Raw genomic sequence first — 56,612 nt, forward strand, 5'->3', positions numbered from 1 at the left:
GAACCTGGAAGTTAAGCCCGCCAGCGCCGATGGTACTGCGACCGGGAGGTCGTGGGAGAGTAGGACGCCGCCGGACATTCACACTGTTAAGGGCCACCCCACTAGGGGTGGCCCTTAGCATTTGTGGAGGGTCGGCGGCTGCCGACCAGGACGTCACCTCCCGCTGCCGGCGCGGTAACGTTTGTCCGATTACTGCTCTTCAGCATCGTTAGGAGTCACCGTGGCGACGCCACCTCGCAATCCTCGGTCCGGTTCAGGGGACCGTCGCGGTTCGTCCGGAGGCGGCGGCCGCTCAGGCGGGTCCGGGGGTGGACGTTCAGACTCCGGTCGTTCGAACTCGTCTGGTCGCTCAGGCTCATCTGGTCGTCCGGGCTCGGGTGCCGGCCGTGGCGGCTCTGGCGCAGGTCGGTCGGGGTCGGGCGGCGGTCGTTCGGGGTCTGGATCTACATGGTCCGGCTCCGGGGCTGGTCGTTCTGGTACTGGCTCTGGTTCTGGTGCGGGTCGTGGCGGTTCCGGTGCTGGTGGCGGTAGTCGCGGAGGTTCTGCGGGTCGTAGCGGTGGGGCGCCGAGTCGGCGGGGCGGGATTGCCGGTGGGCGTTCGGGTGGCTCGGGCGGTTCGTCGTACCGGGATCGGGATGAGAGTTCGTCCGAGAACAGGCGGGGGTTTGTCGGTTCTCGGGGTGATGACAAGTCTGCGCGGGATCCGTTCCGTGGGCAGATGTCCGGCCAGGGTGACCGGGACGATCGCTCTGGTGGGTACCGGCGTGACGATCGGGGCGGTTCGGGACGCGGGCCTGGCGCGGGACGCGGCGTAGCCGGCTCCCGGCGAGACGACCGCGGCGGACGTGACGACCGCGGCCGCGACGACCGCAGCGGGTACCGACGCGACGATCGCGGAGGCGACGACCGCGGTGGATACCGGCGTGATGACCGTGGCGGTGACGATCGCGGTGGGTTCCGTCGGGACGACCGCGGCGGTGATAGCCGTGGTGGGTACCGCCGCGATGAGCGTGGTGGTGAGCGCGGCGGGTATCGGCGTGATGACCGTGCCGACGGCGGTCGTGACGATCGCGGACGTGATGATCGTGGTGGTTACCGGCGTGATGACCGCGGTGGTGCTAGCGGTGGTGGGTACCGGCGTGATGAGCGTGCGGATGGCGGGCGTGACGAGCGTGGGGATTCCCGGCGGGGGGCTGGGGACTCTCGGGGGCGTGGGCCTGCTCGGGCCGGTGGGCCTGGGCGGGGAGAGCGCGGTGCTTTTCGGCGGGATGAGCGGGGCGACTCGCGTGGGCGGTCCGGAGGTCGGGACGAGCGCGGCGGGTTCGAGGCGCGGGACGAGCGGCGTGGGTCCGGCGGACGGGACGAGCGGCGTGGGTCCGGTGGCCGGGATGAGCGGCGGGGCGGGCCTCGTCGGGAGGATCGTGAGGAGAAGGTCGGGCCGCGGCGCGATGACCCGAAGATTCCGGAAGGGATCACGGGTGCTGAGCTCGATCGTGGGGTGAAGGCTGAGCTGCGGTCCTTGCCACGGACGTTGGCGGACCTGGTGGCGCAGCATCTGGTGGCGTCGGGGCGGTTCCTCGACGACGACCCGGAGCTCGCGTACCAGCACGCCCGGACCGCGCGGCGGTTGGCGGCTCGGCTTGGCGGTGTGCGGGAGGCTGTGGCGATCACGGCGTACCTGGCTGAGCACTACGACGAGGCGCTCACCGAGTTCCGTGCCGTACGGCGGATGACGGGTAACCACGAGGTCATCGCGATGATGGCCGACTGTGAGCGGGCGCTCGGGCGGCCGGACAAGGCGTTGGCGCTGACCAAGGACAAGCACGTTCATGACGTGTCTGAGGCGACGCAGGTCGAGCTGCTGATCGTGGCGGCTGGGGCGCGGCGTGACAAGGGTCAGACTGCGGCGGCGGTCCAGATGCTCGAGGTGCCGGAGCTGACCAAGCGGACGCGGGCTGAGTGGTTGCCGCGGCTGCGGTATGCGTACGCCGATGCGCTGGCGGAGGCTGGGCGGACCGATGATGCACTCGTCTGGTTCCACCGGGCGGCCGGCGTCGACGGTGACGGGGTGACGGGTGCGGCCGAGCGGGCTGCGGAGCTCGAAGGCCTCGAGTTCACCGACCTCGACGAAGACGACACAGTTGTGGACGACGAGTACTTCGAGGACGAGGACACCGACGCAACCACGGACGCGGACGACGAGGACGCGGACCTGGACACCGACGAGGCGGACGACACCGACGCTGACGACGACGCCGACGTTGACGACGTTGACGAGGTGGACACCGACGAGGACCTGGACGACGAGGACGAAGACGACTCTGAGGACGACGAGGGGTCTGAGGGTGTTGGGGAGTTGACGGGCGGGGAGTCCAAGGGCGGCGAGGAGTAGGGCGTGGAGGGTGCGGGCGCGGCGGCGGGCGACCAGGCGGTTGGCGTGCTGGTGGGGACCGCGCTGGCCAAGGGCGCGCGGCGGCTCGAGAAGTCTGTTGGGATGGTGGAGAAGGGCGAGGACGACGCCATCCACCAGGTACGGGTGTCGTGCCGGCGGTTGCGGAGCGATCTGAAGCTGTTCCGCAAACTGCTGGCCGGCGACTGGGCGACCGAGCTGCGCGCCGACCTGGCTGCACTCGCGCAAGCCTGCGGCGAGGCCCGGGATCTCGAGGTGATCGCGGCGCTCGTCCGCGAAACCGCCAACAGCGAGGACAACCCGGAACACGTCGACACGATCCTCTCCACGCTCACCCTCGGCCTGGAACGCGCCGCGGCCCGCTCCGCCGAGGTGGTCCTGGGGGAGTCCACCAAGGCCCTCCTCATCACCATCGATGCCGTAGCAGCAGCCCCCGACCTCAACGCCAAGGCAGAAAAGCGCTGCAGCGAGGTCCTACCGCAGCTCCTCCGGTCCGCCACCGAGAAGTTCACACAGGCTGCGGACAAGCTCAAGCCCTGGACCTCAGACGACGACTGGCACGAGGTACGGCTGCTGGCGAAGCGAGTCCGCTACGCCGCCGACACCAGCGCCGCTGTACTCGGTGACGAAGCACGGACGACCGCAGCGCACGCAGCGACGTACCAAGAGCTCCTGGGGCAGCACCAGGACCACTGCGCCGCGGCTGACGCCCTGACTGCCATGGCTGTCGACGCAGCAGCTCAAGACGACCCAGAGCTCTCGTTCACGCTCGGACGGCTCACAGAGCGCCACCGGGCCGCCCGCAGGCCTCTCCGGGAGCAGTTCCTCGCGCTGTACCACCGCCCCTGACTCAGAGGGTCCGGAACAGCAGCCCTACCCGCGGCTTCGGGCCGAACGACGTGGCCTTCTGCGGCAGTACGACGCCTTGCGCGGCTGAACGCAGTACCTGGTCCATCCGGGGCGCTGCGAGCTCCACAGCGAGCTGCTGAGGGCCAGCCAACGCCAGCGCGTCCGAAAACGTGTGATGGAAGCTGAGGTCTTCGTCGACCACACCCCACGCCGGAAACAGCACCTCGTGCAGCAACGCAACGGTGGGCGCCTCGGAATCAGTGTGCAGAGTCAGCCAGCTGGAACCGTCCGTCACCGAGATGCGGTCCGGGTCGCCCTCCACCCGACCAGGCTGCATCTGCCAGCCGGCCGGCGTCCGTGACTGCACAGTCATCAGGTCCAGACCCGGTACGACGCGGTGGATCGGGTCCAGCGTCAACGGGTGCCGGATGTAGTCGACCAGCATCGCCAGACCGGCCTCTGCGGTCGGCCGGTACGGCTCGCGCAGCTGACGCTCCAGGTACGCCGCATACCGGTGATGACCGTCCGCGATGACCGCCTCGTGTTTGGCCAGCTCCAGCTCGATCGTCGCCAGTACCTCTGGGTCGTCGATCCGCCAGATGCGGTGTTCGGCGCCGTTGTACGTCTCGGCCTCCACCCACGGCTCACCGGACCGTGCCGCGTCCACAGCATCACTCGCCACGCCACCGTCGGCGTACGCGAGCAGAATCGGCTCCAGGTCGGCGTCCGTTGCCTCCATCAGCTGCAGCCGGTCGTCGACCCAATGCGGCATGACCTCCTCGTGCGGGAGCACCACTTGCCGTGTCGGGTCCAGTCGCAGTGAACCGACCAGTCCGCACAGTAAGGCGCTCCCCAGGCGCTGCTCGTACACGTACAACGCGGGCCGCCCGTCCTGCACCACCACACCGTCCCGCTGCCACCCGGCGAGCCGGTGCGCGGGTTCGTCGTACCGGCCGCGGCCGAGGTCAGGATCGCGTGGAAGGATGAGCCTCACCATGTTGTGCAGATCAGAGTCAGTCAGCCGCCGGACGATGGCGGGTTCCAGCACGTCGTACGGCGGTGAGGTGACGGCGCCGAGCGCGCTGACCTTGCCCGCCACGAACCGCCAGGCACGCAGTGGGTCGAGTCTCAGCACCCCCCGAGGATCCAGCATGCGCGGAATCGTACGGGGTGAAGCGTGAGCGCGGAACGCACAGCGCCGGAGCCGCTCTCGGCGTGTGACGAACCGCTCGCGACCCGGTACGACGTGGCGCTGCTGGACCTCGACGGCGTCGTGTACGTCGGGCCGGATCCGGTCCCGGACGCGCCGGAGAACCTCCGCAAGGCCGCCAAGGAAGGCATGCGGATCGGGTACATCACGAACAACGCGAGCAGGCCGGCCGGGATCGTTGCCGAGCACCTCGCGTCGTTCGGGCTGGACGTGATCGCCGAGGACGTGGTGACGTCGGCGCAGGCGGCGGCGAAGCTGATCGCGAGTGAGTTCCCGAAGGGGTCTCCGGTGCTCGTGGTCGGCGGCGAAGGGCTGATCGTCGCGCTCGAGGAGTATGGGCTGACGCCGGTGCGGACCAGCGACGCGCGGCCGGTCGCCGTCGTCCAGGGCTTCCACCCGGACGTGAACTGGGTGATGCTCGCCGACGGCGCGCACGCGATCCACGAGGGCGCGAAATGGTTCGCGACCAACCTCGACCTGACGATCCCCACCGCCGCCGGCAAGGCGCCGGGGAACGGCACGCTGGTGCAGGCGATCCGGGCCGCGGTCGACGTGGACCCGGTCGTTGCCGGGAAACCCGAGCCGCCGCTGCTGGAGACGAGCATCGAACGGCTGGAAGCCAAGCGTCCGTTGATGATCGGGGACCGGCTCGACTCCGACATCGAGGGTGCGAACGCGGTCGGGATCGCGAGTCTGTGGGTCGCGACCGGCGTGAACGACGCGTACGACCTGGCGCGGGCGCCCAAGCACCAGCGTCCGACGTACATCGCCGCAGGACTTGGGGCGCTGGCCGAGAAGCAGCCCGGCGTGACCGTCAACGGCTCGAAGCACACATCGGCCGGGTGGACCGCCGAGGTCGTGAACAACGCGGTCACGGTGAAGGGCGAGGGAGCGCCGTATGACGGATTGCGCGCGATCCTGTCCGCGGTCTGGGCTGCCGTCGATGCCCCCGCCGAACCCACGAAACCCGCCAAGGCCACTGCCCGCGGCCGCCGCCCCCGCCCCAAGCCCGCGCCAACGGCGGACGAGATCGCCCTCGACGCCGCCCTGCACCGCATCGGGCTCGAAAACTAGCCCCCTGAGCTGCAGGGTTGCCCACTGAGAATCTCAGGGGGCAACCCTGCAGCTGAGTGGATGCCCACCGAGTTGGAGGGTTTGCGCGCAGGGGCACCGGGGGCGGGGTGGTGTTGGGGCGGCGAGGCGATACCGTTGCTGGGGACGATGCGAGGAGGCAGTCATGGTGATGGACGCACTGCGCGGCTACGTACAACTGGCGAACGGGTTGACCGAGGTCACCAAGCAGAAGGCCCAGGCGGCTGCGAAGGCGTTGCTGCAGCAGACCGGGGCGGACGCGCTGACGACCAGGGCGAGTGACCTGGCCGACGAGATCGTTGCCACCAGCAAGAGCAATCGTCAGCTGCTGCAGGCGATCGTGTCGAACGAGGTCGAGGGCGCTGTGGCGCGGCTCGGGTTCGTCCGCTCCGAGGAGGTCGCGGCGCTGACCCGTCGGGTGAGGGCGCTCGAGACCGAGCTCGCCGAGGCGCAGGCGGCTGCGGCTGAGCCGGCCGTGGACGAGGTGGTCGAGGCCACCGTGGTCGAGGACGTTCCGGCGCCTGCCAAGAAGGCGGCGAAGAAGGCTCCTGCGAAGAAGGCGGCTGCCAAGAAGAGCGCGCCGGCGAAGAAGGCTGCGCCCGCGAAGAAGGCTGTTGCGAAGAAGGCGGCCAAGAAGGCTCCGGCGAAGAAGGCCTGACATGACCGAGCATCCCGGCGAGCAGCTCCCTCCGGACATGGACCCGGACGTCGAACCAGGCTTCGACCCGTATCAGTCCGAGGAGACGCAGTCGCACCCCGACTACGACACCGAGCCCGGCGCCCAGGACACGGCCCAGGACGCGGCGCAGGAGTCGGTGGAGCACCTCGATCCGGCAGCGGTCGAGTTCGGCCCGGAGTTCGCGCGCGCCCCGGGCCAGGAGCACGAACACTCCTTCGTGGCCGAGTCCGCCGAGGACCCGGCGTACGAGGCCGAAGACCAGGTGAGCCAGTCCACCGATGAAGAAGGTGGGCATCCGTTGGTTGAGGAGACGATGGCTCGGCTGGATGAGTTGCGGGAGAAGCCGGTGAGTGAGCACGGTGAGGTGTATGCCGACCTGCACGAGCGGCTGCAGACCGCCTTGGTCGAGGCCGACGCCGAGCAGGGCGACCGGAACTAGCGGAAGAGCCGAGTGGCCAAGGGAGTCAAGCGGTCGCGGCTCGATGCCGAGCTGGTACGGCGTGGGCTCGCGCGCTCCCGTGAGCACGCGAGCGAACTGATCGCGGCCGGCAAGGTGAAGGTTTCCGGGACCGTGGCCGGTAAGCCCGCGACCGGGGTCGGTGCGGATGCCCCGATCGTCGTCGACACGTCCGAGCACGAGGACCCCGGCTACGCGAGCCGCGGCGCGCACAAGCTGATCGGCGCCCTCGAAGCGTTCCCGGCTGTCCAGGTCAAGGGCCGCCGTACGCTCGACGCCGGTGCGTCCACCGGCGGATTCACCGACGTACTGCTGCGCAACGAGGCCGCGCACGTGATCGCCGTCGATGTCGGGTACGGCCAGCTGGTGTGGGCGTTGCAGACCGACGAGCGGGTCACGGTGATGGACCGGACCAACGTCCGGACGCTGACGCTCGAGGACATCGGTGATGAACCGGTTGATCTCGTGGTCAGCGACCTGAGTTTCATCAGCCTCACGCTGGTGCTGCCGGCGCTGCTCGGGGTGGTGAAGCCGGACGGCGAGCTGGTGCTGATGGTGAAGCCGCAGTTCGAGGTCGGCAAGGAACGGCTGGGCAAGGGCGGCGTGGTCCGGGACCCCGAGCTGCGGGCTGAGGCGGTCCGGAATGTCGCCGCCAAGGCGCACGACCTGGGCTGGGGAATCGAAGGCGTCGCGGCCAGCCCGTTACCTGGACCGTCAGGAAATGTCGAATACTTCCTGTGGATACGCCGGGAAGCACCGGCCCTCGATGAGACGATGCTCCAAACGGCGATCGAGAGCGGACCGCAATAAGGAGGCAGGGTGGCTGAGCACGAGCCGAGGCGCGTGCTGCTGGTGACGCACACCGGCCGGGAGCAGGCGGTCGAGGTTGCCCGTGACGCGCACCGGCTGCTGACCGACGCCGGGATGCAGGTCCGGCTGCTCGGCGGTGAGGCCGAGGAGCTCAAGCTCGACCCGGTGGAGATCGTCGACGACCCGGAGAAGGCGGCGAACGACGTCGAGCTGATCATGGTGCTCGGCGGCGACGGCTCGATCCTGCGCGGCGCCGAGCTCGCCCGCCCGCACGGTACGCCGGTGCTCGGGGTGAATCTGGGCCATGTCGGGTTCCTGGCCGAGGCCGAGGTCGACGACCTGGAGCGGATCGTCCAGGTGGTGGTGGACCGCAGCTACACGGTCGAGGAGCGGATGACGCTGGCCGTCGACGTCCGGCTGGACGACGACCTGATCTTCGAGACCTGGGCGCTGAACGAGGCGAGTGTCGAGAAGGCCGCCCGGGAGAAGATGCTCGAGGTGCTGGTCGAGGTCGACGACCGCCCGCTGTCGCGCTACGGCTGTGACGGTGTCGTGGTGGCCACGCCGACCGGCAGTACGGCGTACTCCTTCTCCGCCGGCGGACCGATCGTCTGGCCCGAGGTCGAGGCGATCCTGATGGTGCCGCTGAGCGCGCACGCGTTGTTCTCGCGGCCGATCGTGGTGGCGCCGACGTCGCGGCTGTCGATCGAGCTGGTCCCGTCCTGGCACGGGCGCGGCGTGTTGTGGTGCGACGGCCGGCGGATGGTCGAGGTGCCGCCCGGCGCCGAGATCCAGGTACGGCGGGGTTCGACGCCGGTCCGGCTGGCCCGGGCCCACGAGGCGCCGTTCACCGACCGGCTGGTGGCGAAGTTCGACCTCCCGGTGCTCGGCTGGCGTGGAGCCGCCGAGCGCAAACGCAACGGCAACGGCAACGGCCAACAGGAGAACTGACAATGCTTTCGGAGATCCGCATCACTGGGCTGGGCGTGATCGAGGACGCGACGTTGGACCTCGACCCGGGCTTCACCGCCGTCACGGGTGAGACCGGTGCCGGCAAGACGATGGTTGTGACCGGGGTGAACATGCTGCTCGGCGGCCGTGCCGACAGCGGCCTGGTGCGGCACGGGACGCGCCGGGCGCGGGTGGAGGGTCGCGCGAGTAACGTACCGCGGGCGATCGTGCAGCAGGCCGAGGACCGTGGCGGCGAGCTGGACGACGACGAGCTGCTGATCGCGCGCGAGCTGTCGTCGGAGGGTCGTTCGCGGGCGTTCCTCGGCGGCGCGTCCGTTCCGGTGTCCGTGCTGGGTGAGATCTCCGGGGATCTCGTCGCGATCCACGGGCAGGCGGATCAGTGGCGGCTGCTGCAGCCGGCGCGGCAGCGCGAAACGCTGGACACCTTTGCGGGCAAGCCGGTTCTGGTGCCGCTGCAGGAGTACGCCGCAGCGTACAAGCGGCACCGTGAGGTCGACGCCGAGCTGACCGAGCTGACCACCCGCGAGCGTGATCGTCTCGCCGAGGCGGATCTGCTGCGGTTCGGTTTGAACGAGGTCGCGAAAGCCGAGCCGTTGTCCGGCGAGGACACCGAGCTCGCCGCCGAGGAGGATCGCCTCGCGTATGCGGACGGTCTGCGTACGGCGGCCACGAACGCGGCGGATGCGCTGGCCTCGGAGGACCTCGATTCCACCCGGCCGAACGACGTACTCGGCCTGCTGGCGTTGACGAAACAGGTCCTCGACGGCGAGCGCGAGCACGACGCGAAGCTCGCCGAGCTGGCCGATCGTGCGGGCGAACTCGGGTACCTGGCGGCTGATCTGGCTCAGGAGCTCTCGTCGTACGCCGCCGATGTCGACACCGATCCGGCGCGGCTGGCTGTGGTGAGCGAGCGACGTTCGCTGCTCACCAACCTGGTTCGCAAGTACGGCGCTGAGCAGGGCACCGTGGACGAGGTCATCGAATGGACGAAGCGGTCGGCAGAGAGGCTGGCCGAGCTCGACGGCAGCGACGAGCGGGTCGAGCAGTTGACGGCCGAGCTGGCCGAGCTGGACGCGAAACTCGCGGACCTCGGTCAGCAGATGCGGGAAGCCCGGGTCGAGGCGGCCGCACGGCTCGGCGTCGCGGTGTCCGAGGAGCTGACCGGGCTGGCGATGCCGCACGCGAAGCTGACCGTCGAGGTGCACGAGACGACGGCCGGCCCGTTCGGCATCGACGAGGTCGAGTTCTGCTTCGCGGCGAACCCGGGAAGCCCGGCGCGCCCACTGCAGAAGGCGGCGTCCGGAGGTGAGTTGTCCCGGGTGATGCTCGCGCTCGAGGTGATCCTGTCGGACACGCATCCCGTGCCCACGTTGGTGTTCGACGAGATCGACGCCGGGATCGGCGGCCGCGCGGCGGTCGAGGTCGGCAAGCGGCTGGCCCGGCTGGCGGAGAAGGCCCAGGTGATCGTGGTGACGCACCTGCCGCAGGTCGCCGCGTTCGCGGACCGTCATGCCGTCGTCCTGAAGAGCGACGACGGATCGGTCACCACCAGCGGCCTGGTCGCTCTCGACGACGACGCCCGGCTGAAGGAACTCTCCCGGATGATGGCCGGCCTGGAGAACTCCGACGCCGCGCAGGCGCACGCCGAGGAACTCCTCGCACTGGCCGCCGAACGGCACAAACCGCGCCGGAAGACTCGTTCCAAAGGATGATTTGATGCCCCGAAACACACATAGTCACCGTTAATTCGGTGCGTGAACAAGGGCTGGGCCGGGTAAATGGCCCGGGAAGGGGCTCTTGACATGGCAGGATGAGGGTGCGATGAAACTGCCCAGCCTGCGGAGAGCACGACCTACTGAACTGCCCGGCGTCACCGGCGTGGTCCGGCTGGATCGACGTACCAAGAATCTCACCAAACGGCTCAAGCCGGGTGAGATCGCGGTCATCGACCACGTCGACCTGGACCGGGTGAGCGCCGAGGCCCTCGCCGACTGCCGGGTCGCCGCGGTGGTGAACGTCGCCGACTCGATCAGCGGGCGGTATCCGAACCTCGGGCCGGAGATCCTCGTCGAGGCCGGGATCCCGCTCGTCGACGGCGTCGGCCGCGAGGTCTTCTCGATCCTGCACGAGGGCGAGCAGGTCCGGCTCGACGACGGCACGCTGTACCGCGGCCACGAGGCGGTCGCGAAGGGCATGTCCCAGGACAGCAAGTCGGTCGCGGAGCTGATGGACGACGCCCGCGCCGGGCTGTCCACCCAGCTCGAGGCGTTCACCGCGAACACGCTCGAGTACCTGCGTCGTGAGAAGGACTTGCTGCTCGACGGCGTCGGCGTACCGGCGATCCACACGCCGATGGAGGGCAAGCACGTCCTGATCGTGGTCCGCGGGTACGACTACCGCGAGGACCTGGTCGCGCTGAAGCCCTACATCCGCGAGTACCGGCCGGTGCTGATCGGTGTCGACGGCGGTGCGGACGCGCTGGTCGAGAACGGGTTCGTCCCGGACCTGATCCTCGGCGACATGGACTCCGTGAAGGACGAGACGCTGAAGTGCGGCGCCGAGGTGGTCGTGCACGCGTACCGCGACGGTCGCGCGCCCGGGGCCGAGCGGCTCGAGCGGCTCGGCGTGGAATCGATCGAGTTTCCGGCCACTGGCACCAGCGAGGACATCGCGATGCTGCTGGCCGACTCCAAGGGTGCCTCGCTGATCGTCGCGGTCGGCACCCACAACTCGCTGGTGGAGTTCCTCGACAAGGGGCGCCCCGGCATGGCGAGCACGTTCATCACCCGGTTGCGGGTCGGTGCCAAGCTGGTCGACGCCAAGGGCGTCTCCCGGCTGTACCGCAGCCGGGTCTCGACGTTCCAGGTGGTCGCCTTGATGGTGGCCGGCCTGTTCGCGGTCGGGGTGGCGATGGTCGCCATCGGGGCCGACGACGTCGTCTGGTCGATCCTGCGGGCGCGCTGGGGCGACTTCGTCTATTGGATCCGGGAGCTTTTCACGTGATCGACTTTCGCTACCACATCGTCTCGATCGTGGCGATCTTCTTCGCCCTGGGCGCCGGGGTGGTGCTCGGCGCCGGACCGCTGAAGAGCACCGGCAAGGACTTCGTCGCGAGCCAGGCCGAGAAGGACCGTCAGCAGCTGGCCGACGCCCGCGCCGAACTGGTGCAGGTGAAGGCGCTCGACAAGTACCGCGACGACTATGTTGCCAAGGTGACCGCCGGGATGACCGCCGGCAAGCTGACGAACAAGAAGGTCGCGATCGTCACGATGCCGAGCGCGGACAACGACCTGACCAACAGCGTGCAGGACGAGGTGGAGAAGGCCGGCGCCGTCGTCACCACGAAGGTCGCGCTGGACGCGAAGCTGTTCGACACCGGTCAGCGGCAGCTGGTCGAGTCGCTGGTCAACCAGCTGGTCACCGCGGACATGCAGATCCCGACGGACAGTACGACGTACCAGCGGGCCGGGCTGCTGCTGGCGCGCGGGATCGCGGCCAAGGAGGACGGCAAGACCGGCGACGCGGACTCGACCAAGGTGATCAGCGGGATGACCGGCGCGAAGCTGCTGTCGCTGAAGCCGTCGCAGATCAAGGACCGGGCGACGCTGGTCCTGGTGATCGCGGCGAAGCCGCCGACGCCGCTGCCGGACAACTCGACGTACAACGACAGTGTCGACTTCCTCGAGGGCCTGGACACCGGGAGCAGCGGTGTCGTGGTCGCGGGCACGCCGGTGACCGCGGGCGACGGCGGACTTCTCAAGGCCTTGCGGAGTGACTCCGAGGCCACCAAGATCGTTTCTTCGGTGGACGTGGCCGACATCCCCGCCGGACAGGCGACAGTCGTCTTCTCGCTGGTCGAGCAGGCGGAGGGCAAGGCGGGGCAGTACGGCGCGATCAACGCGAAGAACGGCGTCGCGCCGTCGGCCGTACAGACGAAGGACAACTGACGTGGGAATTCTGAGCGCCGCCATCGCGGCAGCCGCTACTGCCGGGCTCGAGCGTGCGGCGGAGAAGCTGCCGAAGGAGACGCGGGAGCCGTTCGAGCGGACCAATCACCGCGGCGAGTCGGTGACGCTGCTCGAAGGTCCGGTCGCGGTGCTCGGTGCGCTGGCCGGCGTCGCGGCGTCCCGCGGCAGTGGCAAGGTGAAGGTGGCCGCGCTGGTGGCCGGCACGGTGTCGGGCGCGGTCGGTGCGTACGACGACCTGCGCGGAACCACGCAGGCGAAGGGTTTCCGCGGTCATCTGAGCGCGTTGAAGCGCGGCGAGGTGACGAGCGGCGCGGTGAAGATCCTCGGCGTCGGCGCGGCCGGTCTCGCGGCCGCCGCGTTGCTGCCGCGGAAGTCGCGCGGGGTGAAGGCCGTCGCCGGAGTCGTTGCCGACGGCGCCTTGATCGCCGGTACGGCGAACCTCACCAACCTCCTCGACCTGCGGCCGGGCCGCGCGCTCAAGGCCGTGACCGCCCTGAACGCACCGCTGGCCGTGGTGAACGGTCCGGCCGGTGCCGTCGTCGGCGCCGCCGCCGCGTCCGCCCCGTCCGACCTCGGTGAGCGTTCGATGCTGGGCGACTGCGGCGCGAACGGCCTGGGCGCGATCACCGGTACGGCGCTCGCCGCGTCGCTCCCGCGTCCGTTGAAGACGCTCGTGCTGGCGGCCGTCGTCGGCCTCAACCTGGCCAGCGAGAAGGTCAGCTTCACCAAGGTCATCGCCGACACCCCGGTCCTCGACAAGATCGACCAGTGGGGCCGTCGGCCCAGGTGAGCAGGCTCGCCCGCGCGGCCCTGGTTGTTGCGGCCGTCACGGTTCTGGCGCGGGTTGTCGGCTTCGGCCGATGGTTGGTGTTCTCGAAAACTGTCGGCGCGGGCTGTTTGGCTGAGGCGTACACGACGGCCAATCAGCTGCCCAACATTCTCTTCGAAGTGGTGGCCGGCGGGGCGCTGGCAGGCGCGGTCATTCCCGTGCTGGCCGGGCCCGTCGCCCGTGGCGACCGGGCGGCGCAGGGGCGGATCATCGGGGCGTTGCTGTCCTGGTCGTTCGTGCTGCTGGCCCCGGTCGCCTTACTGGCCTGGGTTCTGGCGGGGCAGTACACCGACGCGATGCTCGACCCCGGCGCCGACTGCGCGAGCTCCACAGCGACCGCGACCCGGATGCTGGCGATCTTCGTGCCGCAGGTCTTCGGGTACGCCGTGGCAGTGGTCGCGACCGCGGTTCTCCAGTCCCACAAGCGTTTCGCTGCCGGTGCGTGGGCGCCGCTGATCTCGAGCCTGGTGGTCGTCGGCACCTACTTCCTGTTCGCCGCCACGGCACCTGACGCGGACTCGGCCTCGCAGGACGCCACTGACCTACTGGCCTGGGGTACTACGGCCGGTGTCCTCGCACTGGCCCTCACAGTGCTCGTCCCGATGCTCCTGCTCCGCCTCCCGATCAGACCGACGCTCCGGCTGGACCCAGGCGTCGGACCGGTACTGCGGAGGCTCGCACTCGCCGGCCTGGCAGTACTGGTCGCGCAACAGCTCACCTTCGTCGTCACGACGTACCTGGCCAACCACCGTGGCGCAGCAGGCAGCATTGCCGTGTACACGTGGGCCAACGCGGTCTACCTCCTGCCGTACGCGGTGCTGGCCGTGCCGATCACCACAGCTGTGTTCCCGCGTCTGGCAGCAGCGTTCGAGGCAGGGGAGGGCTTCGACCGCTACGCCGCGGCGTCCACCCGCGCGGTGATGCTGGCCGGCGGCGCCGGTGCCGCACTCCTCGTCGCTACGGCGGTACCGGTCGCCAGGATCTTCGCGTACGACGACGGCGCGGTGCAGGAGGCCAAGGCGACCTCACTGGCCAACGGACTCCTCGCGTTCGCCCCAGCTGCTATCGGGTTCGCCGTACTGATGCATGTCGGCCGGGTGCTCTACGCACGGCACTCCGGACGTGAGGTGGCCGTGGTGACGTCCGCGGCCTGGATACTCGTTGCTGTAGCCGGTGTGGTGCTCACGGCTCAGTGGGACGCAGTACCGTCGCTGGCCGCCGCGATGTCCGTAGGGATGGTCGTAGGCGCGGTGACGCTGCTCCTCGTACTGCGCCGCGAAGCAGGACCAGCTGTACTTGCTGGCGTACCACGCGCTCACCTCACAGCACTGGCAGGCGCTGTGCTGGCCGGTGCGGCCGGTTGGGCGGTCGCACTGCCTTCAGGAGATGGCGGAGTGGGTAAAGCAGTGGTATTCGCGCTCCTCTCCGGGCTGGTCGCCGTCGTCGTGTACGCGGTGGTCGTGCTTGCATTGGATCGCGCGGACGCTCGCGCACTCGTACGACGGGAGAAACCATGAGGATCGGGCTGCTGCTCGCGGAGTCGCGGGGCGGCATCGGGCAGCACGTTGCCTCGCTGGTGCCGCGGTTCGTGAGTGCGGGGCACGAGGTGGTGGTGTGCGCTCCGCCGGGCACGGCCGAGCACTTCGACTTCGCCCCGGCGACTGTCGTCTCCCAGGCCGCCGGACTGCGTGACTGCGACGTCATCCACGCGCACGGCTACCGCGCCGGCATGACCGCGCTACGGGACAGGTCCCGGCTGCGCCCGCTGGTCGTCACCTGGCACAACGCGGTGATCGCGCCAGGCCCACGAGGCCTCGTGATGCGGATGGGACAGCGGCTAGTTGCCAGAGGCGCTGACCTGACCTTGGGGGCCTCCACCGATCTGGTGGACCTGGCCAAGAGCCTCGGCGCCCGCAACGCGCAGCTGGCACCTGTGGCCGCTCCGGCGATGCCACGGATCCGTGCACGGCGCGCCGCCGTACGGCGGGAGCTCGGACTCGGCGATCGGCCCATGGTGCTCACTGTGGGACGCCTGGCTCCGCAGAAGGACTACCCGACCTTGCTGTCCGTCGCTTCTCGTGTACACGAGTCGACTCCGGACGCGGTGTTCGTGGTCGTCGGTGACGGACCGTTGCGGGACAACCTGCAGGCGCGGATCGACGCGGAGCAGCTGCCGGTCCGGCTGCTCGGGCACCGCAACGATGTGGCCGATCTGCTCGGTGCGGCCGATGTGTTTCTGCTCACATCGCACTGGGAGGCGCGCGCCCTCGTACTGCAGGAGGCGATGCAGGTCGGCGTACCCGTGGTCGCTACCGCGGTCGGCGGCGTACCCGAGCTGGTCGGGGACAGCGCCGTACTGGCGTTTCCCGCTGACGCGGACGGGCTGGCCGACGGGGTACGGGCCGTGCTGGCGGAGCCTGATACCGCGAACGCTATGCGGACACGCGGCCGGGAGTTGGCGTCCAGATGGATGGACGAGGACGCGGTGGCGAAGAATCTGCTCGACATCTACGCGGGTCTCGTCGCGACCGGTGGTTGACAAGAGGTAGGCTGGAGACCCGTGGACAGGGCTTCCAATTCGCAGCAGACCAAGCACGTATTCGTCACCGGTGGCGTGGCATCCAGTCTCGGTAAGGGACTGACAGCGTCCAGCCTCGGCAGTCTGCTGACGGCACGGGGCATCCGCGTCACGATGCAGAAGCTGGATCCGTATCTCAACGTGGATCCCGGCACCATGAACCCGTTCCAGCACGGCGAGGTGTTCGTCACCAACGACGGCGCCGAGACCGACCTGGACATCGGCCACTACGAGCGTTTCCTCGATCGGGACCTCTCCCAGGTCGCGAACGTCACCACCGGGCAGATCTACTCGAGCGTGATCGCCAAGGAGCGTCGCGGCGAGTACCTGGGCGACACCGTCCAGGTGATCCCGCACATCACGAACGAGATCAAGGAACGGATGCTCGCGATGGCGGGCCCGGACGTCGACGTCGTCCTGCACGAGATCGGCGGCACCGTCGGTGACATCGAGTCGCTGCCGTTCCTCGAGGCGGCCCGGCAGGTCCGGCACGACGTCGGTCGCGACAACGTGTTCTTCCTGCACATCTCGCTGGTGCCGTACATGGCGCCCAGCGGTGAGCTGAAGACCAAGCCGACCCAGCACTCGGTCGCTGCGCTGCGGTCGATCGGTATCCAGCCCGACGCGATCGTCTGCCGCGCCGACCGGCCGATCCCGGACAGCGTGAAGCGCAAGATCTCGCTGATGTGCGACGTCGACGTCGAGGCGGTGGTGGCCGCGGTGGACGCGCCGTCGATCTACGACATCCCGAAGGTTGTGCACGCCGAGGGCCTCGACGCGTACGTCGTACGCCGGCTGAACCTGCAGTTCCGTGACGTCGACTGGACCCGTTGGGACGAGCTCCTGCGGGTCGTACACCACCCGAAGGACGAGGTCACGGTCGCGCTCGTCGGCAAGTACATCGACCTGCCGGACGCGTACCTGTCGGTCGCCGAGGCGCTGCGCGCGGGCGGGTTCGACAACGACGCCCGGGTGAACCTGCGCTGGATCGCCTCCGACGAGTGCGCCACGCCCGAGGCCGCGGCCCGGCTGCTCGGTGACGTCGACGCGATCTGCATCCCGGGCGGGTTCGGGGTGCGCGGGATCGAGGGCAAGATCGGCGCGATCCGGTACGCCCGCGAGCAGGGCGTCCCGATCCTCGGGCTGTGCCTCGGCCTGCAGTGCATGGTGATCGAGGTGGCCCGTGACCTGGCCGGTCTCGACCAGGCGAACTCGAGCGAGTTCGACCCGGACGCGGAGCAGCCGGTGATCGCGACGATGGAGGAGCAGAAGCACATCGTCGACGGCACCGGCGACCTGGGCGGCACGATGCGCCTCGGTCTGTACCCGGCGAACCTGGCCGACGGCTCGATCGTCCGCTCGCTGTACGGCGCCCCGTCGGTGCAGGAGCGGCACCGGCACCGCTACGAGGTCAACAACGCGTACCGGGACAAGCTGGAGACCGCCGGGCTGGTGTTCAGCGGGCTGTCGCCGGACAACGAGCTGGTCGAGTTCATCGAGCTGGACCGCTCCGTGCACCCGTACTTCGTGGCCACGCAGGCGCACCCGGAGCTGCGGTCGCGGCCGACCAAGCCGCACCCGCTGTTCTCCGGGCTGGTCGCGGCCGCCATCGAGCGGCAGCGCGAGTCCCGGCTCCCGGTCGAGGACCCGAAGCCGGTGGCCAAGAAGACGGGTGCTGAGAAGGCTGGTGCTGAGAAGGCCAAGGCCGAGACGGTCAAGGCTCGATGACGGACTACCCGGAGCTCCGGTTCGGCGCCGGGCTGGCGGATCAGCCCGAGCGCTGGCCGGTCTCCGCCTCGGAGACCGTGCACGAGACCGGCCGGGTGATCTCGGTACGCCGGGACACCATCGAACCGTCCGGCGGTGAGTCGTTCGTCCGCGATGTCGTCGTACATCCCGGAGCCGTCGGCGTGGTCGCGCTCGACGAGAACAACCGGATGCTGCTCGTACGTCAGTACCGGCACCCGGTCGGCTACAAGCTGCTCGAGGCGCCGGCCGGGCTGCTCGACGTCCAGGGGGAGCAGTACCGCCTGGGCGCCGAGCGTGAGCTGTGGGAGGAGACCGCGACCAAGGCCGCCGACTGGCGGATCTTGGTCGACGCGTTCACTTCACCCGGCCTGACGAACGAGGCGGTCCGGATCTTCCTGGCCCGCGACCTGTCACCGGCTCCGGAGTCGTTCGAGAGGGTGCACGAGGAGGCCGACATGGAAACCGTCTGGGCCCCCCTCATCGACGTCGTCGGCGCCGCCCTCGCCGGCCACCTCCAGAACCCCATCCTCATCATGGGCGCCCTCGCCGCCTGGACCGCCCTCAACGGCCCCGGCTTCGAAACCCTCCGCCCCGCCGACTCCCCGTGGCCGGCGAAGGACAGCTGAGGTTCCGGAACTTCGTGTAGTCCTTGACGTGCGTTCTGTAGCCGGGTATTTGTTGCTGACAACGATGTCACACCGCCCAGCTCACTCCGCCCAAGGTTGGTCCCGCCCATGCGTCGTTCCGCCCTGTCTGTTGTGCTCGCCAGCGCCCTGATCGCAGCTCTGGCACCTACTACTCAGGCTCTGCCCTCGCCGGCGCCGCCCGGCTCCAGTGATCATCCGACGACGGCGACGCCGCCCGATCCGGCGGCTGCTGGCCTGCGTACGCCGGAGGCTGTCGGGAGTAGCCGGATTACGAGTAGTTCTTTGGATCCGACTGAGCAGGTGGATCCGTTGGTGGGTACGTCGAATGCGGGGAACGTGTTTCCGGGGGCCGTCGTGCCTTTCGGGATGTTCTCGTTCAGTCCGGAGACGAGTCGGGGGAATGCTTACCGGACGGCCGCCCCGGGCGGGTATTTGTACTCGGCGAGCAAGATTCGTGGGTTCAGCCTGACGCACATGAGTGGGACCGGTTGTGCTGGCGGGTCGGGGGACATCCCGGTCTTCCCGTTGGCGGGTGAGGTGACGAGCTCGCCGCAGAGTGACGCGAAGGACGAGCTCTACGCGTCGACGTACAGCCACGCTCAGGAGATCGCGAAACCCGGGTACTACAAGGTCGGGCTCGACTCCGGTGTGACGGCTGAGTTGGCTGCCACGACGCGGACCGGGTCGGCGGCGTTCACGTTTCCGGCGGACAAGGCCAAGACCTTGATGTTCCGTACGTCGAACTCCGAGGTCGGGTCCAGCGACGCACAGGTCAGCATCGACGCGGCGCACCGCACGGTCAGCGGGTCGGTGACGAGTGGGAACTTCTGCGGCTACCTGGCAAGCGTCGGCCAGCGCAGCTACTACACGCTGCATTTCGTCGCCGAGTTCGACCAGCCGTTCAAGAACCAGGGCACCTGGACCGACACCACTGTCTCCCCGGGAAGCACTCAGGCGAGTGGCGGTACGACGTACGGCACCGACGGGTGGATGCCGCCGAACAAGGGATCCGGTGGGTACGTCGGCTTCGACAGCGACAAGGTGACGATGCGGATCGGCATCTCCTACGTGAGCACCGCCAACGCGCTGGCGAACCTGCGCGCCGAGAACCCGCGCGGTACGTCGGTCGCCGTCACGGCCGCGAAAGCCAAGCAGACGTGGCGAAAGCAGCTCGACCGCATCGAGATCACCGGCGGTACGACGGACCAGCGCACCACGTTCTACACCGCGCTGTACCACGCCCTGCTGCACCCGAACGTGTTCAGCGACGTCAACCGGCAGTACTGGGGTTTCGACCAGAAACCGCACTACCTGTCGCGCGGACAGCAAGCGCAGTACGCGACGTTCTCCGGCTGGGACGTCTACCGGTCGCAACTGCAACTAGTTACATTGCTCGAACCCGAGCGGGCCGGAGATATCGCGCAGTCGCTGTTCAACCAGGCCACGCAGAACGACGGCATCTGGGACCGGTGGACCCACGCGTCCGGCAGTACGGCGGTGATGACCGGCGACCCGTCCGCACCAGCCGTGGCCGGCATCTACGCGTTCGGCGGCACGAACTTCGACGCCCGCGGCGCACTGCGCTCGCTGGTGAAGGCAGCGACCGTACCGACCGCGAAGGACCTCAGCTCGGCCGGCAAGCCCGTCATGTCGATCGGCCAGCGACCGTCGCTGGACAAGTACCTGGCACTGCACTACATCCCCACGAAGTCCAACGCCTGGGGCGGTGCGGTCGAAACGCTCGAGGACGTGACAGACGACTTCGCACTGGCTCAGCTCGCACTCCGGCTGGCTCAGGGGACCGGCGACAACTCGACGTACCAGAAGTTCCTCACCAGGTCGCAGTACTGGCAGAACGTGTTCAACCCGGCTAACGGCGGCTACGTCCAGAACCGGGACGACAACGGCGCCTGGCCCGCGTTCACGCCCTCGACGTACGACGGGTTCGCTGAGGGGAGTAGTGCGCAGTACAGCTGGATGGTGCCGCACAACCGGGCCGGTCTGGTCGATGCGATGGGCGGTACGAACGCCGTGAACCAGCGGCTGGATGCGTTCTTCAAGAACCCGGACGGGACCTGGGCGCTGACCGGTGCGGGTGAGCTCCACGCCGAGATGGACAACGAGCCGTCCATCAACACGCCCTGGATCTACAACTACACCGGACGCCCGTACCAGACGCAGGAGACGTTGCGGCAGGCAATGAACCAGCTGTGGAACACCAGCACCGGCGGGATCCCGGGGAACGACGACCTCGGTGCTATGTCGTCCTGGTACGTGTGGACCGCTCTCGGCCTCTACCCGGACGTACCGAGCCGTGCGGAGCTCCAGGTCGCCGCACCGCTGTTCCCGCGGGCTGTGATCCACCGCGACGGCAAGACCATCCGGATCAACGCTCCGGGTGCGGATGCGCAGTACGTGCAGTCCCTGAAGGTGAATGGGAAGACCTCCACGAAGCCCTGGCTGCCGGAGTCGTTCGTGCAGCGTGGTGGGACGTTGGACTTCACTCTCGGTACGACGCCCAACAAGACCTGGGGCGCGAAGGACGCACCACCGTCGTGGCGGACCGGCGAGATCCCGTTCCAGACCTCTACGGACACCAGCCGCGTAGTCATCGCTCCTGGCACCACCAGCGCACCTATAGCGCTGCAGGCGCACCGGCTGAGCGGGACGGCGCAGGACGTCAGCTACACGCTGACGACACCTGCTGGTCTCACTGCGACACCTAGTACCGGCACATTCCACGTCGACAAGGTCGGTAGCGCGTCGGTGACGATCACAGCCGCCGCCGGTACGCCGGACGGCCGATACCCCGTCACAGTGCAGATGAAGGCAGCCGACGGAACCGCCTTGCCACAGGTCGGTTTCACTGTGGTTGTAGGTCAGCCGAACTCGTTCTTCGTACTACGTGAAGGCGTGGGCATCTCAGACGACAGCAGCGACCACACCGAGGCGGACTACGACGGCGGCGGCGTCAGCTACTCACGTCAGGCGCTGGCTACGGCCGGTGTGACTGCAGGCGGCACAGGTACTGTCCAGGGCCTCAACTTCACGTGGCCCGACATACCCGCCGGCGACCCCGACAACGTGCCGGCCGACGGACAGCTGCTCAACCTGAACCTGCCCGCCGGTACGACGAAGCTGTCTTTCATCGGCAGTGCGGTCAACGGCAACCAGGAGACGACCGCGACGCTCAACTACGCGGACGGTACGACGTCGCAGCTCGACCTGTCCTTCAGTGACTGGACCCTGGGCGGTGGCGGCGACACCCTGCACTACGGCAACGTGATCGTCGCAACCACGCCGTACCGCAACGAATCGGGCGGTGGAAAGGACAACGTCACCACGCACATCTTTGCCACGGCGCCTGTGACGTTGACGCAGACGCCGGTCAGCATCACGCTGCCGAAGAATCGTGACCTGAGGATCTTCACCGTGGCAACGGGAGGGAACGCGCAATGAAGAGAACCATCGTGATCGCGGCGCTGACAGTGGCCGCTCTGCTGGTCGCCACAGCACCGGCCGACGCTGCCGGTACGCCTGGTACGTCTGGTACGCCGCCGAGCACCAAAGGACCCTGCGGCTACACCGTGACGCCGGACGAGCCGCCTGCCCGTCCGGTGTCGCTACCGCCCGACCCGCAACACACACCGGACAAGGGGATCGTCAGGGTCGTCGTCGCGACCACCCAGGGGCCGATGCTGCTGTCGCTGGACCGCGCGAAGGCGCCGTGCACGGTGCAGAGCTTCCTGCACCTGGCGAAGAGCAGGTTCTACGACTTCACCACCTGTCACCGGCTCACGCTGTACCCGACGCTCAAGGTGCTGCAGTGCGGTGACCCGAGCGGTACGGGCGAAGGCGGGCCGGGCTACTCGTACAAGGACGAACTGCCCACCGACCTGCCGAACTGGCCGGACGACCCGACCGGGACGCGGAAGGTGTACGCGCGCGGCACGCTGGCGATGGCGAACGCCGGCCCGAACACCAACGGGTCGCAGTTCTTCCTGGTCTTCGGGGACTCGCGGCTGCGGCCGGACTACACCGTCTTCGGTTCGGTCGACCGCCTCGGGCTCGCCACGCTCGACCGCGTGGCGGCCGGCGGTATCGCGCCGACGCCCGACGACCCGGCACCGGTCGACGGCCCGCCGGTGCGCAAGACCGACATCATCGTCGCGCGGTCACTCGGCTCTCGCTGATCCCCTGGCTTCGCCGCCGTCCTCCGCGAGGGCGGCGGCGACCAGGCGGATGTTCGCGGTGAACTCGTCGGCGGGGATCTTCGGGAGCATGTCGTCCCAGGCCGCGATCATCGCGCCGCGGAGTTGCATCATGCCGAGAGGGCGGGCGAGGAACCACAGGTGGAAGTGCTCGCTGCCGTCACCCCAGCGGTTGAAGTGCGTCCGGCCCACGCTGTCGATGCTCTGGATCGCTTTCGCGACGCGCTGGATCACCGAGCCGAGGGTGGCGGTCAGCTCAGGTGGCAGGTTGTCGAGGCGGTAGTGCTCGCGCGGCTCGAGGATCGCCACGAGCGGCAGGCCGGTCGGCTCGAACGCCTTCAGTGACCACTGCTCGTCGCGCCAGATCACGTTCCCGTCCGGATCCGCACACTTCGGGCACGGCTGACCGCCGTCCTCGCCGCGTCGTGGCGGTTCGGGCAGCACCGGATCGGCCAGCGGCACCACCTGCAGGTCGCCCTCGAACGGGAAGAACGGGGAGCCGAGCAACGGTTCGGCCGACACGCGTTCGCCGTACGGCAGGCGGCGGTGGTACTCAGAGGGCAGCTCAGTCATGGACCGCACTCTGCCGGAGAATCGGTGCATGGAGAAGCCGGAATTGGCCGCACTGCTCGACCTCGAACCGCATCCGGAGGGCGGGTGGTACCGGGAGACCTGGCGTTCGCCGGTCGAGTTCGAGCCGGAGGGGTACGACGGGACTCGAGCCAGCGCGACTGCGATCTACTTCCTGCTCGCGCCGGGGGAGGAGTCGCGATCGCACCGGGTACGGTCGACCGAGCTCTGGCTGTGGCACTCGGGCGGGCCGTTGACCTTGGAGTACGACGATCAGACGGTCACCCTCGGGCCGGACGTGCGAGCCGGGCAGCGCCCGCAGGTGGTGATACCTGCGGGCGCGTGGCAGGCAGCCCGGCCCGTGGGTGACGAGGCGGTGCTGGTGTCGTGCATCGTGTCGCCGGGTTTCGACTTCGCCGACTTCACGATGCGCTAGACCTCCTCTACGTCTGCGGAACGATGCCTTCGCCCGCTGTTACCTCTGGGAGGTGTTCGCGGACCATGTAGCCGCCGGCGCAGGCGATCCACACAGCCGAGAGCAGCAACGGGATGCCGGTCATCAGGAAGCCGCCGGCAACGAACGCGCCGTCGGAGGCGAACACACCGAACGAACCGGCGAACGACACCACTGCAGCCAGCAGCGCCAGATAGCCGAGCCAGTTCGGCATCAGGTGCGTGCGCAGCACGCCGAGGCCGGCCGCAGCCAACGGCAGCGTAGCGGCGAAGCCGATCATCGTGGTCATCACCGCGCTGAGCTCGTACATCGCCATGGTCAACCCGGCGTCCCGGCCGTCGATGGCGAAGGCGGTCGCACCGGTGATGGCGGCGTTCACGAAGATCGCTCCACCCACCAGCACCGAACCGGCGAGCAACGCCAGGTGCACATCACTGCGCTCGTCGCGCTCGCGCATCGCCTCGGCGAACGCGGACGCGAACCAGATCACCAACCCGCCCGCTGCGGCCCACATCAGCGCGCTGGTCAGGATCATGCCGCGGTTGTCGCTCAGCCACGCCGTGATCGTGCCCTGCGATTCGTCGACGGTCGGTGGATTGCCGGGCAGGAACCTGCCCAGGAGTGCCAGGACGACGAAGGCCAATCCAGCAAGGCCGCCCCAACGCAACTCGTGTCGCTCAGTCATGAGAACACCTCCAACATGCACCACCCCGATGTGGTGCACCTACTGCTGATATTCCCCCCTTCTGGCCGGGAATCAAGAGGCTGTTTCTGCGCCTACTGGAGAACGGTTGCCAGCGCCTCGTATCCAGGGAGCAGGTCGATGCCTTCGTGGCCCAGTTGCTGGATCGCGACGTGGTCCGCGCCGGCGTCCAGATGGGCCTTCAGCCCGGCCGCGACCTCGACCGCGGAGCCGTGCAGGACCATCGCGTCGACGAGCCGGTCGCTGCCGCCGTCGGCGAAGTCGTCGTCGGTGAATCCGAGCCGCTTGAAGTTGGTCGTGTAGTTGCTCAGCTGCAGGTACGGCGCCAGCCGGTCACGGGCCGTAGCGCGGGCGATCTCCGGATCGGTTTCCAGCACGACCATCTGCTCCGGGGCGAGCAGCACCCCGCCGCCGAGCGTGCGGCGCGCTTCCCGGGTGTGCTCCGGAGTGGTCAGGTAGGGGAGTGCCCCGGCTGTCCGTGCGCCGGACAACTGCAGCACCTTCGGGCCGAGCGCGGCCAGCGCCCGCCGGTCGGTCGGCACCTTCGCATCGTCCAGTTCGTCGAGGTATCCGACGATCGTCTGGTACGGCGACTTGTACTCGCCGGTGGCCTCCCGGTGCCCAATGCCGACGCCGAGCAGGAACCGCCCCGGGTGCTCCTCCTCCAACCGGTGGTACGACGCCGCGACGTCGGCCGCCGGAGACTTCCACATGTTGACGATGCTGGTGCCGACGGCAACCGAACTCGTTGCGGCCAGCAACACCTCGGCGTCCCGCAGATCGTCCTCCGGCGAGCTGCCCAGCCACAGCGTGCCGTACCCCGCCTGCTCCAGTCCCGCCGCGAGCTCCGGGCCGTAATGCTGGCCGCCGTGCCAGATCCCGTACCGTCCCAGTTCCATCGCCACTCCGTACTCCTTCTCGTCGGACGTCCCGCACTGTGCAACCCGGGGCGGACGGGCACCATTCCAAAGCATCCCTGACGCCTACGAATGCCCGTCAATGATCGTTGCCACGTCAGCCGGAGTCAGAGGTGTGTACCCGTAGTCGTGCAGGCAGATGATCTGGTCCGCACCGAGTCCGTCCAAGTAGTTGAGAGGTGCATGAACGGCCGGCGATTTTTGCCGTAATGCTTCCATTGGATTAATGCCGGGGTACGCGCAGAGTGTCGGGTGACGATCAGACCATCCGGTCGGCTGGTATGAACCCTGCGGGCTTACACTCGGCAGCGACCTAGCGGCATACCCCTCAACCGCCGGGCCGCGGACACAACGACGTGGGCCGCACACCTGGAGCGTGAAAGAAGGGCGAGTTGTGAAGGTCGGAGTACCGAAGGAAGTCAAGAACCACGAGTACCGGGTGGCGATCACCCCGTCCGGTGTGCACGAGTTCGTGCGCAGCGGGCACGAGGTTCTGATCGAGCAGGGGGCGGGCGCCGGTTCGCTGATCCCGGACGACGAGTTCGTCGCCGCCGGGGCGCGGATCGTGTCAGAGGCGGACGATGTCTGGGCCGACGCGGAGCTGGTGCTCAAGGTCAAGGAGCCGGTGGCGGAGGAGTATCACCGGATGCGCAAGGACCAGGTGCTGTTCACGTACCTGCACCTCGCCGCCAGCCAGGACTGCACCGACGCGCTCCTGAAGTCGGGTATCACCGGAATCGCCTACGAGACGGTGCAGCTGCCGGACGGCACGCTGCCGTTGCTGGCGCCGATGAGCGAGGTTGCCGGCCGGCTGGCGCCGCAGTCGGGTGCGTACCACCTGATGGCGCAGGGCGGCGGTCGTGGCGTACTGCTCGGCGGCGTATCCGGCGTACACCCCGCTCGCGTGGTCATCCTCGGTGCCGGTGTCTCCGGGATGAACGCGGCCGCGATCGCGCTCGGCATGCAGGCACAGGTGCAGCTGTTCGACCGCAACATCGCGCGGTTGCGGCAGGCCGACCAGATCTACCAGGGTCACCTGCTGACGATCGCGTCGAACGCGTTCGAGATCGAGAAGGCGGTCCTCGAAGCCGACCTGGTCATCGGCGCGGTGCTGGTCGTCGGGGCCAAGGCGCCGAAGCTGGTCACCAACGACATGGTCAGCCGCATGAAGCCGGGCAGCGTGCTCGTCGACATCGCGATCGACCAGGGCGGCTGCTTCGAGGACTCACGTCCGACCACGCACGCCGACCCGGTCTACCCCATCCACAACTCGCTGTTCTACTGCGTCGCGAACATGCCCGGTGCGGTGCCGAACACGTCGACGTACGCACTCACGAACGTGACGCTGCCGTACGCGATCGAGCTGGCGAACCTCGGGTGGCGCGAGGCGCTGAAGCAGGACCACAGCCTGGCGCTCGGCCTGAACACGTTCGACGGGCACGTCACCTACGGTCCGGTCGCGGAGGCGCACGACCTGTCGCAGCTGAAGCTCGACGAGGTGCTGGTCTGAGCAACATCGCACGGGCGGTCAGCGCGTACCTCGACCATCTCACGGTCGAGCGCGGCCTGGCCGCCAACACGTTGGCGTCGTACCGGCGTGACCTGCGCCGGTACGACGGCTACCTCGCGGCCACGGAGATCGACGACCTCGGCCGGATCACGGAGACCGTGGTCGGCGACTTCCTGATGCGGTTGCGCGAGGGCGACGCCGACCACCCGCCACTGACCGCATCCAGTGCGGGGCGGACCGTGGTGGCGGTCCGCGGCTTCCACAAGTTCTGTGTACGTGAGGGACTGACCGCAGTGGACCCTGCGGCGGCTGTGAAGCCACCTGCCCCGCCGCAGCGGCTGCCGAAGGCCCTGTCTGTCGACGAGGTGACCAGGATCCTCTCAGCCGCCGCTGGGGCCGAAGCGGAGCCTGCTGTCCTGGCAACGCGCGATGCGGCGTTGCTGGAGTTCCTGTACGGCACAGGCGCCCGTATCTCGGAGGCGGTCGGGCTGGACGTCGACGACATCGACCTGGACGCAGGTGCGGTGCTGCTGCGCGGTAAGGGCAGCAAGGAGCGGGTAGTACCTGTTGGCACCTACGCCCGTGAGGCGCTGTCGGCGTACCTGGTCCGTGGACGCCCCGAGCTGGTGTCACGCGGTCGCGGCACCCCTGCGCTCTTCCTGAATGCCCGCGGCGGTCGCCTGTCCCGGCAGAGCGCTTGGACGGTACTGCGTCGTGCAGCTCAGCGGGCCGGGATCACGAAGGAGATCTCCCCGCACACGCTGCGGCACTCGTACGCGACACATCTCCTCGACGGCGGGGCCGACGTACGTGTGGTCCAGGAGCTGCTGGGACATGCCTCCGTGACGACGACGCAGGTCTACACACTGGTGACGGTCGACAAGCTCCGCGAGGTCTACGCCACCTCACACCCCCGGGCGCTGTCCACCTGAGGGCTACCCGGTGAGCCGAGTGCGTGGACGGTGTGCGATCATCTCGTCACGGCCGGTGATCCGGGGAGGGTGATCGGCCGAGTTCGGAGCTTTGTCGACAAACAGCCCCACCCCGCTGCGGAGTGGCTGGTTGAGAGTGCTTGAATGCACGCTTACAGTCGCTGGGATCGCCCGTATCGGTTGAAAGGTTTGACGAGTCATGAACGAGTCGACATTCCCGGGCACCGAACACGTGATGGGCCACCTTCCGGTACCGGAGCCGGCCCAGCCGATCAGCATGCCACCGACGACCCCACCCAGCAGCCCGCCGCGGCCGGCGCCCACGGCGCCGCGGGGCCTGCCCGACAACTATGCGGAGATGCCGAAGCCGACGGCCAAGCTCACCGCGGAGGACCTCGCACCCGTGAACGACCCGAACGGTCCGCGTCACAAGATCGGACCGACCGGCCGGCCGCTGCCGGACCTGCCGGTGCCGCAGCCACCCGCCAAGACCGGCCCGGCGCAGGTGATCGCGATGTGCAACCAGAAGGGCGGCGTCGGCAAGACCACCACCACGATCAACCTCGGCGCGGCGATCGCCGAGACCGGTCGCAAGGTGCTGCTGATCGACTTCGACCCGCAGGGATCCGCCTCGATCGGTCTCGGCGTCCAGCCGCACGACCTCGAGCTGTCGGTCTACAACCTGCTGATGCAGCGCGACATCACCCCCGACGAGGTGATCCAGGCGACCCGGGTGGAGAACCTCGATCTGCTGCCGGCCAACATCGACCTGTCGGCGGCCGAGGTCCAGCTGGTCCAAGAGGTGGCCCGCGAGTACACGCTGCAGCGGGTGCTGGACCCGATCATCCCGCTGTACGACGTGATCCTGATCGACTGCGCCCCGTCGCTCGGTCTGCTCACCGTGAACGCGCTGACCGCGTCGAACGGCATCGTCGTACCGCTCGAGTGCGAGTTCTTCGCGCTCCGCGGCCTCGCGATGCTCACCGACACGATCGCCAAGGTGCAGGACCGGCTGAACCCCAAGCTGGAGATCGTCGGGATCCTCGGCACCATGTTCGACGGGCGGACGACGCACGCCCGGGAGGTCCTCGACCGGGTGGTCCAGGCCTTCGACGAGCGCGTCTTCCACACCGTCATCCGGCGTACCGTCAAGTTCCCCGAGACCACGGTCGTCGGCGAACCGATCACGACGTACGCGCCCTCGTCCCAAGCGGCTACGCAGTACCGCGACCTTGCCAAGGAGGTGCTGGCGCGTTGTCCCGCCGGGTGAGCCTGCCAGGTGCCAGTGAACTCTTCGGGGGTGCGGCACCGAAGCAGACCAGACCCGAGAAGCGCACCACCACTGACGGACCGCCGGCGTCGACCGTGCGGTCCCGCACGACGGTCGTCGACGACCGGAAGTCGAGTGGTCGGATCCGGCACGACACGAAGATCACCGTGTACGTGACGGAGGAGGAGCTGCTCGGCCTGGAACAGACCAGACTCGCGCTACGCGCGGAGCACGGCCTGATGGCCGACCGGGGCCGAATCGTCCGCGAGGCGATCGACGTCCTGCTCGCCGACTTCGTCGACCACGGGCCGGACTCGGTCCTGGTACGGCGGCTGAAGGCGTCGGAGTGACCGTGTCCTCCTCGGACTCGTTACCGTTGGACCTCGGAACTGACGCCGCCCCGGCTGTTGCCGAGGGCAAGGGGTTCAGTGTTCACCTGGTGAACTTCGAGGGGCCGTTCGACCTGCTCCTGCAGCTGATCTCGAAGCACAAGCTGGACATCACCGAGATCGCGTTGTCGGTGATCACGGACGACTTCATCGCGCACATCAAGGCGCTGGGGTCGGAGTGGGACCTCGACCAGACGTCGGAGTTCCTGCTGATCGCGGCGACGCTGCTGGATCTGAAGGCGGCGCGGTTGCTGCCGAAGGGTGAGGTCGAGGACGACGAGGACCTGGCGCTGCTCGAGGCGCGGGATCTGTTGTTCGCGCGGCTGTTGCAGTACCGGGCGTTCAAGCAGATCGCGGCGCTGGTGCAGGAGCGGATGGCGGTCGAATCGCGTCGGTTCCCGCGGGCCGTTGGGGTGGAGCCGCGGTTCGCGGAGCTGTTGCCTGAGGTGTTGCTGGGGCTTGATCCGGCCGGGTTGGCGGCGCTGGCCGCTCGCGCGATGGCACCGAAGAACGATGTGCCGGAGGGGGTCTCGCTCGCCCACCTGCACGCGCCTGCCGTGACTGTTCGCGAGCAGGCGGTGGTGATCGTCGATCGGTTGCGCCGGCAACGGAGTACGACGTTCCGGGCGTTGATCTCCGACTCTCCGGACACCGTCACCACTGTTTGCCGGTTCCTGGCGTTGCTGGAGCTGTTCCGGGAGGCGGCTGTGACGTTTGATCAGGTGACGCCGTTGGGGGAACTGACTATTCGGTGGACCGGGACCGACGACGGCGAGATCTCCGTCAGCGACGAGTTCGACGAGGAACAGCAACCCGCCGACGAGTCCGGCGAGGCGCCGGTCGTCGAAGACGAGACGCACTTCCTCGAACCCGGTGAGAGTCTCACCGACGAATCCGACATCCAAGACCCCGCCCCAGACGAATCCGAGACGGCAAACCAGTGACCAACTCCCACCACCCCTCCACCGAGGATCAGCCGTCCACCACCCCCGACGCTGTTGCTTCGGCAGCTTCAGCCGAGGTTGGGGAGGGTTTTGCACCCGAATCGGCCAGTAATCCTCCCCAACCCGAGGTAACTGACGCGGTCGACGCGGTGGATGAGTTGGCCGAGGCGACCGACGAAGCGGGCGAGGATGAAGCGGGCGCGGATGAAGCGGGCGCCGATGAGGAGCATTTGCCGCCGGGGCAGACTTCGGTGCCGGTGGGGGATGAGGTTGTTGTTGACGACGCGACGATGCGGCGGGCGCTCGAGGCGATTCTGATGGTGACGGACGAGCCGTTGCCGGTGCTGACGATGGCTCGTGCGGTGGGCCGGCCGACGGGTGATGTGGGTGCGGCGCTCGAGGAGTTGGCGGCGGAGTACACCGAGCAGGGGCGTGGGTTCGACCTGCGCGAGGTCGGCGGCGGCTGGCGGTACTACACCCGCGTCGAGGCCGCGCCGTACGTCGAACGCTTCGTCCTCGACGGTCAGCAGGCGCGCCTCACGCAGGCTGCACTCGAGACCCTCGCCGTGGTCGCCTACAAGCAGCCGGTCAGCCGGGCGCGCGTGTCTGCGATCCGTGGGGTGAACGTGGACGGCGTGATGCGTACGCTCGTCGCCCGCGGTCTGGTGGAGGAGGCCGGTTCGGACACGGAGTCGCAGGCGACCCTGTACCGCACGACGACGTACTTCCTCGAACGCATGGGCATGCAGTCCCTCGACGACCTCCCCGAACTCGCCCCGTACCTCCCCGACATGGACGACATCGAGGACGAACTAGCCGCCCAAACCCTCCCACCCGCATCCGCCGACCCTCAGCCGTCGTCAGAGGCAGAGGCCGGAGAGGCTGAGAGTTCGAGCGACGCCGCCGAACCCGCGCCCGACACCACCTCCACCGAGACGGACGAGACATCCGCTGAGGAGTACGCCGAGGATGCGGACGCCGAGGAAGCCGGTTCCGAGGACGTAGGCGCCGAGGACGTTGATGTCGAGGACGTTGATGTCGAGGACGTGGACGTGGAAGCTGACGACGTGGAAGCTGAAGGTGCGGGTGCTGGTGTGGAGGCGGGGGTTCGGGATGGGGGATGACAGCGGGGTTCGGTTGCAGAAGGTTTTGGCTCGGGCGGGAGTTGCCTCGCGGCGGAACTCGGAGATTTTGATCGAGGAGGGGCGGGTCGAGGTCGACGGGCGGGTGGTGACGGAGTTCGGGGTTCGGGTGGATCCTGAGACGGCGGTCATCCGGGTCGACGGGGCGCGGATTCCGCCGGTGAGTGCGAACGTGTACCTGGTCCTGAACAAGCCCCGCGGCGTCGTGACCACGATGTCCGACCCGCAAGGGCGCCCGTGTATCGCGGACTTCGTGGAGGACCGGCCGGAGCGGCTGTTCCACATCGGCCGGCTCGACACCGACACCGAGGGTCTGCTGCTGCTCACGAACCACGGCGAGTTCGCGCATCGCCTGGCGCACCCGTCGTACGAGGTCTCCAAGACGTACGTCGCCGAGGTCGAGGGCAACGTCAAACCGGGGGTACTGCGCTCGCTCCTGGACGGTGTCGAGCTCGACGACGGACCGGCCCGCGCGGACACGGTGAAGGTCGTGTCCACGGTGCCCGGCCGGACCCTCGTGGAGATGTCGCTCCACGAGGGCCGCAACCGGATCGTCCGCCGGATGTTCGACGCGGTCGGTCACCCGGTGAAGCGGCTGACCCGTACCGCGATCGGCCCGGTCCGCCGCGGCAACCTCCACACCGGCGAACTCCGCGAACTCGACCCGCCCGAACTAGGCCAGCTCCTCGACCTCGTAGACCTCTGACCGGGTCTACTCGCCGAACAGCTGCTCGTACTCCTGGTCGTCGTCGAAGAGCCGGGAGTACGCCGCCTCGTTGAACGTGCGCGGCACCTTGCCGAACGCCTTGATCACGGTCGCCGTCCCGTTGGCGTGCCCGAACTCGTACAGGTACGGCGTACCGGTCTCCTTGTCGACGCCCACCACGATCGTCTTCTTGTCGCAGCTGTCCGCGACCAGCGCCTCGAACCCTTGCCAGGTGGAGCGCCGCACGACCTTCACCACGGGCTTGCCGGTGAGCGGGATCCGGATCGTGTACAAGGCCCCGGCGCGCGTGCTGGCGAGGAACGTGTCGTACGTCGCGGTCTGGCTGATCAGCGTCATCGTCTTGACCGCGCTGAACCCGGCGTACGTCGTCTTCTGCGCGAACGACGTACCGTCGACGACCTTCCAGCGCAGGATGTTGTCGCCCAGGACGGCGTACATGTTATGGCGGACCAGTGTGGTGCCGCGGTTGAACCGGGAGCTCTCCAGGTAGCGGACATCGCCCCAGCCGCCGCCGATCGGGGTCCGCTTCACAGTGGCCGGATCGACCTCGCCGGCGAACCCGTTCACCGTGTAGGTCAGCAGGTTGAGGGTGGACCCGAGTACTACGTACTGCCGCCGGCTCTCACCCGTCTGCTCGGCGTTCGTCTGTGTGCCGATTCCACTGGCCACTCGGAGTTGGTTGTCCGGCAGCAGGTCCTTGCCGCCCCACCTGCTCGGGCTGGCACCCGGCGGGCTTACTCCGGACAGGACGCGCAGGATCAGGTCCCCTCCGCTGGTGGTCGAGCCCAGCACCAGCTGGCAGAACCCTGCTCCCGGCACTGGACCCGACGTCGGAGCAGCAGTAGCCGGCGCTGCGTGTACCAGCGCCCCCGCAGCCATCGCGAGCCCCAGCAACCCTGCCGCACGCTTCCTGATCATCCCGCACCCCTCTGTATGTCGCTGTAATGGAATGACTACTCACCGTAGAGCTGGAGGTTCGCCTCTGAGCTGCCGGGATAGTGGCGGAAGTACGTCTTGTCCTCAGGTGCGGCCAACTGATCGCCGACCCGGCCCAACCCCTTGATGACCGTGGCGGTCCCGTTGGCGTGGCTGACGGCGTACAGGTAGCCGCGCCGGGTGTCCCTGTCGATGGCCAGCAGCAGCGTGCTCTGCGAACCGCACTTCTCGGCGATCAGCGTCTCGAACGTCTGCCACGTCGAGGCACGCACCTTCTTCACCACCGGCTTGCCGCTCACCGGGATCCGGATCGTGTACAGCGCCCCGCCGCGAGTGTTGGCGAGGAACGTGTCGTACGTCGCGGTCTGGCTGATCAGCGTCATCGTCTTCACCGCTGAGAACCCGGTGTACGTCGCCTTGGCGCGCCAGCCGGACCCGTCAACGATCCAGCGCGAGATGATGTCGCCCTGCAACGCGTACGTATTGGTGCGCGTCCTGGTCCCGTAGTACGTCGACTGTTCCAGGTACGTCTGGTGGATCCAGCCCCCGCCTACCTTGGTCTTCTTCACCGAGTCAGGGTCGAGCTGACCGCTGACAGTGGCGTAGCTGAACCGGTACAGGTCCGTCCCCATCACCACGTACCCCCGTTCCAGCATGGCGGCCGGCGGGTCCGGCTCCCAGCCGACGGACGTCGCGAGCCGCACCGAGTCGACCGGGAACAACGCCTTCGGCCCGACGCTCGGCGGCGCCGCCGTCACGGGACTGGTCGCGGTGATCCGCTGGAACTTGTGATCGCCCTGCACGGTCACCGTGCCGAGCGTCATCGAACAGGCCGCGCTCGCCTGCCCGGCCGCAGCCTGCACCGGTACCGGCACCAGTGCTGCTGCCGTCATCGCCGCGCCCAGTGCACCCGCGGCGATCCGCCATCTGGTCATACAGCCCCCTTCGGAGGAGTCGTGTCATCCACCTCGATGCCGACTATCCCGAAAAGGTTAGGAAACGGTCGAAGAACTCCCGAACCAGTCGCCGTACGGCGGGTACGCCGCAGCGCGACGCCCCGACGAGCTTGGCCCGCGCGGCAGCCGTCATCAGCCCGGCGGACTGCAGCTGCGGCGCGAGCGCGGCGTAGTCCGTCCAGATCCAGTGGTTCGCGTCGGGCAACTGCACCCGCCGTACCGGACCGCCGTGTGAGAGCACAGCCGACCACGTACGGTCGAAACGCTCGTCCCGGAACCCGTCCGTCCCGGCGAGCAGCAGCGGCTTACGGGTGCCGTGCTGAGCGATCGGATAGAGCTCACCGTCCAGCGTGTCCAGGTAGCCCTCCAGATTGGCGGCCGCGCGGACGAGTGGGTGCTCGAGCGACACTGCGGCCGTCGCTCCACCAGCTGAGTGCCCGTAGACACCAACTCGCCGCAGGTCGATTGACTCGTGCAGATCCGACAGGTGGTCGAGTACGAACCGCATGTCGGCGAACCGCGTGTCCATCATCAGCCGCGACCGCACTGGGTCCGTCTGCACGTCCGGTCCGATCTCGATGACCCGTAGCCGCCCGTCCGGGAACACCACCTCGCTCGCCTCACCCGGGTGGTCCAGCGTGAGTACGACGTACCCGTGGCTGGCGAGCTCCTCCGCCAGGGAGGTGCCGATGGTGCGCGGGTCTGCACCGCCAGGGCTGTAGAGCAGCGTGGGGCGTCGTCCGGGCAGAGGCGGTGCGTCGACGTACGAGTGGGTCAGGGTGGCGGCCCAGTTCACTCCACTGGTCGGGAGCTCCGGATGCAGCACGCCGGCGTCGAGGCCCTTGAAGACCTCTGCGGCGGCTGGTGCGAGCTGGGGTGCGTGCTGATGTCCGTGTACGACGGTGGCGGGGTAGAAGACCGTTAGCGCGAGCTCACGGGTGGGTGCGCTGTTCCAGGGGTCGGGACGCTGAGAGTCGACCAGTGTGCGGGTCGTTGTACCGACGTGCCAGCGGCCGGTGGGAGCGGGCAGACGGAGTGTCAGGTCGGTGGCCGCGGACGCTGAGAGCGGGAGGGCACCTGTCAGAGCGGAGGCGGCGGTTGCGGTAAGGAAGGTTCGTCGTCTCATGCCGACGACGCTGTCAGCCCACCGGCCGCTGGTCAGCGGATGCGGTGGGATCTCCACCCGGACTTCCAGCTCCGGGTGGAGACCCCACAGCGTCATGCGCCGGACAGGACGGTCCCGGCGTTGTAGTAGCGGAAGTACGAGTCGTCGGCCGGGAAGGTGGTCGGGACCTTGCCGAGGCCCTTGATGACCGTCGCGGCGCCGTTGGCGTGGCTGACCGCGTACAGGTAGCCCGCGCCGGTGTCCTTGTCGATGCCGAGCAGCAGGGTGCCGTAGTTGCCGCACTTCTCGGCGATGAGTGTCTCGAAGCCCTGCCAGGTCGAGGTGCGGATCTTCGTCACCACCGGCTTGCCGGAGCCCGTGGGCACCTGGACGGTGTAGAGCGCGCCGCCGTTCGTCGTCGCCAGGAACGTGTCGTACGCACGGCCCTGACCGATCAGCGTCATCGTCTTGACCGAGCTGAAGCCGCCGAAGGTGGTGTAGTACTTCCAGCCGCTCGGGGTGACCGTCCAGCGAGCGATCAGGCCGTCGGTGAACTGGTTGATCAGCGAGTAGACATTGGACCGGCTGTAGCCCGCCGCGGAGTACCGGCTGAGCTCGACGTACTTGTGCAGCTCGTCCCAGCCGCCACCGACCAGGGTCTGCTTGACGCTGCCCGGTACGACGGAGACTCCGGTGCCGTCCGTGGTGTAGCTGGTGCCGTACATCCGCGGACCGAGAGCTACCAGGCCGGTGCGCTGCTCGCCGGCCGGTGCCACTAGCTCGGTGCGCACCGAAGTGGGCAGATGCGCCTGCCCGTCCGGGTAGAGATTCATCGGGCCGAGCAGCCGGACACTGGCCGAGGGGGCCGCGGTGATGGTCTGGAGGGTGTGGTCACCACCTGGGGTGACCGAGCCGAGCCGCAGCGAGCATGCCGCGGAGGACTGGGCCGGTGCCGCACTGGCAGGTGCAGCCGCGAATCCTGCCGCGAGCAGGACCCCGGCGGCGAGCAGTCGCCCGTGTTTGAGCATCTGAAATCCTTTCGTCAGTGGTCTCGATGCGGGCGGACGGCTCATTGTTGCGGGCATCAAAGGGATAACGCCGTACGACGGCGCGCCTGAGACACCCCCCGGTTGTCGGAAGTGCGCCGTAGTGTGGGTGATGTGAACCGGCGAATCTTCGGTCTGGAGAACGAGTACGGCGTCACCTGTACGTTCCGCGGGCAGCGGCGACTGACCCCGGACGAGGTGGCGCGGTACCTGTTTCGGCGGGTCGTGTCCTGGGGGCGGAGCAGCAACGTCTTCCTCCGCAACGGGGCCCGGCTCTACCTCGACGTGGGCTCCCACCCGGAGTACGCGACCGGGGAGTGCGATTCGGTCACCGACCTGATCGCGCACGACAAGGCCGGCGAGCGAATCCTCGAAGGCCTGCTGGTCGACGCGCAGAAGCGGCTGCACGACGAGGGCATCTTCGGCGACGTCTACCTGTTCAAGAACAACACCGACTCGGCCGGCAACAGCTACGGCTGCCACGAGAACTACCTGGTCAGCCGGCACGGCGACTTCGCCAAGCTGGCCGACGTGCTGATCCCGTTCCTGGTCACCCGGCAGCTGATCTGCGGCGCCGGCAAGGTGCTGCAGACGCCGCGCGGCGCGGTCTACTCCGTGTCGCAGCGCGCCGAGCACATCTGGGAAGGGGTCTCCAGCGCGACCACCCGGTCCCGGCCGATCATCAACACCCGCGACGAGCCGCACGCGGACGCCGAGCGGTTCCGCCGGCTGCACGTGATCGTCGGCGACTCGAACATGTCCGAGACCACGATGCTGCTCAAGGTGGCCAGCACCGACCTGGTGCTGCGGATGATCGAGGCCGGCATCGTGATGCGCGACCTGACCCTGGACAACCCGATCCGGGCGATCCGCGAGATCAGTCACGACATGACCGGCCGCCGCGAGGTGCGGCTGGCGAACGGCCGCGAGGCCTCGGCGCTGGACATCCAGACGGAGTACCTGACCAAGGCGCGCGACTTCGTCGACCGCCGTGAGCTGGGGACGCCGGCCGTCGAGCGGGCGCTGTCGCTGTGGGAGCGGACGCTGAAGGCGATCGAGTCCGGTGATCTGTCCGGGATCGAGCGCGAGATCGACTGGGTGATCAAGTACCGGCTGATCGAGCGGTACCGGTCGCAGAACAACCTCGGTCTGGCCAGCCCGCGGGTCGCGCAGCTCGACCTGGCGTACCACGACATCCACCGGCCGCGCGGGTTGTACTACCTGCTCGAGCGCCGGGGCGCGGTCACCCGGGTCGTCGACGACCTGCGGGTCTTCGAGGCCAAGTCGGTTCCGCCGCAGACCACGCGGGCGCGGCTGCGCGGCGAGTTCATCAAGCGGGCCCAGGAGCGGCGCCGGGACTTCACCGTCGACTGGGTGCACCTGAAGCTCAACGACCAGGCCCAGCGCACCGTGCTGTGCAAGGACCCGTTCAAGTCCCACGACGAGCGTGTGGAGAAGCTGATCGCCAGCATGTAGGTGATCACTAAATAGAGTGCTTGGTCGCCATGCGCTGCTTAGAAAGGGCGCATGGCGATTGATATCCGGCCGATCACCGCGGCCGAGTCCCAGGAGTACCTGCGCGTCCTGCCGTACGTGAACGGCTTCCCGCAGGAGGAGCCCGAGCCGTCGGCCTGGTACGCCGGCAGCGCGGCCTGGCCACCACAGGTCCAGAAGACGGCGGCGGAGCTCGAGCAGGACGCCGAGGAGCTGCTGACGGACTGGTTCCGGCCACAGGCCGCGTTCGTCGACGGCAAGATCGCAGGTGCGTCGGCGATCGTCTCGGTGCAGGTCACCGTCCCGGGTGGACAACAGGTAGCCCTTGGCGGCGTGACAGCGACCGCTGTGCTGCCGACGTACCGGAGGCGTGGACTGCTCCGGAAGATCATGTCGGCGATGCTGGACGACTGCCGGGAGCGCGGTGAGTTCCTTGCCGGGTTGAGCGCGAGCGAGGCGACCATCTACGGGCGGTACGGGTTCTCGCCCGCGACGTTCCAGCACCGGTGGGAGGTACGGCGTACCGACGTCGTCTTCCGCTCCGAGTTCACGGATCCGGGTGCGCTGGACCTGGTGGACGGTGTGGAAGCGGCGAAGGCGTGGCCGGTACTGCACGAGCAGGTGCGGGCCGAGCGCGTCGGCGAGATCAGCCCGCTGCCGGGGAAGTGGGACGGGCTCGCGGGCGGTGGGCTGCCGCGGGACGGGTCCGGGCCGGCGCATCACCTGATCCATCGCGACGCGACGGGTGCTGTGGACGGCGCCGCGATCTTCCGGTTGCCGTGGTCACCGGATCCGGAGCAGGCCGGCGTACTGCAGGTGGAGGCGTTCGAGGCGCTGACGTCGGATGCGTACCGTGCGTTGTGGGGCTTGCTGTTGGACTTCGATCTCACGAAGCGCGTTGTGGCCGCGCGGCGACCGGTCGACGAGCCGCTGCGGTGGATGCTGACCAACCCGCGAGCGCTGAAGCTGACTCGGACCCGGGACAACCTCTGGCTGCGTGTTCTCGACGTACGGCGTGCTCTTGAAGCTCGTGCCTACGCAGCGACCGATTCACTCGTGCTGGACGTGTCCGACGACCTGTACGGCGGCGGACGCTGGCGACTGGACGCAGCACCGGACGGCGCCACCTGCACCGCAGTGGACGAGGAGCCCGACCTCAGCCTGAGTGTCAACGAGCTGGGCTCGCTGTACCTCGGCGGAGTCCGCGCAAACGAGCTCTCGTACGCCGGACGCATCGCGGAGCGCACACCCCGCGCCGTGTCACGCCTGGACGCACTCCTGCGACCAGATCGCGCTCCCCACAACGCGGTCGGTTTCTGAGCCCTGTGAATGTGCTGTGAGTCTGCTCCACAAGTGCTGTGTGACTGTGCGTGGTGTGACGCAACGGTGACGCACGGGGCCGGTCACCCAGTTGAGTCCGCAGGCTAGGGTGGTCCGCGTTGTTGACCGGAGGCAATCGGCGCACACCCGCGCCGGGATGGTTCGAGGTGCTGGTTTCGTGCGCAAGTTGTTGAGTTTTGTCGTAGTCGCGGCGCTGGGGGCGTCCCTGGTGGCGTGTGGCGACAACGGGTTCGGGGCCGGCGGTATCAAGGTGACCTCGGACTTCGGACAGAAGCCGACCATCACCCACCGCGAAGGTGACCCGGAGAAGCAGCTGGTGACCGAGGTCCTCAAGGAGGGCGACGGTCCCGAGGTGAAGAAGGGCGAGCTGCTCACCGCGAACTACCTCGGCCAGATCTGGCGCGACGGCAAGGTCTTCGACAACTCCTACGACCGCGGCGCCCCGTCGTCGTTCCCGATCGGTGTCGGCAGCGTCATCGGCGGCTGGGACGAGGGCCTGGTCGGTAAGAAGATCGGCAGCCGCGTGCTGCTCTCGGTCCCGTCCGACAAGGGCTACAAGGCCGACGGCAAGGAAGAAGCCGGGATCAAGGGCGACGACACCCTGATCTTCGTCGTCGACCTGGTCAGCGCGGCCGGCAACGACACCCCGCTGAACGCCGAGGCGGTCACCCCGTCGACACCGACCAAGATCAAGGTCTCCGGCCCGCTGAACGCCGCGCCGACGGTCACGGTCGCGGCCGGCACCAAGCCGCCGGCGAAGCCGGGCAAGCCGGTCGTGTTCGCGCTGGGCAAGGGCAAGCCGATCGAGAAGGGCGACCAGCTGGTCGGCCGGTTCGTCATCTACGACTACACCGGCAAGAAGCAGGTCAGCACCTGGGACGCCCAGCCTGCCACCGCGCAGAGCCCCGCGCAGCCGGCTGCTCCGACCGACCAGCTCCCGGCGGTCGGCCCGGTCGCCGGCAAGGCCGGGCCGCTCGACGGCTTCGCCGGAATCCCGATCGGCAGCCGCGTGCTGGTCGAGCTCCCGACCCAGAAGGACCAGGCCGGCAAGGCTGTCAGCGCGTTCGCCGTGATCGACGTCCTGAACGCCTTCCCGGCCCCGAAGCAGACCGGCCAGTAATTCCGAACCCGAAGGACCGGCTCCCAGCTCGGGAGGCCGGTCCTTCGGCATTTCAGCGGGTACGCCGGACCGGGCGGCCGCTGAACCAGCGGTTCGCGTCGGCGTGGAAGCTGAGCACGATCGCTGTGATCACCGCGGTGAGGTGGACGCAGCGGATCGCGCCGAAGGCGATGAAGGACGCGGACCAGTCGAGGGCGCCGAAGTCTCCGTCGCGCAAGAACCAGCCGACCGGCCCGACCGCCAGCGAGGCGATGCCGACCGTGCCGAGCAGACCGGTGAGCAGCCAGCGGGACCAGCGGACACCAGGGCGGAAGTAGCGGTCGATCACCACGAACAGGCCGCCGTATACGATCGCGCGGAACGTGATCTGGACGAGCAGTCCGAGGACGGAGGAGCCGTCGGCGATCGCGCCGGCAACTCCGAGCACGGACTCGGCGACACCGGCACCAACGGCTGCGAACCACAGCGTCGTCGCACCCCGAACAGCCAGCGGCGGCTGCGGCCGGGCGACGTCATGAATCGTGAGATCGCGATGCTTGGCGCTGTTCATACCACCACTGTCGCCGCGAAGCGCCTCCGGATCAGGAGTACTGCGACCCCACTCCAGGTAGTGGTACGTCCACCAGACGAGCCGCGTGCCGGCCCGCGGCGGCGGCAGCTTCGAAGTAGGCGCGGTCTTCGTCCAGGGCGCGGCCCATGGTCGACAGCTTGACGGGGGCCGCCTGCAGCGCGTCGTACAGCCCGTCGACTCCCACACGCACCACGCGGTGCCGTGCCTTCAGTGGCTCGGCAGCATCGCGTACGGCGTCGCCGAAGTCGCCGGACAGGTCCGGTACGACGACATCGGCCGGCTGGAGCGCTACGCGGCCGTACGCGGTGAGGCTGTGGTGCGAGATGCCGCGGTGGCGTGGACGCGGGTCCGCCTCCGAGATCCGGAGAGAGGCGACGGCGCGGCCGCCCAGTGTGCCGATCGCGTTGACCGCCTCACCTGACTGCACGCCGGAGAACCCCCAGCGAGTACCTGTGCCCAGGTTGCCCGGGCCCTGAGTGATGACGACCAGTTCGGCCGAGAGGACCTGTACGGCGGTCAGCAACCCGGTGTGGACAGTCACCGCCTCGCGGTCACCGCCGTACGCCTGGCCGACCGTCACGGTGCCGCTGAGCCAACCGGCGTCGCGCAGGGTCGCAACACTCCGCGAGAACGCCAGCGGCAGCGCACCGCCGTCCGTCATCACGTAGACGACCCGTGTGGTCGGCCGCGCCTCGTAGACACCAGCCAGCACGGCCGGGAGTGCGGAGTGCAGGTCCGCGACCACTACCGGCGTACCGAAGAGGTCGTCCGCGTCCCGCAGTACGTCGTGATCGGGGGAGTCCTGCTCGTCCGCACCCAGCACCATCGCCTGCAGCGGCGTGTACCGCGCCTTCACGAGGTGCCCGCGCTCCGGCGGGTCCTCCGGCAAACGGTCCGGTACGGCGACCACGAGCGCGTACCCGCCTGTGCCCAGACCGCGGTCCAGCGCGCCTACGTTGAGCAGCACGCGGTCCCCGGCCACCGGCGTACCGACCAGGTCCGGGTAGGCCAGCGCGCGCACGGGCTGCTCGCCGACCATCACTGTCAGTTCCAGCGCACCGGCCCAGCTCCGCCCGACCTGCGCCACCACACCGTCCCGCCACCGAATCACAGCCCGACCCTAGGGCATGACCCCCAACCCCACGCCTACTGCGCGGCACTCGGCGGGCACCTCGCCGAGCACCTGCTCGCTACGGCGTGGGGTTGGGGGCCATACCCACTGGGTCGAGCAGGTGTTCGAAGTTCTGGTGCGGAAAGACGGGTTTTGGACGCCCGGAGGCCGTAAGGTGGTCGGGTGTCGGCGCGGAAGAGTGAGCGACTGCTCAACGTGGTCATCTGCCTCCTGGTCGCGCGCACCTATGTGACCAAGGAGCGGATCCGCGAGGTCGTCGAGGGGTACGCGGGACAGACCGACGACGCCTTCGAGAAGATGTTCGAGCGCGACAAGGACGAGCTGCGCGACCTCGGCATTCCGATCGAGATGGGCACGATCGACAAGTTCTTCTCCGACGACGTCGGCTACCGGATCCGCCGGGACGTCTTCGAGTTGCCCGAAGTGCACCTGGAGCCGGACGAGGCCGCCGTGCTCGGCGTCGCCGCGCGGGTCTGGCAGCACGCCGGTCTGTCCGAGGCGACCACGTCGGCGGTGCTGAAGCTGAAGGCGGCCGGGATCCAGACCGACCAGTCGGCGCTGAGCGCGATCGAGCCGCATGTCGGAGCGTCGGAGCCGGCCTTCGACCCGCTGTGGGCCGCTGTCGTGGCACGGCAGGCGGTGCGCTTCCAGCACCTGCGCAGTGGCGCGTCCGAGCCGATGAGGCGGACGCTCGAGCCGTGGGGGATCGTCTCGTGGCACGGCCGCTGGTACGTCGTCGGCCGGGACCGCGATCGCGAGGCGACCCGGATGTTCCGGATGTCCCGGATCGGCGGAGACGTGAAGACGGTGGGGGAGCCGGCCGCGTTCACCGTGCCGGAGGGGACGGACCTGCGGTCGCTGGTCACCGAACTGGCCCCGCCGCGGCCGACCTCGGAGGCGAAGGTGCGGGCGCGGACCGGGTCGTGTGTGAGCCTGCGGCGCCGCGCGAACGCCATCGAGCCGTACGAGGAGGGCTGGGACCTGCTGCACGTCCCGTATGCCGACTCATCGGTCCTGGCCGAGGAGATCGCGTCGTACGGACCTGATGCGGTCGTCGAAGGACCTGGCGACGTGCTGGACGGCGTGCTGTGGCGACTGCGGACGGTGGCCGGCGTATGAGCAATGCACGAGACCAGGTGCAGCGGTTGCTGGCGCTGGTGCCGTACCTGCGGGAGAACGACGGTGCTCGCGTCGACGACGTCGCCAAGGAGTTCGGCGTACGGCCGAAGCAGATCATCGCGGACCTGAAGGTGCTGTGGTTCTGCGGGCTGCCGGGTGCGCAGATGGGCGATCTGATCGAGATCGACATCGAGGCGGCCGAGGGTGACGGGGTCATCCACATCAACAACGCGGACTACCTCGCGCGACCGCTGCGGCTGGCCGCGGCGGAGGCGCTGGCGCTGCTGACCGCGCTGCGGACCCTGCGCGAGGTGACGGCCGGTCCGGACCGGGACGCCGTCGACCGCGCGATCGCGAAGCTGGAGCGGGCCGCCGGCGAGGCAGCGGCGGCGAGTGAGGGCGCGGCCGCGCACGTTCACGTCGAGCCGGCCGCACCGGAGATCGCCGAGGTCGTCAACCGCGGGCTGGCTGAGAAACGGCGGTTGCACCTGACGTACGACGTACCGTCACGGGACGAGACGACCGAGCGCGACGTGGACCCGATGCGGCTCGTCGTGTCGGACGGGCGTACGTACCTGGAAGCCTGGTGCCGCCTGGCCGAGGACGTCCGGCTCTTCCGCCTGGACCGGATCGCCGCGGTCAAGCTCCTCGACCTCCCGAGCGAGCCGCCGCCGGAGGCGACGCCGCGGGACCTGTCCAATGGCATGTTCCAGCCGTCGGAGTGCGACCTGCTGGCGACTCTGAGGCTCGCTCCGCCGGCCCGCTGGGTCGCCGAGTACTACCCGAACGAGTCCGTCGAAGAGGGCCCCGAGAACTCCCTCATCGTCAAACTCCGCGTCGCCGACACCGCCTGGCTCCAGCGCCTGGTCCTCCGCCTCGGCGGAGCCGCCACGGTCCTGGACCCGCCGGACCTGACCACGCAGATCGCAGCCACAGCTCGCGAGGCGCTCTCGGCGTACGACGACTAACCCTGGCTGAGCTGTTTCTCGAGTGGGGAGCGGAAGCGGGGCGTGACACGGACGCCTGCCAGCCAGGTGGTCCAGCGGGCGGCTTCCGACTCGACGAGAGCCGTGGTCTCTGCGCCTACGTCCTCCAGTAGCTGGTACCGGACCTCGCCGGACTCTGGCTGGCCCCACGCGCCGATGATCCGGCCGTCCGACCAGATGCTGGGCCCGATGTTGCCGGTGTTGTCGAAGAGCTTCGACTTGTGCGGGCCCAGGAACCACTCGCGCTCCTTCCAGCCCATGGGCGTCGGGTCGAGACCTGGCAGGAACGCCACCCATGGGTCGACCGGGACATCCGGCGCCTCGTCGCCCGGCAGTACGTACCCGACCTGACCGTCCAGGTCCACCTCAACCGCCTCGACAGCCGTCAGCGCCTTCCGCGTCTGGCCCAGCGTCCACCCGGCCCACCACTGCAGATCAGCCGCCGTACCTGGTCCGAACGACTCCAGCCACGCCCGCGCGAGCGTCACGCGCGCCGCCTCCGCAGCCGGCTTGTCGCCGAGCCCACCGGGCAGCCAGTCCACAGCAGGTGACCACTGGTGCTGGCCGCTCAGCCAGGTCCCCAGCGGGCGCCCCCGCACGATCCGTCCCTCAGCTGCCAGCTGGAACAACACCCGGCTCGTCACATACGGCTGGGCGGCGTACGCCTTCCCGACCGCCATGTTGAGCCGTGTCCGCAACCGCGGCTCGTCAGCAGCCAGCTCCTGCGCCGTCGCGGACCCCCGCAGCGCCAGCGCGGTCGCCGTCGACTCCTCGACCGCCGCCAGCCACTGCCCGCACGACTCAGTGCCGTCCGCGATCCCGGACTCGGCCAGGTGCTTGACGAGCAACTTCCGCTGCTTCACGGCGATGTCGTCCGTGCACGCCGCCTGCACCACAGGCGCGAACGGCGTCGGTACGACGAACACCGTGCGCCGCATGCCCAGCATCCGGATCAGCGAACGATCGTCGTACAGGGCACGCTCCGTGCTCGCGACGTCACTCCCCGGCACCCGGGCGGCGACGCTCAGATGCACCGTGGCCGGATCGGTCGCGTGTAGCGCCACCATCGACGCGGCCGCCTCGACCGGATCGGCCGCCTGGCAGCCCGCTCCGAGCCGATGCCGCCGCCCGAGCCGCGTCCGCCGCTCCTCGACCCCGATCCGCACCATCCACGACCCCTAGCCTCGGCTGTACCACCCTGCGGGACACTCGGTTTTACCATCACGTTCCGACACCGTTGTCCCCCGAGACCCACCGCGGGACGTGGGCGCTGGACTGGAACCGGCTAGGCTCCTTGGTATGTACTGGTTCCTGCTGTTCCTCGCGGTGGTGGCGGTGTGGCTCCTGGTCCTCGCCCTGCTCGCGATGAAGATGTGGGGCCAGATCAAGGCACTGACGCGTGAGTTGGTCGCCGCCCAGTCCAAGCTGGACGCCGCACAGTCCGAGGCCGGGTCTGGACAGACCCGTGAGGACGCGCACGCTCCGGCGTAGTATTCGGCCACGAACTCAGGCTCGAGTCCCGAGCCGAAGTTGGCTGCGTTTGATGGTGAAAGGGAGATCGACATGGCAGCACCGCTCATCGGTATGCCCCAAGGCGCCGAGTGGCTCGTCATCCTCGCGATCGTCGTGCTGCTGTTCGGATCGGCCAAGCTGCCGGCGCTGGTGAAGCAGCTCGGCAAGTCGAAGAAGATCTGGGAGGAAGAGGTCGGCCCGAAGAAGAAGGACGCGGAGCTGACTGAGGAAGCCTCGCAGCCCCCGGCGCAGCAGGCCGTGCAGCAGACGCAGGCCCAGCCGGCTCCGCAGCCGAACCAGGTGAACGGCCAGTCGCCGGGCGACGGCCTGCCGCCGACGCACACGGCCAACTGAGCCGAACGCGCCCCTTGTGTCGATGGTGAAGTTCGGGCGGCGGAAGGAGAAGAAGGACCGCCACCCGAAGGACCCAGAGGGTCGGATGACCCTGCGCGAGCACATTGTCGAGCTCCGGAACCGGCTGCTCATCAGTGTGCTCGCGATCGTGCTCGGAACGGTCGTCGGCTGGATCTTCTACAACCACGCCTTCGACTTCCTGACCAGGCCGTTCGTGACGAGTGTCGCCGAGATGGCCAAGGACGCCGGCCAGACGAAGACGCCGCAGCTGACCTTTCCCGGTGTCGGTAACGCGCTGACGTTCCGGATCAAGATCTCGGCGCTGTTCGGGCTGGTCCTGGCCGCGCCGGTGTGGCTGTTCCAGATCTGGGCATTCGTCGCGCCCGGACTGCACCGCAGCGAGCGCAAGTGGGCCTACATCTTCTCGGCGATCGCGACCCCGCTGTTCGCAGCCGGTATCGCGGTGGCGTACTGGACGCTGCCGAAGGGCATCGAGATCCTGCTGGGCTTCACCCCGCTCGACATCCAGAACCTGGTCGAGCTGCCCGACTACCTGGACTTCGTGCTCCGCACGATGCTGGTCTTCGGCGTCGCCTTCCTGATCCCGCTGGTGGTCGTGCTGCTGAACATGGTCGGCGTGGTGCCGGCCGCCGCGCTCGGCAAGTTCCGGCCGTACATCATCCTGGTGATCTTCGTGTTCGCCGCCGTCGCGACCCCGTCCGGCGACCCGTTCACGATGTGCCTGCTGGCGATCCCGATGTGCTTGCTGTTCTTCGTCGCCGAGATCATCTCGCGGTTCAACGACCGGCGCCGGGCCCGCCGTACCGACGAACTCCTGGCCGACTGATGAGCCGGAGAATCGCGCTGGTGGTCAACCCCACCAGCGGTCGCGGACGTGGTGCGCGGATCGCGCCGGCGGTTCGTGAGCGGCTCGCGGCCGCCGGCCTGACCGTCGACGTGCACACCACCACCTGTGCCGAGGACGTCGGGAAGATCGCGGCCGAAGTGGTCGCCTCCGGGGCGGACGCGGTCGCGCTGATCGGTGGCGACGGCACGATCCATCTCGGCGCCCAGGTGCTGGCGAATTCGGGAATGCCGTTCGGCGTGATCCCGGCCGGTACCGGTAACGACTTCGCCCGCGGCATCGGCGTACCGCTGAAGGATCCGGCCGCGGCGGCCGACCTCGTGGTGGCCGGCCGGACCCGGGCGATCGACCTCGCGGTGGCGAAGGACGAGTTCATCACCACGGTTGTGGCGGGCGGGTTCGACTCCCTCGTCAACAAGCGGGCCAACGCGATGAGCTGGCCGAAGGGCAGTTCCCGCTACACGGTCGCGACCCTCGTCGAGCTGCGCACGTTCAAGCCGCTCGAGTACGTCGTGACGGTCGACGACGAGGTGATCGAGACCAAGGCCATGCTGGTGGCGGTCGGCACCGGGCCGACGTACGGCGGGGGACTGCAGATCTGCGCCGGCGCCGTGATCGACGACGGCCTGCTGGACGTGACGATCATCCAGCCGGTGTCCCGGATGACGTTGCTGCAGCTGTTCCCGAAGCTGTCCAAGGGCACCCACGTCGGCCATCCGGCGGTGCGGACACTCCGGGGCCGCGCGGTCCGGATCGAGTCGCCGGGCATCACGGCGTACGGCGACGGCGAGGTGCTCGGCCCGCTCCCGGTCGACATCGGCATCGCGCCGGGCGCCCTGACCGTCTTCCACTGAGACGGAAACATTAACGTCCGAGGTATTCTCATTTCTGTCCTCCGTCTGATAGGAAAGCTTCCTAACAGTTCATTCCTCGGACGCCCCTCGGAGGACCACATGGAGTACCGCCCTACGCGCCGGACCACCCTGCTGCTCGGCCTCTCGCTCGCCGCCGTGCCGGCCACCGGGTTCGCCGTCTCCCGCTACGCCCCGCACGCCGACGCAGCGGTGCAGGCGACTGGCCTCGACGACCCCGCGAAGAAGGAGATCGCGATGCAGATCGTCTGCAGCGCGGAGAACTCGTCGCTGGACTGGAAGGCGCAGTACAAGTACATCGAGGACATCGACGACGGCCGCGGGTACACCGCGGGCATCATCGGGTTCTGCTCCGGGACCCACGACATGCTCGAGCTGGTCGAGCTGTACGCCGACCGGAAGCCGAACAACGTGCTGCAGAAGTACCTGCCGGCGCTGCGCAAGGTGGACGGCAGCGACTCGCACAAGGGTCTCGACCCGAACTACACCAAGGACTGGAAGACCGCGGCCAAGGACTCGGTGTTCCAGCAGTGCCAGAACGACGAGCGCGACCGGGTGTACTTCAACCCGGCGGTGAGCCGTGGCAAGTCCGACGGGCTGCGCACCCTCGGGCAGTTCTGCTACTACGACGCGATCGTCATGCACGGCGACGGTGACGACGCCACCAGCTTCGGCGGCATCCGCAAGCGTGCGCTCGCCAAGGCGAAGCCGCCGGCGCAGGGCGGCAACGAGACGACGTACCTGAACGCGTTCCTGGACGCGCGGGTCTGGGCGATGAAGCAGGAGGAGGCGCATAGCGACACCAGCCGGGTCGACACCGCGCAGCGGGTCTTCCTCCGCAACGGCAACTTCAACCTGAACACCCCGCTGGACTGGAAGGTGTACGGCGACCCGTACCACATCGGCTAGTCACCACCAGGCGCGCAGCCGGGCTCTCCTCGGACCACCAGGGAAGGGAGCCCGGCTGCGTCATGTCCTGTTCTCGGCCCGATCGGTACGGGGATCGAGCTCGGCTCGTTGGCGGAGCATCGACAGGCTGGTGGCGAGTTGGTCGAGGACGGCTGCTGGAAGGACGGAGCCGACCCAGGTCTGGAGTTCTGCCTCGACGGTGGGGGTTGCGGCGGCCAGGATGTCGGCGCCTGCGGGGGTCAGCTCGACCAGTGACGAGCGCCGGTCCGAGGGGTTCGCCGTACGTCGGACGCGCCCGGCGGCCTCGAGCCGGTCGACTGCCTTGCTGGTGGCGCCGACCGTGATCGCCATCTCCCGCGCCAGGTCGTAGACCCGGGTCGTCCCGTGCGCCGCGATGAACCGGAGGAACTCGAACTGGCCGAGCGGGAGCTTGTGCTCGGCCTTCAGGCGCGCGTCGAGCACGTTGTAGAGGCGCGTTTCCAACCGGACCAGGTCCGTGAACAATGCTGTGAGATCAGTCACGGAATTAGATTCCTCGGAATGTAGTTGCAGAGAACTATATTCCTCGGAATCTATCACCAGGAGACGGCGATGAGCGCTGAAGAACGCGAAGCAGCACGCAGCATGATGCAGAAGGGCGAGCTGGGCCGGACGCCGGCGGAGCAGCGGGCCGAGTTCGACGAGCGGTTCGGGAGCCTTCCGCTCGGCGATGACGTCACGCTCGTCGAGCGCACGCTGGGCGGCGTACCGGCCCTCGATGTGCGCGTCGAGGGCGCGGATCAGGACGGCGTGATCCTCTACCTGCACGGTGGCGCGTACGTCATCGGTTCGGCCCGGACCGGTGCGAACCTGGCCGTGCCGCTGTCCCGTCGTACCGGCGTCCCGGCGGTCTCGCTGGAGTACCGGCTCGCGCCTGAGCATCCGTTCCCGGCGGGGATCCACGACGCGTTGGCGGCGTACCGGGAGCTGGCGGGTCAGAACGTCGTGATTGCTGGCGACTCGGCCGGTGGTGGGCTCGCGTTGGCGGTGCTGCTCGCGGCCCGCGCGGAGGGGTTGCCGCAGCCTGCCGGGGCGGTGCTGTTCTCGCCGTGGACCGATGTCGCGCTGACCGGCCCGAGCATCGACTCGCGGGGTGACTACGACCCGCTCTTCAGTCGCGCGAACATGGCTGAGTCCGCCGAGCTCTACCTGGGCGGCGCGGACCCGCACAACGAGCTGGCCAGCCCGGTATTCGCGGACCTGAAGGGCCTGGCCCCGCTGCTCGTACAGGTCGGTTCCGCGGAGGTCCTGCTCGACGACTCGCTCCGCCTGGTCGCACGGGCCGCGGAGCAGGAGGTGGATGTCAGCCTCGACGTGGTCGCCGGTGCGCCGCACGTGTACCAGTACTTCGCCGGGCTGATGCCGGAGGCCGACGAGGCGCTCGACCACGCCGCCGCGTTCATCAAGAACCGGCTCCGCGACAAATCTGTAGGAGGAGTCGCATAGATTGGTGGCATGAGCACTCCGTCCGAGAAGTACGCCACATTCCGCTCGGACCAGGAGCATCCCGCCGTGAAGGACTTCCGGGCGCTCTACGACTTCGAGCTGGACGAGTTCCAGCTGCGCGCCTGCGCCGCCCTCGAGGACGGCCACCAGGTGCTGGTCGCGGCGCCCACTGGCTCCGGCAAGACGCTGGTCGGCGAGTTCGCCGTCCACCTGGCGCTGGAGCGCGGCCAGAAGTGCTTCTACACCACCCCGATCAAGGCCCTGAGCAACCAGAAGTACGGCGACCTGGTGAGCAGGTACGGCGCGGACAAGGTCGGCCTGCTCACCGGTGACAACTCGGTCAACTCCGAGGCCCCCATCGTCGTCATGACGACCGAGGTCCTCCGCAACATGCTGTACGCCGGATCGCAGACGCTGCTGGGCCTGTCGTACGTCGTGATGGACGAGGTGCACTACCTGGCCGACCGGTCCCGTGGCGCGGTCTGGGAAGAGGTGCTGATCCACCTGGCAGACTCGGTGTCGGTGGTCTCGCTGTCCGCGACCGTGAGCAACGCGGAGGAGTTCGGCGACTGGCTGGAGACCGTCCGCGGCAACACCGTCGTCGTGCTGGAGGAGAAGCGGCCGGTGCCGTTGTTCCAGCACGTGATGGTGGGGAAGCGGCTGCACGACCTGTTCGCCGGTGAAGCGCCGACCGCGAGGGTCGGCGCTCCCGCGAAGGCCTCCAAGTCCGGCAATCCCGCGAAGGAGGTCAAGGCCGATGTCAGGGATCTGGTGAACCCGCAGCTGGTCCGGATCGCGCGGGACGACAACCGGATCTTCCGCGACGACTCGCGTAAACCGCGCCGGCGTCGCGACCTGCCGAAGGGGCGGCCGGCCCGGACCCATTTCACGCCGTACCGCTCGGACGTGGTGGAGGAGCTGGACGCCGGCGCGCTGCTGCCGGCGATCTTCTTCATCTTCTCCCGCAAGGGCTGTGAGGACGCGGTCGTGCAATGCCTGCGGTCCGGCCTGCGGCTGACCAAGCCGTCCGAGCGCGACGAGATCAAGCGGGTGGTGGCCGAGCGTACGGCGGACCTCCCCGACGAGGACCTCGGCGTACTCGGGTACCACGACTTCGCCGAGGCGCTCAGCCGAGGCATCGCCGCGCACCACGCGGGCATGCTGGCGGCGTTCAAGGAGGTCGTCGAGGAGCTGTTCGCGCGCGGCCTGATCAAGGTCGTGTTCGCCACCGAGACGCTTGCCCTGGGCATCAACATGCCGGCGCGCACCGTCGTACTGGAGAAGTTGTCGAAGTGGAACGGCGAGGCGCACGTCGACATCACGCCGGGGGAGTACACGCAGCTCACCGGGCGGGCCGGGCGGCGCGGGATCGACGTCGAGGGGCACGCGGTCGTGCTCTGGCAGCCCGGGTTCGATCCGCGGGAGGTCGCCGGTCTCGCGTCCACCCGTACGTATCCGCTGCGGTCGTCGTTCTCCCCGTCGTACAACATGGCCGTCAACCTGGTGCGTCAGGTCGGGCGGACGCGGGCGCGGGACATGCTCGAGCTGTCGTTCGCGCAGTTCCAGTCCGACCAGGCTGTGGTCGGGCTGGCGCGGCAGGTGCAGCGGAACACCGAGGCGCTGGAGGGGTACAAGGAGTCGATCGAGTGTCACCTCGGCGACTTCCTCGAGTATGCCGCGCTGCGCCGGCGGATCGGTGATCGCGAGGCGTCCGGGTCGAAGCGGCGCAAGCTCGACCGCCGGGTCGAGGCGCAGGAGTCGATCGAGAAGCTGAAGACCGGGGACATCATCCGGATCCCGGCCGGGCGGAGCGCGGGCTGGGCGCTGGTGCTCGACCCGGGCTTCCGTTCCGAGCGGGAAGGGCCGCGGCCGACCGTGCTGACGCTGGACCGGCAGGTGCGGAAGCTGTCGATGGTCGACTTCCCGACGCCGGTCGAGGCGATCGGCACGTTGCGGATCCCGCGGAAGTTCAACCCGCGCAACCCGCAGCAGCGCCGCGAGCTGGCCCAGGTACTGCGGACGCGGACCGACCTGCTCGGCGAGGACGGGCCGCCGTCGCGGTCCCGCGGCAAGGATGCCGTCAGCCATGCGGACGACCCGGAGCTGCAGGAGATGCGGGCGGAGCTGCGCGCGCACCCGTGCCACGGCTGCTCGGACCGCGAGGACCACGCCCGCTGGGCGGAGCGGTACTTCCGGCTCGACCGGGAGAACCGCGACGTGCAGCGGAAGATCGAGCAGCGGACGAACACGATCGCCCGCCAGTTCGACCGGGTCTGCCAGGTGCTGGACGCGTTGCACTACCTCGACGGCGACAAGACGACCGAGGCGGGCGACCGGCTCGCGCGGATCTACACGGAGCTCGACCTGGTCGCGGCTGAGTGCCTGCGGCAAGGAGTCTTCGACGACCTCACCGTGCCGGAGCTGGCCGCGTGCCTCGCTGCGCTGGTCTACGAGTCGCGGTCGAAGGACGAGCCGACGTCACCGCGGTTGCCGCGCGGCGACGTACGGGAAGCACTGGAGCGGATGGGTTCGATCTGGCGCGACCTGTCCGCACTGGAGCGCGACATGCGGGTGGACTTCCTGCGGTCGATGGACCTGAACTTCTGCTGGCCCGCCTTCCGCTGGGCGTCGGGCGCATCCCTGGCCGAGGTCCTGTACGAGTCCGACCTGGCAGCCGGCGACTTCGTCCGCTGGGTCAAACAACTCATCGACCTCACCGAACAAATAGCCGACGCCGCCGGCGACACCCCGCTCCGCAAAACAGCCCGCTCCGTCGTCGACCAAATCCGCCGCGGCGTGATCTCCTACGCCTCGATGGTCGAGTAGACCTCTTGGGTGAAAGACTTCCTTCTGCGCAGTTCGTGTTGTAAACCCCTGCCTTGAAGGAGAAGACGTTCGTGGAGTTGTCGCGCCGGAATCTCGGGAAGTTGGCTGTTGCGACTGGTGCTACTGCTGCGGTGGGTACCGGTGCGGGCTATCTGATCGGGCGGCCTGCTGATGCTGCTGCGACCTGGAAGACGACCGGGACCGCGGTGCCGACGTTGGCCGGGTTCGACAACCAGATGAAGGCGTTCATGCAGGCCCGGGGTGTCACGGCCGGGCAGGTTGCCGTGACGTACAAGGGCCGCCTGGTGCTTGCCCGCGGCTACAGTACGTCGACCGCGCTGACCGTGCAGCCGACCTCGCTGTTCCGGATCGCGAGCCTGTCCAAGTCGTTCACCGCGGCCGCGATCGTGAAGCTCGTGCAGGACGGCAAGCTCAGCCTGTCGACGCCGGTCGCGAACATCCTCGACATCACGCCGGCGAGCGGGCTGACCCGCGACTCGCGCTGGTCGACGATCACGTTGTGGAAGCTGCTGCAACACCTCGGCGGGTGGGACCGCGACGTGTCCGGTGACCCGAACTTCAAGGACGCGATCATCTCGCGCACCCTCGGCGTACCGCTGCAGCTGCAGCACGCGGACGTGGTCAAATACATGGCCGGGCAGAAGCTCGACGTCAACCCGGGTACGAAGTACGCGTACTCCAACTTCGGGTACCTGCTGGCCGGCCGGGTGATCGAGAAGGTCAGCGGTCTGAGCTATGAGAGCTATGTGAAGCAGAAGCTCCTGGCCCCGTTGAAGATCAAGCGGATGTCGCTCGGCTACTCGATCGCGAAGCACAGCGGCGAGACGTCGTACGAGTCGCAGTACACCGGACCGACCGTGCTCGACATGACCGGGAAGACCGTGGCCGCGCCGTACGGCTCGTTCAGCATGCGGATCCAGGACGCGAACGGCGGCTGGATCGCGAGCGCGCCGGACCTGGTGCGCTGGGCGAAGATGTTCGACGCGCCGTCGAGCGTGCTGAACAGCACCTCGCTCGGCCGGGTGTGGGCGAAGCCGTCCACCGGGGTGAACGCCGACGGCTGGTACTACGGTCTCGGCTGGCAGATCCGCCCGGTCACCGGCGGCACCGGTCGCAACACGTGGCACACCGGCAGCATGCCCGGCACCTACACGCTGCTCGTCCGCACGTCCGGCGGGCTCAGTTGGGCCGCCGTCTTCAACCGCCGCGACGACGCCAGCGGCAAGTCGTACGGCGACATCGACGCAGCCATGTGGACCGCCGCCAACGGCGTGAAGTCCTGGCCCACCCACGACCTCTTCCCCCAGTACTTCAGCTGAAAGCAACCTTCCCCGATGGGCCTTGGGGCCAGGACGCGGGGGTGGTTGGGTCGGCTGGGCACGGGTCCGGCCATACCCAAAGAGCCGGGGAAACAAATTTGCAGATCGCGACGACTTCTCTCCCCACTACGACGGCGCCCGCGGGTCGCGCGTGCGGTCTCACGTCGAGTCGTGACGTTTGGTTGCCGCTCGAAACCGCGAGTCGTGGATCGAGGCTGCGTTTGGCCGCCAAATCCCACGACTCGACGGGCCCCTGCGCCTGCGCCACGTTCGCTCGAGGGACCGCCGGTCGGCCGGCTGACGGGGATGCTGGCCGTTGTTGGTAGGAGAGTTCTCCTGTGATAGCGCCAGTTCGCCTCCAATGATGTGCTGGAAACCCTCCACCAACGCCAGCCAGGCTGGCGAGCGGGTCGTGGCGGGGCTCCGGTGGCGCTGGCGAGTGCGGGGCGGCGGGGGTGCGGGGCGTTAGAACATCAGGGCGCGGAAGTGGGGCGTGCTGATCTGGGTTTCGCCGGCCACTTCGGTCAGCACGTCGCGCAGGGTGTCGATCGCCTCGTCGCCGAGTTTCCTGCGTAGCCGGCGCTCGTAGCTCTGGTGGAACCGTCGCGCCGCGGACAGGGCTGCCTGGCCGCGGTCGGTGAGGTGGAGGAGGCGGGCGCGGGCGTCGGTCGGGTCGGGGCGGCGTTCGACGTACCCGCGGCGCTCCATGTCGTCGACGATCTGGCTGGCGCCCTGCTTGGTGATGTCGAGTCGCTCCGCGAGGCCGGTGATCGTGGTCGGGCCGTCGTGCAACGTCCTGAAGACGAAGCCGTCCGACCGGCCCTGGTCGTCGTACCCCTGGGCGGCGACGTACTCGCGGAGCTCGCGGACGAACTCCTGCTCCGCGAGCAGCAGGAGGATTCCGATATCAGGCTTGCCCGAACGCGTCATACCGGTCATGATAGTCAAGCTGACTTGGTCAAGTCAGCTTGACTAAATGATTGGGGGAACGCAATGCATGTCATTCCTGCGGCCGAGGCGCCGCGGTTCCAGTTGCCGGGCGTCGAGTTCACGGTGTTCGCGTCGCCGAGCCTCGGGTCGGCCGGGCTCTGCGCGTGGCGGCTCACCGTCGACGTGGGGCACGGCGGCGATGCACCGCACACGCTCGACCGCGACGAGATCTTCACGGTGCTGAGCGGCTCGGTGCAGTTCGGCCCGGACGGCGACAAGCTCGGCCCTGGCGACTCCGTCGTGGTCCCTGCGGGTGAGCCGATCTCGCTGACCAACCTCGGCGAGAGCAAGGCGGAGCTCATTGTCGTCATCACGGCCGGCTTCACCGGCTACATGGCCGACGGCACCTCGGTCCAGCCGCCCTGGTCCAAGTAGTAGTCAGCAGCGCCGGATCGGTGCGGTGTACGTCGTATTGCTCGCAGTCGCGACGTAGTAGTCGGTGACCCAGCTGCCGTCACTCAGCCGGTCCCAAACTGCCGTAGTACCGACCTTCGAACCGGGCGCCTGGCAGGTGACCCACGCCAGCGAGCCGATCGGCAGAGTGCTCGGGTACGTCGCGTACGCCGTACCCGGGCCGTGCCGCCGGGTCAGGTTGTTGATCGTGGTCTGGAACGGGAAGCTGCAGCCGGGCAGCGGCGCGCTGTACCCGGGCTTGTTCGGGGTCCGCACGTAGTAGTCGGTCACGTAGGTGCCGTCGATGAGCTTGTCCCACACCGTGGTGGTGCCGACCTTCGGCCCGAAGGTCTGGCAGACGATGCGGAGCGAGGTGTTCGCCGCGATGGTCGAGCGGACCGGGTAGGCGGTCGACGGACCGCTGTACGAGTGGACCGTCGTACGGACGGTGTACCTGTAGGCAACGCTCGCCACCGGTGCGTCGAAACGGTCGCTGTCGATGTTGAGCGTCACGCCGCCGTACGTCTCGTTGTGGTCGCCCTGGTACTGCTTGCCGCGCTGCCCGACCGCCCAGAACGTGTTGGGGATACCAGCCCACCCTGTGAGCAGACTGCTGTTGTCCCAGCGTGCGATCCACAGTGCGTCCGGCCGCGCGTACGACGGGGAGTTGTACGCCGCGGCGAGGTCGGGCGCCCCTGAGCTGAGGTTGGCGTACACGCCGGACAGGTAGCGCTGCAGGTGCAGCTGCTTCGTCCAGGCGGACAGGTAGTGCAGGACGGCGGAACGGCAGACGGCGTTGGTGTTGTCGTAGTTCTCCATGTCGTTGTAGAGCGCACTGCCGGGCAGAAGGCCCAGTGCCTTGGCCTTCGCGACCGCGTCGTCCGCGTCCCGGACCGCGTCGCGGTTCGACGAGGCCGTCGACATCTTGTACGTCCGGTTACCACAGGGTGCTTGAAGCCCTAGATAGATCGGGACGAGCCGCCATCCCATCGCGGTGACGGACGCGACCCACGCGGGGGTCAGTTGCGGCTGGGCGCAGGACCGGTTGACGCCACCGAAGTAGATCCCGATCGCCTTGTACGGAGAGGCCTTCCACGCGGTCATCTGAGCAAGCGTCGGCGCCGTACATGTGTCGAACGCAAGCCCGGTGAACCGCGTCGCCGTCGTACCGGCGTTGTAGGTGATCGGCGTCGTCGGCTCCGCGAACGCAGGCGTCGACGGCCCGAGAAGCATGACGGCCA

54 protein-coding genes and 1 rRNA gene (1 of these 55 running past the window's edge) are annotated in these 56,612 nt (G+C 68.6%); 41 read left to right on the forward strand and 14 right to left on the reverse strand.

Annotated features, from left to right (window positions below):
• The 4 genes from rrf to ACLJOO_RS37635 all read left to right on the forward strand — a co-directional run.
• Window positions 1–76: ribosomal RNA gene (gene rrf, locus ACLJOO_RS37620) — 5S ribosomal RNA — on the forward strand; the annotation flags it as partial.
• 769 nt (window positions 77–845) lie between these two features.
• A complete protein-coding gene (locus ACLJOO_RS37625) occupies window positions 846–1,502 on the forward strand; it encodes a hypothetical protein (protein WP_410792488.1) in 657 nt (218 codons plus the stop codon).
• The gene (locus ACLJOO_RS37630) at window positions 1,499–2,392 is read left to right on the forward strand and encodes a hypothetical protein (protein WP_410792490.1); all 894 of its coding nucleotides are present in this window, start codon (window positions 1,499–1,501) and stop codon (window positions 2,390–2,392) included. The genes ACLJOO_RS37625 and ACLJOO_RS37630 overlap by 4 nt, the downstream gene beginning before the upstream one ends.
• 3 nt (window positions 2,393–2,395) lie before the next feature.
• Window positions 2,396–3,259, forward strand: coding sequence for a CHAD domain-containing protein (locus ACLJOO_RS37635; protein WP_410792492.1), 864 nt, complete (start codon window positions 2,396–2,398; stop codon window positions 3,257–3,259).
• Between the two features lies 1 nt (window position 3,260).
• On the opposite strand, the gene ACLJOO_RS37640 is transcribed toward ACLJOO_RS37635, so the two are convergent.
• Complete coding sequence (locus ACLJOO_RS37640) at window positions 3,261–4,412, reverse strand: DUF1015 family protein (protein ID WP_410792494.1); 1,152 nt, start codon at window positions 4,410–4,412, stop codon at window positions 3,261–3,263.
• Between the two features lie 24 nt (window positions 4,413–4,436).
• Here ACLJOO_RS37640 and ACLJOO_RS37645 point away from each other — a divergent pair, with 24 nt between their 5' ends.
• The 15 genes from ACLJOO_RS37645 (at window position 4,437) to ACLJOO_RS37715 (ending at window position 22,443) form a co-directional block, all read left to right on the forward strand.
• Window positions 4,437–5,543: an HAD-IIA family hydrolase gene (locus ACLJOO_RS37645; protein ID WP_410792496.1), complete on the forward strand. Its 1,107-nt coding sequence runs from the start codon at window positions 4,437–4,439 to the stop codon at window positions 5,541–5,543.
• Between the two features lie 163 nt (window positions 5,544–5,706).
• Window positions 5,707–6,219 (forward strand): polyhydroxyalkanoate synthesis protein PhaF, encoded by a 513-nt coding sequence (locus ACLJOO_RS37650; RefSeq protein ID WP_410792498.1) that lies wholly within the window; start codon window positions 5,707–5,709, stop codon window positions 6,217–6,219.
• Between the two features lies 1 nt (window position 6,220).
• Window positions 6,221–6,679 carry a hypothetical protein gene (locus tag ACLJOO_RS37655; RefSeq protein WP_410792500.1) on the forward strand — a complete coding sequence of 153 codons (459 nt, stop codon included), beginning with the start codon at window positions 6,221–6,223 and terminating at the stop codon, window positions 6,677–6,679.
• A gap of 12 nt (window positions 6,680–6,691) precedes the next feature.
• On the forward strand, window positions 6,692–7,507 hold the full coding sequence (locus ACLJOO_RS37660; protein ID WP_410792502.1) for a TlyA family RNA methyltransferase: 816 nt from the start codon (window positions 6,692–6,694) through the stop codon (window positions 7,505–7,507).
• A 9-nt stretch (window positions 7,508–7,516) separates the two neighbouring features.
• On the forward strand, window positions 7,517–8,458 hold the full coding sequence (locus tag ACLJOO_RS37665; RefSeq protein WP_410792504.1) for an NAD kinase: 942 nt from the start codon (window positions 7,517–7,519) through the stop codon (window positions 8,456–8,458).
• Between the two features lie 2 nt (window positions 8,459–8,460).
• On the forward strand, window positions 8,461–10,191 hold the full coding sequence (recN, locus tag ACLJOO_RS37670; RefSeq protein WP_410792506.1) for a DNA repair protein RecN: 1,731 nt from the start codon (window positions 8,461–8,463) through the stop codon (window positions 10,189–10,191).
• Window positions 10,192–10,300: 109 nt separating this feature from the next.
• Window positions 10,301–11,482 carry a putative cytokinetic ring protein SteA gene (gene steA, locus ACLJOO_RS37675; RefSeq protein WP_410792507.1) on the forward strand — a complete coding sequence of 394 codons (1,182 nt, stop codon included), beginning with the start codon at window positions 10,301–10,303 and terminating at the stop codon, window positions 11,480–11,482.
• On the forward strand, window positions 11,479–12,426 hold the full coding sequence (locus ACLJOO_RS37680) for a copper transporter (protein ID WP_410792509.1): 948 nt from the start codon (window positions 11,479–11,481) through the stop codon (window positions 12,424–12,426). Before steA ends, ACLJOO_RS37680 begins: the two co-directional genes overlap by 4 nt.
• Window position 12,427: 1 nt before the next feature.
• Window positions 12,428–13,237: a hypothetical protein gene (locus ACLJOO_RS37685; protein WP_410792511.1), complete on the forward strand. Its 810-nt coding sequence runs from the start codon at window positions 12,428–12,430 to the stop codon at window positions 13,235–13,237.
• Window positions 13,216–14,793 (forward strand): murein biosynthesis integral membrane protein MurJ, encoded by a 1,578-nt coding sequence (gene murJ, locus ACLJOO_RS37690; RefSeq protein WP_410792513.1) that lies wholly within the window; start codon window positions 13,216–13,218, stop codon window positions 14,791–14,793. Before ACLJOO_RS37685 ends, murJ begins: the two co-directional genes overlap by 22 nt.
• Window positions 14,790–15,815 carry a glycosyltransferase family 4 protein gene (locus ACLJOO_RS37695; protein WP_410792514.1) on the forward strand — a complete coding sequence of 342 codons (1,026 nt, stop codon included), beginning with the start codon at window positions 14,790–14,792 and terminating at the stop codon, window positions 15,813–15,815. The genes murJ and ACLJOO_RS37695 overlap by 4 nt, the downstream gene beginning before the upstream one ends.
• A gap of 21 nt (window positions 15,816–15,836) precedes the next feature.
• Window positions 15,837–17,582, forward strand: coding sequence for a CTP synthase (locus ACLJOO_RS37700; protein WP_410792516.1), 1,746 nt, complete (start codon window positions 15,837–15,839; stop codon window positions 17,580–17,582).
• The gene (locus tag ACLJOO_RS37705) at window positions 17,579–18,229 is read left to right on the forward strand and encodes an NUDIX domain-containing protein (protein WP_410792517.1); all 651 of its coding nucleotides are present in this window, start codon (window positions 17,579–17,581) and stop codon (window positions 18,227–18,229) included. The genes ACLJOO_RS37700 and ACLJOO_RS37705 overlap by 4 nt, the downstream gene beginning before the upstream one ends.
• 108 nt (window positions 18,230–18,337) lie before the next feature.
• Window positions 18,338–21,709: a GH92 family glycosyl hydrolase gene (locus ACLJOO_RS37710; RefSeq protein ID WP_410792518.1), complete on the forward strand. Its 3,372-nt coding sequence runs from the start codon at window positions 18,338–18,340 to the stop codon at window positions 21,707–21,709.
• Entirely contained in the window at window positions 21,706–22,443 is a 738-nt protein-coding gene (locus ACLJOO_RS37715) for a peptidylprolyl isomerase (RefSeq protein ID WP_410792520.1), read from the forward strand. Before ACLJOO_RS37710 ends, ACLJOO_RS37715 begins: the two co-directional genes overlap by 4 nt.
• Here the strand turns inward: ACLJOO_RS37715 and ACLJOO_RS37720 are convergent.
• The gene (locus ACLJOO_RS37720) at window positions 22,426–23,034 is read right to left on the reverse strand and encodes a hypothetical protein (RefSeq protein WP_410792521.1); all 609 of its coding nucleotides are present in this window, start codon (window positions 23,032–23,034) and stop codon (window positions 22,426–22,428) included. The genes ACLJOO_RS37715 and ACLJOO_RS37720 overlap by 18 nt on opposite strands.
• Window positions 23,035–23,062: 28 nt before the next feature.
• On the opposite strand from ACLJOO_RS37720, the gene ACLJOO_RS37725 reads away from it, so the two are divergent.
• Window positions 23,063–23,467, forward strand: coding sequence for a cupin domain-containing protein (locus ACLJOO_RS37725; protein ID WP_410792522.1), 405 nt, complete (start codon window positions 23,063–23,065; stop codon window positions 23,465–23,467).
• Between the two features lie 7 nt (window positions 23,468–23,474).
• Here the strand turns inward: ACLJOO_RS37725 and ACLJOO_RS37730 are convergent, their stop codons facing one another.
• Together ACLJOO_RS37730 and ACLJOO_RS37735 are read right to left on the reverse strand one after the other, a co-directional pair.
• A complete protein-coding gene (locus ACLJOO_RS37730; RefSeq protein WP_410792524.1) occupies window positions 23,475–24,170 on the reverse strand; it encodes a DUF4386 family protein in 696 nt (231 codons plus the stop codon).
• A gap of 92 nt (window positions 24,171–24,262) precedes the next feature.
• A complete protein-coding gene (locus ACLJOO_RS37735) occupies window positions 24,263–25,087 on the reverse strand; it encodes an LLM class F420-dependent oxidoreductase (RefSeq protein WP_410792526.1) in 825 nt (274 codons plus the stop codon).
• Window positions 25,088–25,499: 412 nt separating this feature from the next.
• Here ACLJOO_RS37735 and ald point away from each other — a divergent pair, with 412 nt between their 5' ends.
• From ald to ACLJOO_RS37770, 7 genes are all read left to right on the forward strand, one after another.
• Window positions 25,500–26,615, forward strand: coding sequence for an alanine dehydrogenase (gene ald / locus ACLJOO_RS37740; RefSeq protein WP_410792528.1), 1,116 nt, complete (start codon window positions 25,500–25,502; stop codon window positions 26,613–26,615).
• Window positions 26,612–27,547 carry a site-specific tyrosine recombinase XerD gene (gene xerD / locus ACLJOO_RS37745; RefSeq protein ID WP_410793114.1) on the forward strand — a complete coding sequence of 312 codons (936 nt, stop codon included), beginning with the start codon at window positions 26,612–26,614 and terminating at the stop codon, window positions 27,545–27,547. Before ald ends, xerD begins: the two co-directional genes overlap by 4 nt.
• A gap of 277 nt (window positions 27,548–27,824) precedes the next feature.
• Entirely contained in the window at window positions 27,825–28,817 is a 993-nt protein-coding gene (locus ACLJOO_RS37750; protein WP_410793116.1) for a ParA family protein, read from the forward strand.
• Window positions 28,802–29,167, forward strand: coding sequence for a hypothetical protein (locus ACLJOO_RS37755; protein ID WP_410792530.1), 366 nt, complete (start codon window positions 28,802–28,804; stop codon window positions 29,165–29,167). Before ACLJOO_RS37750 ends, ACLJOO_RS37755 begins: the two co-directional genes overlap by 16 nt.
• 26 nt (window positions 29,168–29,193) lie before the next feature.
• Window positions 29,194–30,150, forward strand: a complete 957-nt coding sequence (locus ACLJOO_RS37760; RefSeq protein WP_410792532.1) for a segregation and condensation protein A — start codon at window positions 29,194–29,196, stop codon at window positions 30,148–30,150.
• Between the two features lie 149 nt (window positions 30,151–30,299).
• Window positions 30,300–31,274 (forward strand): SMC-Scp complex subunit ScpB, encoded by a 975-nt coding sequence (gene scpB, locus ACLJOO_RS37765; RefSeq protein WP_410792534.1) that lies wholly within the window; start codon window positions 30,300–30,302, stop codon window positions 31,272–31,274.
• Complete coding sequence (locus ACLJOO_RS37770) at window positions 31,264–31,998, forward strand: pseudouridine synthase (RefSeq protein WP_410792535.1); 735 nt, start codon at window positions 31,264–31,266, stop codon at window positions 31,996–31,998. The genes scpB and ACLJOO_RS37770 overlap by 11 nt, the downstream gene beginning before the upstream one ends.
• 6 nt (window positions 31,999–32,004) lie before the next feature.
• Here the strand turns inward: ACLJOO_RS37770 and ACLJOO_RS37775 are convergent, their stop codons facing one another.
• The 4 genes from ACLJOO_RS37775 to ACLJOO_RS37790 are packed head-to-tail and all read right to left on the reverse strand — an operon-like array spanning window position 32,005 to window position 36,044.
• Window positions 32,005–32,937, reverse strand: coding sequence for a hypothetical protein (locus ACLJOO_RS37775; protein ID WP_410792536.1), 933 nt, complete (start codon window positions 32,935–32,937; stop codon window positions 32,005–32,007).
• Between the two features lie 35 nt (window positions 32,938–32,972).
• Window positions 32,973–33,890, reverse strand: coding sequence for a hypothetical protein (locus ACLJOO_RS37780; protein ID WP_410792538.1), 918 nt, complete (start codon window positions 33,888–33,890; stop codon window positions 32,973–32,975).
• A gap of 43 nt (window positions 33,891–33,933) precedes the next feature.
• Window positions 33,934–35,133 (reverse strand): alpha/beta hydrolase, encoded by a 1,200-nt coding sequence (locus ACLJOO_RS37785; protein WP_410792539.1) that lies wholly within the window; start codon window positions 35,131–35,133, stop codon window positions 33,934–33,936.
• A complete protein-coding gene (locus ACLJOO_RS37790; protein ID WP_410792541.1) occupies window positions 35,130–36,044 on the reverse strand; it encodes a hypothetical protein in 915 nt (304 codons plus the stop codon). The genes ACLJOO_RS37785 and ACLJOO_RS37790 overlap by 4 nt, the downstream gene beginning before the upstream one ends.
• 132 nt (window positions 36,045–36,176) lie before the next feature.
• Between ACLJOO_RS37790 and pafA the strand changes: the two genes are divergently transcribed.
• From pafA to ACLJOO_RS37805, 3 genes are all read left to right on the forward strand, one after another.
• Window positions 36,177–37,538 carry a Pup--protein ligase gene (gene pafA, locus ACLJOO_RS37795; RefSeq protein WP_131291073.1) on the forward strand — a complete coding sequence of 454 codons (1,362 nt, stop codon included), beginning with the start codon at window positions 36,177–36,179 and terminating at the stop codon, window positions 37,536–37,538.
• A 51-nt stretch (window positions 37,539–37,589) separates the two neighbouring features.
• Complete coding sequence (locus ACLJOO_RS37800) at window positions 37,590–38,876, forward strand: GNAT family N-acetyltransferase (protein ID WP_410792543.1); 1,287 nt, start codon at window positions 37,590–37,592, stop codon at window positions 38,874–38,876.
• A 178-nt stretch (window positions 38,877–39,054) separates the two neighbouring features.
• A complete protein-coding gene (locus ACLJOO_RS37805) occupies window positions 39,055–40,017 on the forward strand; it encodes an FKBP-type peptidyl-prolyl cis-trans isomerase (RefSeq protein ID WP_410792545.1) in 963 nt (320 codons plus the stop codon).
• 52 nt (window positions 40,018–40,069) lie between these two features.
• On the opposite strand, the gene ACLJOO_RS37810 is transcribed toward ACLJOO_RS37805, so the two are convergent.
• Window positions 40,070–40,567 (reverse strand): hypothetical protein, encoded by a 498-nt coding sequence (locus ACLJOO_RS37810; RefSeq protein ID WP_410792546.1) that lies wholly within the window; start codon window positions 40,565–40,567, stop codon window positions 40,070–40,072.
• Between the two features lie 31 nt (window positions 40,568–40,598).
• Window positions 40,599–41,699, reverse strand: coding sequence for a DUF3866 family protein (locus ACLJOO_RS37815; RefSeq protein WP_410792547.1), 1,101 nt, complete (start codon window positions 41,697–41,699; stop codon window positions 40,599–40,601).
• Window positions 41,700–41,882: 183 nt separating this feature from the next.
• Here ACLJOO_RS37815 and ACLJOO_RS37820 point away from each other — a divergent pair, with 183 nt between their 5' ends.
• Entirely contained in the window at window positions 41,883–42,839 is a 957-nt protein-coding gene (locus ACLJOO_RS37820) for a helix-turn-helix transcriptional regulator (RefSeq protein WP_410792549.1), read from the forward strand.
• A complete protein-coding gene (locus ACLJOO_RS37825; RefSeq protein WP_410792551.1) occupies window positions 42,836–43,807 on the forward strand; it encodes a helix-turn-helix transcriptional regulator in 972 nt (323 codons plus the stop codon). Before ACLJOO_RS37820 ends, ACLJOO_RS37825 begins: the two co-directional genes overlap by 4 nt.
• On the opposite strand, the gene ACLJOO_RS37830 is transcribed toward ACLJOO_RS37825, so the two are convergent.
• A complete protein-coding gene (locus tag ACLJOO_RS37830; protein ID WP_410792552.1) occupies window positions 43,804–44,994 on the reverse strand; it encodes a winged helix DNA-binding domain-containing protein in 1,191 nt (396 codons plus the stop codon). The genes ACLJOO_RS37825 and ACLJOO_RS37830 overlap by 4 nt on opposite strands.
• 130 nt (window positions 44,995–45,124) lie before the next feature.
• On the opposite strand from ACLJOO_RS37830, the gene ACLJOO_RS37835 reads away from it, so the two are divergent.
• The 5 genes from ACLJOO_RS37835 to ACLJOO_RS37855 all read left to right on the forward strand — a co-directional run bounded on the left by ACLJOO_RS37835 (window position 45,125) and on the right by ACLJOO_RS37855 (window position 48,337).
• The gene (locus tag ACLJOO_RS37835; RefSeq protein ID WP_410792554.1) at window positions 45,125–45,316 is read left to right on the forward strand and encodes a hypothetical protein; all 192 of its coding nucleotides are present in this window, start codon (window positions 45,125–45,127) and stop codon (window positions 45,314–45,316) included.
• A 72-nt stretch (window positions 45,317–45,388) separates the two neighbouring features.
• Entirely contained in the window at window positions 45,389–45,691 is a 303-nt protein-coding gene (locus ACLJOO_RS37840; protein WP_410792555.1) for a twin-arginine translocase TatA/TatE family subunit, read from the forward strand.
• A gap of 22 nt (window positions 45,692–45,713) precedes the next feature.
• Window positions 45,714–46,538: a twin-arginine translocase subunit TatC gene (tatC, locus tag ACLJOO_RS37845; protein ID WP_410792556.1), complete on the forward strand. Its 825-nt coding sequence runs from the start codon at window positions 45,714–45,716 to the stop codon at window positions 46,536–46,538.
• A complete protein-coding gene (locus ACLJOO_RS37850; RefSeq protein ID WP_410792558.1) occupies window positions 46,538–47,410 on the forward strand; it encodes a diacylglycerol/lipid kinase family protein in 873 nt (290 codons plus the stop codon). The genes tatC and ACLJOO_RS37850 overlap by 1 nt, the downstream gene beginning before the upstream one ends.
• A 99-nt stretch (window positions 47,411–47,509) precedes the next feature.
• A complete protein-coding gene (locus ACLJOO_RS37855; protein WP_410792560.1) occupies window positions 47,510–48,337 on the forward strand; it encodes a chitosanase in 828 nt (275 codons plus the stop codon).
• A gap of 60 nt (window positions 48,338–48,397) precedes the next feature.
• Here ACLJOO_RS37855 and ACLJOO_RS37860 read toward each other — a convergent pair whose 3' ends face one another.
• Window positions 48,398–48,859, reverse strand: a complete 462-nt coding sequence (locus ACLJOO_RS37860) for a MarR family winged helix-turn-helix transcriptional regulator (RefSeq protein WP_410792561.1) — start codon at window positions 48,857–48,859, stop codon at window positions 48,398–48,400.
• Window positions 48,860–48,928: 69 nt separating this feature from the next.
• Here ACLJOO_RS37860 and ACLJOO_RS37865 point away from each other — a divergent pair, with 69 nt between their 5' ends.
• Genes ACLJOO_RS37865 through ACLJOO_RS37875 form a run of 3 tightly spaced genes read left to right on the forward strand, consistent with a single transcriptional unit; the run spans window position 48,929 to window position 53,988 of the window.
• Window positions 48,929–49,822, forward strand: coding sequence for an alpha/beta hydrolase (locus tag ACLJOO_RS37865; protein ID WP_410792562.1), 894 nt, complete (start codon window positions 48,929–48,931; stop codon window positions 49,820–49,822).
• Between the two features lie 9 nt (window positions 49,823–49,831).
• Window positions 49,832–52,648 (forward strand): DEAD/DEAH box helicase, encoded by a 2,817-nt coding sequence (locus ACLJOO_RS37870; RefSeq protein WP_410792564.1) that lies wholly within the window; start codon window positions 49,832–49,834, stop codon window positions 52,646–52,648.
• 53 nt (window positions 52,649–52,701) lie between these two features.
• A complete protein-coding gene (locus ACLJOO_RS37875) occupies window positions 52,702–53,988 on the forward strand; it encodes a serine hydrolase domain-containing protein (RefSeq protein ID WP_410792566.1) in 1,287 nt (428 codons plus the stop codon).
• Between the two features lie 465 nt (window positions 53,989–54,453).
• Here ACLJOO_RS37875 and ACLJOO_RS37880 read toward each other — a convergent pair whose 3' ends face one another.
• Window positions 54,454–54,918 carry a MarR family winged helix-turn-helix transcriptional regulator gene (locus ACLJOO_RS37880; protein WP_410792568.1) on the reverse strand — a complete coding sequence of 155 codons (465 nt, stop codon included), beginning with the start codon at window positions 54,916–54,918 and terminating at the stop codon, window positions 54,454–54,456.
• Between the two features lie 63 nt (window positions 54,919–54,981).
• Here ACLJOO_RS37880 and ACLJOO_RS37885 point away from each other — a divergent pair, with 63 nt between their 5' ends.
• Window positions 54,982–55,353 (forward strand): cupin domain-containing protein, encoded by a 372-nt coding sequence (locus tag ACLJOO_RS37885; protein ID WP_410792569.1) that lies wholly within the window; start codon window positions 54,982–54,984, stop codon window positions 55,351–55,353.
• A 3-nt stretch (window positions 55,354–55,356) separates the two neighbouring features.
• Here the strand turns inward: ACLJOO_RS37885 and ACLJOO_RS37890 are convergent, their stop codons facing one another.
• Window positions 55,357–56,612, reverse strand: partial view of a glycoside hydrolase domain-containing protein gene (locus tag ACLJOO_RS37890; protein WP_410792571.1) — the 3' portion only. 31 nt of this gene lie beyond the right edge of the window; the window shows 1,256 of its 1,287 coding nt (coding positions 32–1,287); the start codon falls outside the window, past its right edge; it ends in the stop codon at window positions 55,357–55,359.

Source organism: Kribbella sp. C-35, from assembly GCF_046549195.1.
Taxonomy (GTDB): domain Bacteria; phylum Actinomycetota; class Actinomycetes; order Propionibacteriales; family Kribbellaceae; genus Kribbella.

What these genes read in the sequence shown, in the direction of transcription:
- ACLJOO_RS37735 (WP_410792526.1), bottom strand. Translation starts at nt 25,087, where the DNA reads ATGGAACTGGGACGGTACGGGATCTGGCACGGCGGCCAGCATTACGGC.
- ACLJOO_RS37790 (WP_410792541.1), bottom strand. Translation starts at nt 36,044, where the DNA reads ATGCTCAAACACGGGCGACTGCTCGCCGCCGGGGTCCTGCTCGCGGCA.
- ACLJOO_RS37825 (WP_410792551.1), top strand. Translation starts at nt 42,836, where the DNA reads ATGAGCAATGCACGAGACCAGGTGCAGCGGTTGCTGGCGCTGGTGCCG.
- ACLJOO_RS37650 (WP_410792498.1), top strand. Translation starts at nt 5,707, where the DNA reads ATGGTGATGGACGCACTGCGCGGCTACGTACAACTGGCGAACGGGTTG.
- ACLJOO_RS37655 (WP_410792500.1), top strand. Translation starts at nt 6,221, where the DNA reads ATGACCGAGCATCCCGGCGAGCAGCTCCCTCCGGACATGGACCCGGAC.
- ACLJOO_RS37640 (WP_410792494.1), bottom strand. Translation starts at nt 4,412, where the DNA reads ATGCTGGATCCTCGGGGGGTGCTGAGACTCGACCCACTGCGTGCCTGG.
- ACLJOO_RS37770 (WP_410792535.1), top strand. Translation starts at nt 31,264, where the DNA reads ATGGGGGATGACAGCGGGGTTCGGTTGCAGAAGGTTTTGGCTCGGGCG.
- ACLJOO_RS37775 (WP_410792536.1), bottom strand. Translation starts at nt 32,937, where the DNA reads ATGATCAGGAAGCGTGCGGCAGGGTTGCTGGGGCTCGCGATGGCTGCG.
- ACLJOO_RS37830 (WP_410792552.1), bottom strand. Translation starts at nt 44,994, where the DNA reads ATGGTGCGGATCGGGGTCGAGGAGCGGCGGACGCGGCTCGGGCGGCGG.
- recN (WP_410792506.1), top strand. Translation starts at nt 8,461, where the DNA reads ATGCTTTCGGAGATCCGCATCACTGGGCTGGGCGTGATCGAGGACGCG.
- ACLJOO_RS37885 (WP_410792569.1), top strand. Translation starts at nt 54,982, where the DNA reads ATGCATGTCATTCCTGCGGCCGAGGCGCCGCGGTTCCAGTTGCCGGGC.
- steA (WP_410792507.1), top strand. Translation starts at nt 10,301, where the DNA reads ATGAAACTGCCCAGCCTGCGGAGAGCACGACCTACTGAACTGCCCGGC.
- ACLJOO_RS37835 (WP_410792554.1), top strand. Translation starts at nt 45,125, where the DNA reads ATGTACTGGTTCCTGCTGTTCCTCGCGGTGGTGGCGGTGTGGCTCCTG.
- ACLJOO_RS37750 (WP_410793116.1), top strand. Translation starts at nt 27,825, where the DNA reads ATGCCACCGACGACCCCACCCAGCAGCCCGCCGCGGCCGGCGCCCACG.
- tatC (WP_410792556.1), top strand. Translation starts at nt 45,714, where the DNA reads ATGGTGAAGTTCGGGCGGCGGAAGGAGAAGAAGGACCGCCACCCGAAG.
- ACLJOO_RS37850 (WP_410792558.1), top strand. Translation starts at nt 46,538, where the DNA reads ATGAGCCGGAGAATCGCGCTGGTGGTCAACCCCACCAGCGGTCGCGGA.
- ACLJOO_RS37710 (WP_410792518.1), top strand. Translation starts at nt 18,338, where the DNA reads ATGCGTCGTTCCGCCCTGTCTGTTGTGCTCGCCAGCGCCCTGATCGCA.
- ACLJOO_RS37715 (WP_410792520.1), top strand. Translation starts at nt 21,706, where the DNA reads ATGAAGAGAACCATCGTGATCGCGGCGCTGACAGTGGCCGCTCTGCTG.
- ACLJOO_RS37720 (WP_410792521.1), bottom strand. Translation starts at nt 23,034, where the DNA reads ATGACTGAGCTGCCCTCTGAGTACCACCGCCGCCTGCCGTACGGCGAA.
- ACLJOO_RS37800 (WP_410792543.1), top strand. Translation starts at nt 37,590, where the DNA reads ATGGCGATTGATATCCGGCCGATCACCGCGGCCGAGTCCCAGGAGTAC.
- ACLJOO_RS37785 (WP_410792539.1), bottom strand. Translation starts at nt 35,133, where the DNA reads ATGACGCTGTGGGGTCTCCACCCGGAGCTGGAAGTCCGGGTGGAGATC.
- ACLJOO_RS37780 (WP_410792538.1), bottom strand. Translation starts at nt 33,890, where the DNA reads ATGACCAGATGGCGGATCGCCGCGGGTGCACTGGGCGCGGCGATGACG.
- ACLJOO_RS37705 (WP_410792517.1), top strand. Translation starts at nt 17,579, where the DNA reads ATGACGGACTACCCGGAGCTCCGGTTCGGCGCCGGGCTGGCGGATCAG.
- ACLJOO_RS37810 (WP_410792546.1), bottom strand. Translation starts at nt 40,567, where the DNA reads ATGAACAGCGCCAAGCATCGCGATCTCACGATTCATGACGTCGCCCGG.
- ACLJOO_RS37855 (WP_410792560.1), top strand. Translation starts at nt 47,510, where the DNA reads ATGGAGTACCGCCCTACGCGCCGGACCACCCTGCTGCTCGGCCTCTCG.
- ACLJOO_RS37840 (WP_410792555.1), top strand. Translation starts at nt 45,389, where the DNA reads ATGGCAGCACCGCTCATCGGTATGCCCCAAGGCGCCGAGTGGCTCGTC.
- ACLJOO_RS37880 (WP_410792568.1), bottom strand. Translation starts at nt 54,918, where the DNA reads ATGACGCGTTCGGGCAAGCCTGATATCGGAATCCTCCTGCTGCTCGCG.
- ACLJOO_RS37730 (WP_410792524.1), bottom strand. Translation starts at nt 24,170, where the DNA reads ATGACTGAGCGACACGAGTTGCGTTGGGGCGGCCTTGCTGGATTGGCC.
- ACLJOO_RS37725 (WP_410792522.1), top strand. Translation starts at nt 23,063, where the DNA reads ATGGAGAAGCCGGAATTGGCCGCACTGCTCGACCTCGAACCGCATCCG.
- ACLJOO_RS37865 (WP_410792562.1), top strand. Translation starts at nt 48,929, where the DNA reads ATGAGCGCTGAAGAACGCGAAGCAGCACGCAGCATGATGCAGAAGGGC.
- ACLJOO_RS37695 (WP_410792514.1), top strand. Translation starts at nt 14,790, where the DNA reads ATGAGGATCGGGCTGCTGCTCGCGGAGTCGCGGGGCGGCATCGGGCAG.
- ACLJOO_RS37870 (WP_410792564.1), top strand. Translation starts at nt 49,832, where the DNA reads ATGAGCACTCCGTCCGAGAAGTACGCCACATTCCGCTCGGACCAGGAG.